The sequence below is a fragment of the Paucihalobacter sp. genome (genome assembly GCF_036825875.1).
In the GTDB taxonomy this organism is placed as follows: domain Bacteria; phylum Bacteroidota; class Bacteroidia; order Flavobacteriales; family Flavobacteriaceae; genus Paucihalobacter.
On record NZ_DAISXK010000015.1, the window covers coordinates 1 to 57671 of the forward strand.

Consider the following 57671-nt stretch of genomic DNA (forward strand, 5'->3'; position numbering starts at 1 on the left):
GCAACGGTCTGGTAGTTCAGTTGGTTAGAATGTCGCCCTGTCACGGCGAAGGTCGCGGGTTCGAGTCCCGTCCAGACCGCCAAATTCCTACGCAAGTGGGAACCTCTTAAATAAGAGAAAAAATGTTGTGTTGTTCGTCGTTTGGCGAAAGATCTGTAGTAGGATCATTGAGAAGCTTTTCCGCCTTTGTCGGAGAGCTTTTTTTGTTTAAAGTGAAATATAGAGTGATTCATTTTGCTTACATAATATATAGCTCTTCGCGAGACATTTACTATAAAGGTTATTCATTAAATCCAGGAAGTAGATTGCGAGAACACCATTTGGAAGGCAGTCGCTTCACTAAAAATAAAGGTCCTTGGGAATTGGTTTATGTTGAGAATTTCGAAACTAAGAAAGAAGCTTTAATTCGAGAACGGTTGTTGAAAAAGTATAGCCACTTACAGATATTGGAGCTTCTAAAATCTCCAAAAAATATTTTAAATAAAGGTTAGAATGTCGCCCTGTTATCCCCAAGCGGGCTTGGGGACGGGTTCGAGTCCCGCTGTGACCCCAACTTGTTGGTGGTTCCAGACCGCCAAACTCCCACGATCCCGATAGCGATCGGGAGGGAATCTCTTAAAACAAGAGAAAAAATGTTGTGTTGTCCCGATTTTTCGGGAAGATCTGTAGTAGGATCATTTAGAAGCTTTTCCGCCTTTGTCGGATCACTTTTTTTGTTTAAATCCAATTTTATTTTGAAATTACTTTGAATTTGGAGGTTAATCTTAGCTGTTATTTGAAATATTTCAAAGAAATTTTGCGAAGAGAAATCATATTTTTTATTTATTTTTCTTTACTTGTTAATTAATTAGTTATTATTCAAGCCTTTCAAATTATAAATTCGATTAAAAGTTGCATTTCATCGATGAAATACGCATTTTATCGGATTTATTTTCTATCCTGCTAATTTTGTTGCTTCTTTGACACTCCTTTAAAAGCCCCAAACACACTTTTCTAGGAATTAACAATCCATTTTACTAAAAGGCATTTAATTGCCAAACATCCCTCAGAGTTTTTGTACGAGCTTTGGCAACGCGTTTGTCACATCTCAATTAGTCCATTCCCTTCCCTCAATTGGCCTTTTTAAGGTCGGTATTTTTTGTATTGTAACAGACTAAAATAAATAACCTTAAACCAAAAATTATGAAAACTCTAAAAATCACTTTTTTATTATTAGCCATATTGGTTTTAACCCTATCCGGAACTAGTGCTGATCAAACAACCAATGAAGCTGTAAACGTGAAACAGAATAGCATCGATTTGAATTTATTGGTGCATGCCAAAGAGAAGGCTAAATTAGAATCAAACGGTTAAACTAAGTAGTTCTATATTTCTTTATTAATATTCTCAATTGAAATCTAACCATCTTTATGAATAATAGAGATGGTTTTCTATTCCATAAAAGAAGAGCGAGTTCAAGTTTTTATTTTAACTTTGAGAGCATTTACAATTGAAATAAAATTGAAGTTATTTATTGTTACTAGTGTTATATGCTTTTTCTCTATCTGCAGATTCTTTGCGCAAACTAACTATTCCTCTAGGAGCCTAGATAGTATTTTAAAATTAAATAAAATATTATTAGAAAGTAATCCTTCCTTAGAAACTGCTATAGAATACGCTAATATTTCCTTGAAACTAAGCAAAGATATTAGGCATGACTCTCTTATTGTGGTTTCCTACAGACGCCTAGCTTATTATTATTTAAACAGCAATAATCAAGAATTATTTTTAGAAAATGCTAATAAAGGATTAAAACTTGCAGTCCAAGGTAAGTTCGATTATGACTTAGGTTATTTAAATAGTTATAAGGGCTTTTTGTTTATGTCTAACCAAGTCAATGACAGTGCTTATTACTATTACTCAAATGCTGTTGAAAGATTCGAGAAAAGTAATAATTTAGACCAAGTTGCTAGGAGCCTTATGAATTTATCGAAGATACAACGCCAAGAAAAGGACTTTATAGGCTCCGATGAAAGTGCTATTCGGGCTATAAAAATTATACAACAAAAACCAATATCCGAGGACGTTCTGGACGATTTATGGATTCTTAACAATGGATTAGCATTGAATTCCAGAGGCTTAAAGATTTACCCGAAATCATTGACTTATTTTGACGAAGCAATTGCTATAGCAAATAAAATGAAAGATGGCCTTTATAACAAACTATATGCATTAAATAATAAGGCTTTCACATTAAGGGAATCATCAAATTATAAGGAAGCCCTTGGTATATACAACGAAATTTTAACCACTAAAAATTTATTTGAAGATGACCCTAGTTTTTATGCTCTTATTTTAGAAAGTAAAGCCATTACAAAATTTTTGATTGATGGTGTTCAAAACGATGAAATTGAAACAATGTTTGATAGAGCTTTGGTTATTAGTGATAGCCTTCAAGATGATGTGACAAAGTTAGGAGTAATAGTAAGCAAGGCAAACTATTACGAAGGTATCGAGAACAAAGAAAAAGCTTTGCAGTTTGCCAATGAAACCTATGAATTGGCCAAACGCATCAAGCAAAACGAAATATTTTTAGAATCGCTTAACATTTTATCGCGGCTAAACGAAGGTGAAGAAGGTAAAAAATACTTGAATGAACATATCCGATTATCGGATAGTTTGTTAAATCACGAGCGCAACATTCGCAACAAATTTGCCCGTATCAAGTTTGAAACTGACCAGCTTGAGGCTGAAAATAAACGAATCACAAGAGAACGTATTTGGTTGATTATATTATCAATTGTATTATTACTTGCCGCTGTTTTAGTCTATATAATTATTGCCCAGCGCACAAAAAATAAAGAGCTTAAATTTATTCAAGAGCAACAACGCGCCAACGAAGAAATCTATAACCTAATGCTATCGCAACAAGATAAAATTGACGAAGCAAGAGTCAACGAAAAGAAACGTATTTCACAAGAATTACACGACGGTGTTTTGGGCAGAATGTTCGGGACGCGACTTATTTTAGATAGCTTAAATTTTAATACCGACGCGGACTCTATAAAAACACGAGCGCAGCATATTAAGGATTTAATGAAAATTGAACAAGACATTCGGCAAGTGTCTCACGACCTTAATACCGACTTTATTTCGGGTTCAGGATTTACAGAAATATTATTCGAACTGATTGATAAACAAACCAAGGCCTATAATTTAACTTACGATTTTGAGAGTGACGATTTTATCCATTGGGAAACCGTTTCAAACAAAACCAAAATCAATTTATACCGTATAACCCAAGAATCACTTCAAAATATTTATAAACACGCTAAAGCAAAACACGTGAAAATTGGCATAAAACTAAAAAATGATGTAATTTGCTTAACGATACAAGATGATGGTGTTGGTTTTGACATAGCCAAAAGTAAAAAAGGCATCGGTCATAAAAACATCAATGCGCGCATTGCAGAATTGGGTGGCAATGTTGAATTTGAATCTATAGTTAATAAAGGAACCTCTGTTACCGTAACGGTGCCACTATTAAACTTAAAACATGAGTCAGCAACGAATTAATATTTTAATGGTCGATGACCATCCAATTATTTTGGAAGGCTATCAAAATGTATTGATGGCTACAAAAAAGGACGATTACGAATATTTAATCCACACAGCCAATACATGCGACGCGGCTAATCACTTGCTGCAAAGAAGTGTAAATGACAACCCTTACGATGTATGTTTTTTTGATATTAGTTTACCTGCTTCAGAAGATGGCACCATTAACTCGGGCGAAGACTTGGCTTTAATTACCAGAGATTTGCTTCCAGATTCTAAAATAATCATACTTACAATGTTTAACGAATCTTTTCGGATTCATAACATTATAAAAGCCATCAATCCCGAAGGATTTTTAATCAAAAGCGATTTAACCTCCTACGAATTGGCCGAAGCTTTTCAGCATGTATTAACTTCTCCGCCATACTATAGCAGTACTGTAAGCAACTTTTTAAAACGCAGTGTTACAAGTAAAGTGTATGTGGACGATATCAACCGGCAAATCCTTCATCTGTTATCTCAAGGAATAAAAACCAGAAGTTTTACCGAATACATTGATTTGTCTATGAGTGCTATTGAAAAGCGCAAAAAACAACTCAAATTATTGTTCGGTGTTGAGGATGGCAAGGACGAAACACTACTAAAGGAAGCCAAAGACAAAGGATTTCTATAAAAAAACTGTTAAAATTCAATTTTCTTCAATTTTAAAAACGCTTGAAACCATTACTATTGCTCAATATTACGGTTTTTCCGCATCAAGTTTACGGTTTTTCCGCATCAAAATTTATTTTATAGATTCTATATTTGAAATGTCAACAAGTATTTATATATCCCTCTAAGAATTTGTTGAATTAATAGCAAAGAACATAAACCTAATAGCCACTAGCTGTTAGGTTTTGTGTTTTAAAATAATTCGCCACCGTAGATTATCAAACTTTTGATGAAAAAGCCAAAATAAACAACCGCCACAATAAACTTTAAAAGTGTAGAAGCTAAAAAGCCAAAAAACGATCCAAAGGCTGCTTTCATGGCATTTTTGCCAGTGCTTTTATTGATCAGTTCACCAATGATAGCGCCAATAAATGGCCAAATTACGATACCAAAAATTCCGAAAACTGGAAAGAAAATTGCAACCACCAACCCAAGTGTAGTGCCAATCATACCTGCCTTGCTCCCCCCAAATCGCTTGGTGCCAACTGCTGGAATAATATAATCTAAAACCAATACGGCAATAGCCACTAAAAGAGTGATGATTAAAAAAGTGTTATCTCTCGGAACAATACTTGTAAGATGAAGTAATAACAATCCAATCCAGCTTAATGGCGGACCAGGCAATACTGGCAAAACACTGCCCAATACACCAATAATCATGAGTAATAATCCGAAAATGATAAGAAAGTAATCCAAAGTATAAGATTTAGTTTGTTTGACAGTTGGGTGTTAAAATTATTACATTTTGAACTAAAAATTTAATTTTTACTAAACATTCAGTTAAATCAATCTTTGTAAGTTTTATATGATAAACAATTTTTACAAGAAGACTAAATTTAGTTTCTTTTTAAAAAAATCGTACTTTTCGGCTTCAGTTCAATATTCATGAAGCGTTTAAGTATTCTTTTGGTTTTGATTTTGGCATCTTGTGATTATTTTGAAAAAAATAAGGTCGATGCCCATACCATTATTCAAGAGGAATTAGAAACTATTAACTGGAATGAGGTTGATGTTTATCCAACCTTCGAAAACTGCGAAGAAGCTTCAACTAAATCTGATAAAAAATACTGCTTTGAAAATGCTTTAATTAAACATATCAATCAAAATCTTGCCAATCAGGTTTTGATAGTTTCTGAAAGTATTAAGGACACTATCTTACTTACTTTAAACTGCAGTAATACAGGAGAACTGACCATCAATCACCTAAAAATAAAGGAAACAACCCGACAACAAATTCAAAATATAGATAGTATCATTTTGAGTAGTTTTGATAGTTTACCGAAGTTATATCCCGCCATTAAAAGAAGTCAGCCCGTAGCCACAGAATTCAAACTTCCCATTGTGTTAAAAACAGATTAAGTGGTTATGAAAAATTTAATTGACCTTTACGAATAATTATAAATTAAATCGGTAACCAAGTGTAAAATCTATTGGAAAATTACTTTGATTATCAATTAATAAGGCAAAAAGCTCATTGTATCCCAAAGTTATAAAATGACCTTCGCTGACGCGAATATCGGCTCCAAGACCAAAAATTAAAGGCACATCAAAAGAAGTGGCGCTTTCTTTAACTGTAGCTGGTAGATTGTTTAAATCGGGTACTTGTGCGCTGGTAAAACTGAGTGTTGCAAAAGTGAAATTTCCAAAAACATTTAAGGCTTTAGTTTTGATAAACCGCAATCGATATCCAAGAGAAATTTCGGTGGTTTTGAATTCGAAATCATTGTTTTCAAAGGTGTTTCGTAGTTGAATATAGCCAGAATGTCTTGGAATATCTGAAGTGCCAAAAATTTCTAACTCAGCTCCAATAAGTGTAGTTTTTATGTTTTCCGGATTGTCAACAAAAGGATGATTGGTAATACCACCAAAAATGGCTGTACGCAATTGTATCTTATCGAATGTTGCATTAGAGGTGTAATTACTATCTTTAGTTTTATTATACTTGTCTAAAAAATCACGCAATTCAAACAGTGTTAAACTTAGTTTTTTCATGTCGAAAGTACTGCCTGATGTCAGTTCAGCCAAAACCGCTTTGTATTCTTCTTGGTAGTTGTTATATGTGTCTTTAGTGTTGGTTAATTCAATTATGTTACCATCAGAAGTGCGCACAAAATAGCGGTACTGATTGTTTATTATGTTCCAAAGCAAATCTAACTCGCCCTCAACCTCAGTTTTTAAAACTAAATCTTGACCGTTTACGGTATAGGTTTCTTGCGCTTTTAATTGAATAAACATTAAGAGTACACTAATAATTAAGAAAAAGCGTTTCATTTTCTTTGGGTTTAAGTTGAAGCTAATCTACCAAAAATAAATTAAAAAGTCGTTATTTATTAAAGCTTCTATTTTTCCAATTATAACCTTTAAAAAACGAACTAAACGCTACATAAATATTAAAAAATGGATAGATTAAAAAACTGATTATGAAATATTTTAAAATAGTTTTTTGATTGAAAAAGTCGGCTGTTTTATATAAAATAAGTAAGTCTAGAATTGCCTTTCCAACCCATAAGATAAGAATTGTTTTAACCGAAATCCAACCGATGAGTCCAAACAGCAGTACTAAAACTAAGGCAGTATTGGTAGCGAAAACAACCATTGCTGTAAGAACAGAAAACCAGCTTGTATATGCAGTTGCTTTAGAAGCCCAGCGAATGCGTTGTGCCATAAGCTCACTAACAGTGGCAACTGGATTGGTGTGCACAGTGGCTTTTTCCGATTTTAAATAGTGAATTTTATATTGCTTTGCTATCATAGCCTTTTGCAGTAAAAACACATCGTCACCACTTGCTACATTGTCATTACCGATAAAGCCCTTAAGATTTTCAAATAATGATGTTTTGTAAGCTAAGTTCGCGCCATTGCATAGAAATCCTTGTTTCAAGCCAAAAGATCCAATAGTCGTACCTTGTAAACTCATAAAATCTAAGGCTTGAAATGCTCTAAACCATCCTGGATTGTCATGATAATTCACGGGCCCAACGACAAAATCAGAGTTATTGACCTTAATGAAATTGTTGTAATACTGCAGCCATAATTTTGGCAGCGCACAATCGGCATCGGTGGTGATGATCCATTCAAAATTTGATAACTTAATAGCACTTGAGATGGCATCTTTTTTTGGGGATGCACTTGTGCGCATATTATTTATAATTGTGAAATTTATTAAAGAATTGACAAGTGTCGATTTGATGATTTGTGTGGAGTTATCGTTAGATTCATCATTAACAAAAAAGAGTTCGAATAAATCAACAGGATAGTCCAATGCTTGAATGCTTTGTAACAATTGCGGTAAATTATCGGCTTCATTTCTAAATGGAATGACAATTGAAAATTTCTTTGCTGGAATTTCGGGTTTTAATTGGAAATCCTTTACTTGTTCAAAACCCACAGCTAAAGCAATGATGAGAATAGCGTATAGTAGGAGAACAAAAATAAGAACGGCACTCACAATTCCGAAGGTTTAACCACATTAAAATTCAACACATAAAAACTTCCAAAAACGGCAGGAACCACAACATTTAATAGCCACATAAGTGTTATAACACTCAAAATAATTAACGCATCTACACCAGCAAATTCAAATAAAAACAGCGCAATGCCACCTTTTACCACCACATCAAAAATGAATAACATTGGAATAACAGAAACCAGTAAATACATACTGCTTATTATGATCATTGCGTTATAATAGTTCAGTTCTACAGCAAATAAAAGCAGCAGTAAATAAAATTGAAACGAGAAAATTAAATATCTTAACAACGAAAGTGATAATACGTTTTGAATAAGCTTTCGAGACAGTTGCAAAAAAAATATTTTGATTTCAGCCCAAGAGAATCCCTTTATTATGAAAGGTGTTCTTCTCAATAAGTATCCAACTAAACTTATGGCAACAATTACAAACAACAATAATTGTATAATCTTAAAATAATCGACTGTAATTGGGTGTTGATTTACCAAAAAGAGAAGTCCAGCTACCCCAATAATTACAGTAATCGTCATTTGAGATAAGTTGCCAATCAAATTCAGCATAACGATTTTTGTTCTGAATTCAGACTTAAAATAAATCATTTTAGCACCATAGTCGCCAATGCGGTTCGGTGTAATTAAAGAAGCAGTATGCGAAGCTAAACTTTGCTCCATGGCACGTTTAAAACTTATTGGTTGAATTGTTTTGACAAGGAACTGCCATTTTAAAATTTCAAATAGCCAATTAAGCATACTCAACATGATTAGAAAGAATATATTCCGAGCAGAGAACACATTTTTTTCTATTAGAAGATCAATAAAATCAATCCAATTGAGTTGTTTAGTATCTGATAACTTTTGAAAAATAAAATAAAATGCACCTGCTACGATACTTAATTTTATAAGTACAAAAAAGAATTGTTTAGATTTGTATGGCAGGTTGTTAAGCATCCTTACAAATTAAACTAAATAATATCACATGAAAAGCGCAAACCAATTAATAGTCTTGTTTTTTTTCATTGTTTGTGGTTTAAAAACAAGTTTTGCACAACTTGATACAGAGCGTTGGAAAGGCCAAGTTGCCATAGGATTTAATAACCCAATTGACGATGGCTCTAACGTCGGTTACTTTTCAAAATATGTTAATATACCTTCAGTAAATATCGGTATTCAACACATGTTTAAACGCGATTGGGGGGCGAAATTAGATTTTGGTTTTAACCGCGCTTCCAACGCAGATGGCTCTTTAGAATTTAAGCTAAATTATACGCGGGTAAATGCGCAAATTGTTTATAATGCTACCAATGTATTAGGGTTTCTTCCAGACCGAATAGAATTAGTTGGCCATGTAGGTCCTGGAATTAGTTTAACAAACCCTTTGGCACCTTATAGTAACAATACCTATACCTATCTTAATTTGTTGGCTGGTGGCGAGATTCATTACCGCATATCGCGCGGACTTTCCATTTATACGGATCTATCGTATGCATTTTCATTAGCAGGAAACGATAAATACGATGTTAATGTTGACGGGTTTTCATTTAATGGCGATTTATTATACCTTACCTTTGGAGTGACTTTCGCCATTAGCGGCTGTCAGTATTGTTAACATGTCTAAAGAAAAAATTATTTTAGGAATTGACCCAGGAACCACCATTATGGGTTTTGGACTTATAAAAGTGGTTGGTAAAACCATGAAATTCATGCAGCTTAATGAGTTAGATTTAAAAAAGTATGACGATCATTACCTAAAATTGAAACTAATTTTTGAACGCACCATTGAATTAATTGATACGCATCACCCCGACGAAATCGCTATTGAAGCCCCATTTTTTGGTAAAAATGTACAAAGTATGCTCAAACTCGGTAGAGCGCAAGGAGTAGCCATGGCAGCTGGATTATCCCGCGAGATTCCCATTACCGAATATTCCCCAAAAAAAATAAAAATGTCCATTACTGGTAACGGAAACGCCAGCAAGGAACAAGTGGCTAAAATGTTACAAAGTTTGCTAGACTTAAAAACACTCCCGAAAAATTTAGATGCTACCGATGGTCTGGCGGCAGCTGTTTGTCATTTTTACAATGAAGGTAAAGTTGAAGGTGCAAAAAGCTATACCGGTTGGGCAAGTTTTGTGAAACAAAATGATGATAGAGTTAAAAAATAATGGCTGGCATTTATATTCATATTCCCTTTTGTAAGCAGTCTTGTTACTACTGCGATTTTCACTTTTCAACTTCTTTTAAGAAGAAGGATTTAATGGTTGAAGCCATTATAAATGAGCTGAAAATGCGCAAGGGTGAATTTAAAAACACCATTGTAGAAACTATTTACTTTGGTGGTGGCACGCCAAGCTTATTAAGCTTGGAAGAATTTGACCAAATTATGACTTCGGTTTACAAGTTTTACAAGGTAGCTTCAGCTCCCGAAATCACTTTAGAAGCCAATCCCGACGATTTATCCAAAGAAAAAATAAAGCAACTAGCGGCATCGCCAATAAACAGACTGAGTATCGGAATTCAGTCCTTTTTTGAAGAAGATTTAAAACTGATGAATCGCGCCCACAATGCTGAGGAAGCTAAAGCATGTCTAGACGAAACCTTAAACCATTTCGAAAATATTTCCATCGATTTAATTTACGGAATCCCAGGAATGAGCAATGAGCGCTGGATGCAAAACATAGAAACAGCCCTGCAATTTAACATACCGCATATTTCTAGTTATGCCTTAACGGTAGAGCCCAAAACGGCACTCAGTAAGTTTATAAGTAAAGGAATTATTGAGAATGTAGACGATGCTATGGCGCAAGCCCAATTTCTCATTTTACTTGAAAAGCTGAATGATGCAGATTTCATTCATTACGAACTTTCCAACTTTGGCAAGGCAGGATTTTTCAGCAAAAATAATTCGGCTTATTGGCAAGGCAAAAGCTATCTAGGCATAGGTCCGTCGGCACATTCATTTAATGGCACACAACGTAGTTGGAACATACGCAATAATTCAATTTATATCAATTCCATTCAAAATAACACCTTGCCAAACGAAATTGAAACGCTCACGAAAACCGATGCGTATAACGAATATATTATGACTGGTTTACGCACTATTTGGGGAGTTTCGCTTACAAAAGTTGAGGTGGATTTTGGGAAATCTTATAAAAAATATCTCTTGCAGCAAGCACAAAAACATATTGTTGAACATTTATTGTATCTTGATGATGATAAATTACTAATCACCAAAAACGGGAAATTTTTGAGTGATGGTATCGCAAGTGATTTGTTTATGTTGAATTTAAGTTAATTGGTAAAACCCTCTCAAGTTTCAAGTTTCTATGTCTTTTAACTTTTGAGAGTTTCAGTATTTAATAGAAAATCATAAAGGTCACCAATCTGTTAATTGAAAAAATAATTATATTTATAAACCGTGTATTGATTGAAAACCCTCTCAGGGTTCTAAACCCTGAGAGGGTTCATATTGGTAAAAATCGAAAATTTACTTAAATGGCTTCATTGGAACCTATTGAATTTTGGTACTATTATCATATTTACAACAAAGGAAATAACGGAGACATTATTTTTTTTGAGGATATAAACTACACCTATTTTCTTTCATTATATCTCAAATATATTCACCCAATTGCCGATACATTTTGTTGGTGCTTATTAAAAAACCATTTTCATTTTTTAATTCGCATCAAAGAACTTGATGAAATTCAATTAGATACATTAACGTACTCTAAAAACATCAAGGTGGATAGGGAAAAAGTAAATCCTTCAAAGCAATTCTCTCATTTATTCAATGCTTATAACCAAAGCATTAATAAAACTTACAATAGAACGGGAAGCGTCTTTGAAAAACCATTTCAAAGAAAAATTGTATCATCTCAGAATTATTTTCAAAAATTGATATTTTATATTCACAACAATCCTGTTCATCATAAAATAACGGATAATATTTTAGATTATAATTGGTCATCTTATCATACCATTGTTTCATCTAAGCCTACCTATTTATTAAGAGATGAAGTAATTGAGATGTTTGATGACTTAAGTAACTTTAAATTCTATCATTCAAAAAATCACGCATCCGATGAGATTAAATCTTTAATTTTGGAGTAGACAAAACCCTCTAAGGGTTCCAAACCCTGAGAGGGTTATAACGAAGTAAAAAATGAAAGCAACCATTCAAACTAAATCATCAATTATCAACATCGATCTGTCAAAACCCTTAGACATTTCAATACCCATAACTGGTTCAAATCAAAATGTTAACGCTTGGTATTTGGGTCATCCCAAAATTGAACCCGCTCAAATTGAAGATTGGATAGGTAGTGTAAAGCAAGGTGCTGCCGTTAATTTTAATAACATCTTTTTCAATCCGCATGCGCACGGAACACATACCGAATGTGTTGGACATATCACCGAGAATTTTCATTCAATCAATCAAAATTTAAAACAATTTTTCTTTGATGCGGAGTTAGTAACAATTGCACCAACCTTGCTTAATGACGATTTTGTAATTTCAAAAAAGCAATTACAGTTCGCTTTAGGAAGCAAGAGGCCGGATGCCGTTGTGATTAGAACCATCCCAAATACCGCCGAAAAGTTAAGTCAGCAGTATTCAAACTCCAATCCGCCATATTTTTTAGAAGAATCAGCTAGGTTCTTAAAATCTTTAGGGGTGAAACATTGGTTAACTGATTTACCAAGTGTTGATAAGGAACAGGATGAAGGAGAATTACTTGCGCACAACGCCTTTTGGAATACTCAAGGAAACTTAAGGTTAGATGCTACTATTACAGAACTTATTTTTGTGCCAAACACTATAACAGATGGTTCTTATATGTTAAATTTGCAAATAGCATCTTTTGAAAACGATGCCACACCAAGCAAACCAATTTTATATAAAATCTTATAGTAATGGAAGCTTTTTTGGGACTCATTATAGGTGTTTTAATTTCAGGAACTGTATGGTATTATTTCAAAACCAAAAAAAACGAACAACTCACTAGAAACCAGTCTGTAATACTGTTAGATAAAATAAAAAAGGTTTGTAAATTCATTACAGTTGAAGGTGATTTTACGGAAATATACCATCACGAAGACGTAAAAGAGAAGTTTTTAAAATTGGTCATTAGTAAAAAAAAGGCCTTAGTTGTTATCAAAGCTAAGGCGCACATTGGCTTCGATTTAAGTAAAATAATCATAACAACTAACAGTAAAGCAAAGACAGTAATTTTGTCGCAGTTCCCACAACCCGAAGTTCTTTCAATAGAAACTAATCTCAATTATTACGATATAAAAAACGGTGCCTTTAATAAATTTGATGCTGAAGATATGACGGCACTCACAGCGCAAACTAAAGAACACATCAAAGCTAAAATTCCAGAAAGCGGGTTGTTTAGTGCCGCTCAAAGAGAAGCCTTAGAAGCCATCGCTATCATGCAGCATATTGTAGAAACGATTGGATGGAAATTAGATTATTCCGCGTTGGAATTAGAAGCCGAAGCAACCAAGGTTATAAAATGAATATAGAAGATTATAGAACTTACTGTCTCAACAAAAAAGCCGTTACCGAACACTTTCCATTTGATGAGGATGTGCTCGTGTTTAAGGTTGCAGGTAAAATGTTTGCCCTAGCTTCTTTGTCGCAATGGGAAAAAGGGGAAGCGTATATTAACCTTAAATGTGATCCAGATTATGCTGAAGAATTACGAGCTCAATTTGAAAGCATTAAGCCAGGATACCACATGCATAAAAAGTTATGGAACAGTGTTTACATTCATACTGGCGAACTCTCTGTAAAACTCATATACGAATTTATCGATGATTCGTATGACTTGGTGTTTCAGTCACTGCCTAAAAAAATACGAGAGTCGCTCTAAATTCCATTAAAATTAAAAACAAATTAATATGAATATAAATCCAATGCTTCAAGAAAGAAGCAATAATTGCTGTGAGTTGTGTAAATCTGATCAACCTTTACATTTTTATAAGTTGCCACCATCGCAGCATCAAACCGTTGAAAATTCAGTACTAATTTGTAAAAACTGTTTAAATCAGATTCAAGATGAAATTACTGTAGATTCTAATCATTGGCGTTGTCTAAATGATAGTATGTGGAGTGAACACCGCGCTGTTCAAGTATTATCGTGGCGTATGCTAAACAGATTGAAGTCCGAAGGCTGGCCGCAGGATTTACTCGATATGATGTATTTAGATGAAGATACTTTGGCTTTTGCAAAAGCAGATGGTGATGCTGAAGATGAAGCCTCCAAAATCATCCATAAAGACGCTAATGGTGTAAGCTTAGAAGTAGGTGATTCGGTGGTGTTGATAAAGGATTTAAAAGTAAAAGGCTCCAGTATGATAGCTAAGCAAGGTACCGCTGTTCGGAACATAAAATTAGACCCTGAAAATGCTGAATATATCGAAGGTAAAGTGGATGGGCAACAAATAGTCATTATAACTAAATATGTTAAAAAGCTATAGTGAAAAGTGAAGAAATAAATCGTACGAATCGGTTTTATATTTACTTACTCAGTTAAAAACCAGTGTAATTTATCGATAAAAATAACAATTTAAAACTGTATTTCTATATTTATTTGACGTTGGTCGAATATAATTCAGGTTTCATTATAATAGTTGGATATTTAGTTTATAATCAATAGATTATTAGCGCCAAGTTATTTTTTAAAAACCTATCTTATGGAATTATCAATTACAAACTACAACAACTTTTACAAATTAAAAGGCAGCTTGAATAAAGGCAACTTAGATTTGTTTAATGAAACTTTTCTGCATGTGTTTGAAAAGTTTGAATCCTTGACTGTGAGCATTGACGGGGTTGAGACCATTGACCATTACGGTGTAAAAGCCTTGGTTAATTTACACAACTTATCAATCACCAAAAACAAACGGTTATCTATAGTCGGATTTGGCTGTAAGGAGCTTTACGAACATTTCAAATCAGAAGAAACAGCAGCTTAGTTTAAGCCGTCATATCCGCAACAATTTTCCATTTACCATTGATCTTTTTAAAGATGAGGATAAATACGCCATTGGCATTACCGACCGTGCGTTCAAGGAAAAATTCGCCCATCACCCAGTAACTGTTGTTTTCAATGGGTGATATGTCATTAATTTTAAAGCGAAGTGTGCCGCTTTCGGCTTCGGTAGGATAACATTTTTTATAATTGGTGAGGGTATTTTGCCAACCTTTGGTTAAGCCGTTTCGTCCATAGAATTTTAATGAATCTGATTGTAAGTAACCTTGCATAAATCCTTCAAAATCGCTTTTGTTCCAGGCGTTTTCTTGGGTTTTTAGAACCTGTAGGATTTGGGTTTTGGCATCATTAGCAAGAGATGATTGACAGTTTAAATTTAGATTAAATACAATTGAAAACAGAAAAATTAGCCAATAGGTACTTGTTTTCCTAATAGAAGTGATGTTTTTTACTTTAAATTTATGTCATAAATAATAAACATTTATACAATTCTCTGAATTTCTTATCTTTGTTCTTAAATATATGGCGCCCAAAATGAACAAACTATTTATTTCATCCCTTTTCAGTCTATTGTTTTGTGTTGTTATACAAGCACAAAATGTACAGGATCTTATTAATCAGGTTGATTTGAGTAATCTGGAATTAACTGTTAGTGAGCTTTCTGGCGAACAGACAACTACTGTTAATGGTAATACAGTCACCATTACAACACGGGTTCAAAATAACAACGATTTAGCAGCCGATTATATTAAGGAACGCTTGATGCAGCTGGATAATTTCACTATCGAGGACCAAGCTTTTAATAGCGTTGGTAGAAATATTATTGCCACCCAAATAGGGCAAACCAATCCAAATGATATTTATATTATTTGTGCACATTACGACTCTGTCACTACATTTTGTGCCGATGATAATGCCACTGGTGTGGCTGCGGTAATGGAAATTGCTCGAATTCTATCCACCCAATGTATGGACAACACCATTGTGTATGCACTTTGGGATGAGGAAGAAATTGGACTGCGAGGATCAGAATTTTATGCCGATTTGGCCGCCACAAATGGCGATAATATTTTAGGTGTACTTAACATGGATATGATTGGTTACGACGGCGATGAACCTGGAACACCAGGTGATAACGAATGGGATATTGATGTTAGAAATATAGCAGGTTCTATTGCTATGAAGGATGATATTGTGACTATTTTTAATACTTATACTTTTGATTTGAAACCGCCAATCATCGTCAATCCAGGAACTACTTTTAGTGATCATTCCAGATTTTGGGATGTCGGTTATTCGGCTGTTTTGGTGGGCGAGTCTTGGGAAACAAATGATCAAACGCCTTTTTATCACACCTCAAATGATCGATTATCAACTTTAGATTTGCCTTATTTTCATGAACTGACCAAGCTAGTTATGGCTTACACTGCTACTAAAGGTAGTTTATTGGAAATTGATAATACGATTAATACTACCGAAACTTCCATTAGTTCGAATCAAACGGGTGCACTTTATCAGTGGATTGATTGTAATACCAATTTACCGATTGAAAACGAAACCAATCAAACATTTTTACCTTCCGCGAATGGAACGTATCGCGTTGAGGTTACTAAGGCTTCATGCACAGAATTAAGTGATTGTTTTGTGTTTGCAACGTTAGGATTAGAAACGTTTAATAAAGATGAAGTTACAATTTACCCAAATCCAAGCGCATCTAACATAACAATAAATTTAGCCTCTAATCAACTTTTTAAGGCTGAAATAAAGTCTGTTTCTGGCAAAATAGTTTTATCTAAAAACAGCCTAAAAAGCAGCGTAACCTTAGATATAAGTAGATGGTCTTCTGGGGTGTATTTTGTAACTGTTTCAACCGATAAAAAGACTGGTACTTATAAAATTGTTAAAGAGTAATTACTGATTTAGTTCTGTGAAGTATTTGTAAAACCATGGAATTGTTTCGATACCTTTCAAATAATTCCAAATACCAAAATGCTCATTAGGCGAATGTATAGCATCGCTATCTAATCCAAATCCCATTAAAATCGTTTTGCTTTTTAACTCTTGTTCAAACAGTGAAACAATTGGAATACTGCCGCCACTGCGCTGTGGAATTGGGGTTTTCCCGAAGGTTTGCTCGTAAGCTTTTGATGCGGCTTGGTAAGCAATATTGTCAATTGGCGTTACATAACCTTGTCCGCCGTGATGTGGTTTTACGTTTACCGTTACGCCTTTCGGTGCGATGCTTTCAAAATGAGTTTTGAATAATTCAGTGATGTCTTCCCAATCTTGATGTGGTACCAATCGCATGGAAATTTTAGCATAAGCTTTGCTAGGAATCACTGTTTTGGCGCCTTCACCAGTATAGCCGCCCCAAATACCATTAACATCTAAGGTCGGTCTTATGGAATTGCGTTCGTTGGTGGTATAGCCTTCTTCGCCGTATACCGCTTTAATGTTTAATGCTTTTTTGTAATTCTCAAGACGGAAGGGTGCTTTCGCCATTTCGGCGCGTTCTTCTTTCGATAGTTCTTCAACCTTATCATAAAAACCTGGAATGGTAATATGATTATGGTCGTCGTGAAGTGAGGCAATCATTTTAGCCAATATATTTATAGGATTGGCTACGGCGCCTCCATATAGACCCGAATGCAGGTCTCGATTTGGTCCGGTTACTTCAACCTCAACATAACTTAGTCCGCGTAAACCAGTGGTGATGGAAGGCACATCATTGGCAATCATTCCCGTGTCTGAAATAAGAATCACATCATTGGCTAATTTCTCGCGGTTGTTTTTCACGAAGGTTGCAAGGTTGACACTTCCCACTTCTTCTTCACCTTCAATCATAAATTTTACATTGCAAGGCAATTGATTGGTGCTAGTCATAAATTGCATGGCTTTAACATGCATATACATTTGTCCTTTATCATCGCAGGCACCACGGGCAAAAATGGCACCATTAGGGTGCAACTCGGTTGTTTTGATCACTGGTTCAAACGGCGGTGAGTGCCATAAATTTATAGGATCGGGCGGTTGGACATCGTAATGACCATAAACTAAAATCGTTGGCAGTTTGGGATCAATTATTTTTTCGGCATACACAATGGGATAACCATCGGTGGGATGTATTTCTACAAGGTCACAACCTGCTTCTTGTAATCTGAGTTTAACAACTTCAGCTGTATTTAGCACATCGTTTTTATAGGCAGAATCGGCACTTATTGAAGGAATTTTAAGCAGTTCAATAAGTTCGTTTATAAAGGTTTCTTTGTGGTTGTTGATAAAGTTTTTAATAGAATGCATATTTGAATTTTAAGTCTTTCAAAAATACAAAAAGCCTAACACTTTTATTGATTTTAACTGTTTGTAAATTCAAACTATTGTTTATATTTGCATCCCAATTATTGGGAACCCTTTGCGGGCGTGGTGGAATTGGTAGACACGCTAGACTTAGGATCTAGTGCCGCGAGGTGTGGGAGTTCGAGTCTCCCCGCCCGTACTTGAGTTAAAAGACGTTACTTAAAAAAGTAGCGTTTTTTTGTTTAAATGAATTAAAGCGGGGAGACGAGAAGTTTATACTGATCGCAGTCGAAGTAAGTCTCCCCGCCCGTACTAAATTAAAGAGACGTTACTCATATAGGGTAGCGTTTTTTTTAGTTGTACCGCAGAGTTTCGAATAGGTTTCGCAGCGTTGCGCAGAGTCTTTTATACATTTTGTTGAAGAATAAAATCAGTGTAAATCGGTATAATCCGTGTCAATATGTCTCCGCGAAACTCTGTGCTTCTCAGGGCAACTCCGCGGTATAGCCCAAGCACATAATCTAATTCAATTTTCGGACAATAAATTCAAAGTCGCAGTTAGTAAACCTTCGCCAGTTACTGTTAGTTGAATATCACCTGCAACTTCCGTAGACTGAACCAAAACCACCAATTTTCCACTAAACAATTTCATAGTTGCCAAATGAAACATTTCTAAAGAAGTAGCATCACCGTTACATGCAGCTCTAAAAGTACCGTTGCCAGTAATTTCAAAATTGAGTTGGTTGGTTGCTGTAGGACAAGGAATACCATTTTCATCCACCACAGAAACTGTTACAAATGCTAAATCTTCGCCATTGGCTTTTATAATATTTACATCAGGCTCTAAAACAATTGTATGTGGTTCTCCGGCCGTTTTAATCACTTTTCCTGCTGCTGGATTACCTCCGTCGTCAAGGGCTACAACTTTTAAGGTTCCAGGTTCGTATTTCACATCCATCCACATTAATCGGTAGCGTTCTTGTGGGGTGCCATTCTTATTTTTGGTTTGAATACCTAAACTTTTGCCATTCAGAAATAATTCGGCACTGTTGTAATTGGTGTACACAAATACGGGTGTAATTTCACCTTCTCGACCTTCCCAATTCCAGTGTGGTAAGATATGAAGGGTTGGTTCTTTTGTATTCCAACGGCTTCGGTATAGGTAATAGCGATCTTTGGGTAAACCGGCCAAATCGGCAATACCAAAATAGGAGCTTCTGGATGGCCAAAATTCATCATAGGGGGTTGGTTCGCCCAAGTAATCAAAACCTGTCCAAACAAATTCACCAATAACCCATGGTTTGTCGTCTTGCAGTATAAAATCGTCTTCGGGGAGATTAGACCAGCTGCAATATTCTAAATCATAGGATGATGATTGTAAATCTTCATATTGTTTCATGCTGGCTTTTTCCACAGGAAATTTATAAATACCACGCGAACTTACAGTAGAAGCAGTTTCTGAACCTAAAATCATGTCCTGTGGAAAACGCTCGTAAGCTTCTTCATATAAATGCACCCGATAATTTAAACCAGGAATATCGGTGATGGCTCCAAAACCCGATTCCATAATGGCTTTCACCTGATCCATCCCCACGGTAACGGGTCTGCTTGGGTCTTCTCTATGAAAAATATCTTGTAACCATTTGGCACGTTTGACGCCTTCTGTTCCCCATTGGTCGGGTACTTCGTTGCCAGAGCTCCACATTACGATAGATGGATGGTTTCTTGTGGCGTGCACTAAATTAACTATGTCTTTTTCGGCGTAATCATCAAAATATAAATTGTAACCGTTTTTTACTTTGGGGATTTTCCATTCGTCAAAACTTTCAGCTAATAACATAAAACCCATTTCGTCGCAAAGCGCCAATTGTTCCAATGAAGGCATGTTGTGAGAACTTCTAATGGCATTAACGCCCAAGTCTTTCAAGATGGTGAGTTGCCTTCTCAATGCTGAAATATTGATTGCCGCGCCTAAGGGACCCAAATCATGGTGTAAACAAACACCTTTAAATTTGGTGACTTCGCCATTAAGGCTGAAACCAGTATTTCTATCGTAATTGATAGATCGAATTCCAAATTTAGTTCGAATTTCATCTTTTAAGTTGTTACCAGAATACAACCTTGTGACGGCGGTGTATAAATAGGGAGTATCTGGACTCCACAACTTTGGATTTGGTACCTCAAGATTTTGGTCAAATTCATTATTAAATGGAGTAGTAGTTTCGTGTTGAACAATTTCTGACCCTTCAGCATCAAAGATCGTGGTGATAAGTTTTGGATTGTTAGCGATAACCTTTGTTTTGATATTGACTTTAGCGAGTTCTTGGGTAATGATGGGTGTGGTGATAAAAGTTCCCCAATGCTCGATACTTTCTTTATTTTTTACAATCACTTTCACGTTTCGGTATAAACCTGCACCTGGATACCACCTAGATGACTGTTCGTGATTGTTGAGTTTTACGACTATGGAATTGTTTTCAGCTTTAACAACATTGCTAATATCAAAATAAAAATAGGCATAACCGTATTTCCATTCGCCAACTTTTTCGCCGTTTATAAAAACTTCAGGTTCGCTCATGGCGCCATCAAACTGAATAAGCACTTGTTTAGTATTGTCGAAATTTGGGAGTGAAAAGGTATTTCGATACCAAGCTTCGCCAATATATGGTAAGGCGCCGGTCCTTCCAGTTTTTTCTGTGGCAACGGCTTCAAAATTTTGAATGATGGCTACTTCTTGTTTATCGATGTCCTTATCAAAGGGGCCATAAATAGCCCAATCGTGCGGGACAGTTACTGATTCCCATTGAGAGTCGTTAAATGACGGATTTACCGCTTCGGGATGTGTTCCTTTTTGGAATTGCCACCCCTGTTTAAGGGTGATAATGTCTCTGGTTTGTTGTTCAACAGCTTCGGCACAACCAAACAGAACTATTAAAATTAGTAGGATGATTGCGGTAAAAGTGAATTTCATATTAATCATTCAAATGGGTATTGTAAAATTGCATACCCAAGGTTGGTGAATTATTGTGATTGAATAAAGTGGCATTATCCCAATGAGATCCTTGTCCCCATGGGGTAGAACAGCTGGTAGACACCCAAGCCGGTTCCCAGTAAATCAGGCCTTCACCACCCGAGTTTTTGATGACAGTTACCAATTGATTGAGGTAATCTAACTGACCCTGTTCTGTGGCGGGATAGCCAACAACGAGGGTGTTTGATCCTAAAATATTGTTAGCCTGGTCAATATCTTCAAGAGTAAATGGATAAGCTGTTTCAACAACCATCAATTTTTTATTGTAAGTATTTTTTAAGGTTGAAAAGGCGCTTCCAACATTGTCTAAGGTGTAGCTAGACCAAACGGGGTAATACGATAAACCAATCCAATCAAAATCGGTTACGCCATTTTGTGTAGCCTGTTCAAACCACCACAATCCGTTTTCTGGACCAGCAATATGCAGCATTACTTCGATAGGTTTATTGCGTTCGGCAGCAAGGTCTCTTACCGCTTCAATACCTTTATTGATAAGCTGAGAATTGCGCTGCCAATTAATGGGCCATTGTAATTGCCCGTCCTGAAGTATCATAGGATTAATTTCGTTACCAACTTGCACAATATCTGGTAGTAAATTAAGATTGGCTAAATCTTTTAAAGTATTAAAGGTATATGTGTAGAGTAGGTTGCCTAAAATTTCGGTGTTGTTGATATGTTCTAACCACGCAGCAGGAATTTGTTGGGCTCCAGGATCTGCCCAAGTATCGGAATAGTGAAAATCTAACATGACTTTTAAGTTGAGAGATTTAGCCCTAGAAATAGTTTTCTTTACATCGTCAAAATTAGAATAATTTGTCAAATCCGGATTGTGCCACAATCGCACTCTAACAATATTAGCGCCAGCTTCTTTGAAAATGACAAAGGGATCTTTAATTTGATTGGTCTGGTCTTTAAAAATTGCACCGCAATCTTCCATTTCATTCACATAAGATAAATCTGCACCTCTGTAAAAGGAAATGATTGCATTATCATCATTTGGTGCGTTGATAATGTTTTCATTATTCTCAGATGTACATGAGGTATTTAAAAAAGTAAATGTTGCGAGCAAAAGACCTAGTGTCAATTGCTTTAAAAATTCTCGAATATTCATTTTAATAAGTTCTTAATTACTAAAACATGAAATTATTACAATTTCTGTTGCGAAGTTAATAATTTTTTTTCATCTATCCATACCAGTACCTACTAGTTTTTATTATATTTGTTGCATGACATTTGTAACCGTATACGACGATATAGATACACCTAAGTATAAGCAAATTGTGCAATCTATAGAAAATGCAATCGCTTTAAAACAGTTAAAGAAGGGCGATAAGTTGCCTTCTATTAATGATATACGAAATGAATTCGGTCTTTCCAGAGATACCATATTAATGGCCTTTAACGAGCTGAAAATGCGCGGCATTGTTCATTCTGTTGCAGGCAAAGGTTACTTTTTAAAAAGCGAAGATCTTGGGGTTTCACAGAAAGTATTCTTGCTCTTTGATGAATTAAATGCTTTTAAAGAAGATTTGTACAATTCATTTTTAAAGGAAATGAAGGACGATGTGCAGGTTGATATATTTTTTCATCATTTCAATTATGATTTGTTTACCAAATTGATTTATGACAATATCGGACAGTATAATTACTATGTAATAATGCCGGCAAATTTTAAAAATACGGCAGAAGTATTAGAAAAATTACCTCACGAAAAAGTTTATATCCTAGATCAAACTAACGACGAGCTAAAACAGTATCCAGGCGTTTTTCAAAACTTTGAAAAGGATATTTTAAAAAGTTTAAAACAAGCGTTAGTGCATATAAATAAATATGAAAAATTAATTCTATTATTTCCAAACCAAAAGCAGCCAGAAGGCATGCTTAAGGGTTTTCAGCAATTTAAAAAGGAGCTTCATATTTCCCATGATGTCATTTCCACGCTCGATAATAGAAATCCGAAAAAAGGAGAAGTTTATTTAGTTCTGGATGATCAACATCTCATAATACTTATAAAAAAAATTAAGGCAGCAAAATTAAAAACAGGCGGCGATGTTGGTATTATTTCCTATAATGACACCTTACTTAAAGAAGTTGTAGAAGATGGAATCACCACCATTTCAACCGATTTTAAAATCATGGGAAAGAGATTGGCAACTATGATTAAGCATTCTGAAAAATTACAAATAGAGAATCCTAATTATCTTATAATGAGAAATTCACTTTAAAATATTTTGAAAACAAATCAAAACATATCTGTAGAACTGAGAAAGCCACAATCGCTGATTTTAGATCACCAGTCCTCAAATTCGCGACTTGAGTTATCGTTAGAAAATGGGGCTAGTATTGAAAATTTTTACATGAATGGCCTTCATATTATCGCAGCTCTTGAAACCATTCCTTACGGTGAATCGTATGCGTCGGCACTTTTATTTCCCTTTGTTAATCGTATCAGCGATGGCACTTATAACTTTCAGAATGAAAAATTTCAACTAGATTGTAACCATGCTGCGGAAGGACATGCGATTCATGGTTTGGTTTATAACAAAAGGTTTGAAATTGTAGATGAACACATCAGCGATAAGGAATCCATTATAAGCTTGCAATACAACCAAGAAAATGGTCAAACGGGATTCCCTTTTAAATACAACTTTCAAGTCACATACAAGCTCGGGCATAACACCCTTGGTATTGAATTTCAAGTGAAAAACACAGATGGTCAACCTTTTCCGTTTTCCATTGGTTGGCACCCTTATTTTAAAACATCAGATATTTCTAAAACGACACTTGTTTTTTTAGCCAAAGAGCAGTTTACTAATAATTGCCGAAATATTCCTGTGCAATCCGATGGTTTATCTGGAAAGAGATATTTGAATTTCAATGCGCCAAAGGACGATTGTTACGGATTAAATGATAAAAAAGTGGAATTCTGTACGCCAGAGTACAAAATGACAATCATTAACAGTAACGGGAGTAACTATCTTCAAATTTATACGCCGCCGCAAACCAATCTTGTTGCTATAGAACCAATGACAGCGGCACCAGATTGCTTTAATAACAAGTATGGACTAAAAGTTTTAGCACCGCATCAAATTTTTAAAGAAAAATTTCAATTAATTTTCGAACAACCAACTAATCATAAAGCTTAAATTCTATGCAAATCTTATCGTTTATAGCATTCACGGCACTTGTTGCAATAGTGTCGTACTACAAAACAAGAAATACGCCAAATACCAACTCCGATGGTTATTTTTTAGGCGGTAGAAGCTTAACGGCTGGCGTAATTGCAGGCTCACTTTTGTTGACCAACTTATCTACAGAACAAATTGTCGGATTGAATGGCTCAGCTTACACTAGCGGAATTTCAGTGATGGCGTGGGAAACCTTGGCCGCAATTGCCATGATTTTAACGGCTATATTTTTACTCCCAAGATATTTAAAAAGTGGACTAACAACCATACCACAGTTTTTATCCAACCGATTTGATGTTACTACCAAAACTCTCACATCGGCTTTATTTTTAACAGGTTACGCTGTGGTTTTGCTGCCTATCGTACTGTATTCTGGTTCTTTAGCAATAAGTGGAATGTTTAATGTTCCTGAATTACTAGGAGTAACGCAGCCACAATCGATTTGGATTTGTGTTTGGGGCATTGGTATCGCAGGTATATTTTATGCGGTTTTTGGAGGATTAAAAGCTGTAGCGATTTCCGATTCAATCAATGCCATTGGCTTACTAATTGGCGGATTGCTAATTCCTATTTTTGGACTCATTTTGGTTGGTGACGGTAGCTTGTTGGATGGTATTAGTGTATTAATGAATGAGAACCCTGAAAAATTTAAATCGATGGGTTCTAAAACCGATCCAGTTCCATTTCACACTTTATTTACAGGCATGATGCTAGTGAATTTATTTTACTGGGGAACAAATCAGCAAATTATACAAAGAGCATTAGCAGCCAAAAACTTACAAGAAGGGCAAAAAGGATTGCTGTTGGCTGGGTTTATTAAAATTTTAGGCCCAATTATCGTAGTATTACCTGGTATTATTGCTTATCATTATTTTGAAGGTCAGCTTGAAAATGCCGATAGCGCCTATCCTATGTTGGTAAATGCTGTATTACCTAAAGCTTTTGTCGGCTTTTTTGCAGCGGTGTTATTCGGGGCAATTTTAAGTTCGTTTAATGGTGCCTTAAATAGCTCTGTTACCTTATTTGGATTAGATATTTACAAACAGCATTTTAATAAGGATGCTAGCGAACGCTTGGTAGTAAGACGAGGCAAAATGTTTGGTATTTTACTGGCTGTTTTCGCAATGTTTATTGCACCTTTTATCGCCAACGCTGGAAGTTTGTTCGCTTATTTGCAAGAGGTAAATGGTATTTATAGTATTCCAATATTAACAATAATTGTGGTAGGATTTGCCACAAAAAGAGTACCGGCTATTGCTGCAAAAGTCGGTTTGTTGTCAGGTTGTTTGTTGTATGTAATTAGCCAGTTTGTACTGCAACCATACATGGTAAATTCTGCAATGAAAAAGGCAGAACTTAACGGGATTACCGATGCTGTTGGACTGGCCTTAGCAAAGGCAGACGCTTACCCGCATTACCTGGATGTTATGGCCATCTTATTTGTACTGAATATCGTTATTATGCTAGTTATTGGTAAATTCTACCCAAGAAAAGAAGCCTTCGTTCAAGAATATACCAAACAAGTTGATATCACACCTTGGAAGCATGTCTATTTGGTAGGTGGAATTATCACCCTGTTGGTTGTTTCTATTTATATTTATTTCGCGTAGCTATGAGCAAGAAAATCGTCAAAAAAGTATATAAAAAATTTAAAAGTTCTTTTGAAGGAGAGCCACTTATGGTTTTTGCACCCGGTAGAATTAATCTTATTGGAGAACATACTGATTATAACGATGGATTTGCCTTTCCTGCAGCTATCAATAAAGGTATCGCTGTTGCTGTTGCCAAATCAAACACCAGTAGTACAAAAATAGTGGCATTAGATAAAAAAGAGACTTACCAGTTCAATTTATCTGAAGTCAAACAATTGGAAAACGGTGGATGGCGAAACTATATACTTGGAGTAGTTGGTGAAATTCAAAAGTCTAGTATCGTTTTAGGAAATTTTAATATGGTTTTTTCAGGAAATATTCCTGGTGGTGCGGGAATGTCTTCTTCCGCAGCTCTAGAAAATAGTGTTGCTTTTGCTCTAAATGAATTGTTTGATTTGCAACTTTCTAAAAAACAAATGATTCTGATTTCGCAAAAGGCCGAACACAATTATGCGGGTGTTAAATGCGGAATCATGGACCAATACGCTAGTATGTTCGGTGAAAAAGGCAGCGCTTTGTTATTGGATTGTCGTACTGTTACATCCAAACCTTTCAAAGTAGATTTTAAAGACTACAAACTTATATTAATCAATACGAATGTAAAACACGACCTCTCCGAAAGTGCGTACAACAATAGAAGAGCGGCTTGCGAAAGGGTTTCTGAGATGCTTAATATTTCAGCTTTGAGAGACGCTTCAAAGGAAAGTTTGCAAGCCATCAAGGGTGACATATCTGAAGATGATTATCAAAAAGCCTTATATGTAATTCAAGAAAACAACAGGGTTTTGTCGTTTATAGAAGCTGCTGAAAAAGATGATATTTTGAGTTTAGGTAAACTTTTGTTTCAATCGCATGAAGGTTTGCGATCCCAGTATAAAGTTAGCTGCGATGAGTTGGATTTTCTGGTTGATTATGCCAAAGAATATGACGGCGTCATCGGTGCTCGTATGATGGGCGGTGGATTTGGAGGCTGCACAATTAACTTGGTTCATAAATCAGTGTTAGAAGAATTTGAACAGAAAGTATCCAAGAAATACAGAAAAAAATTCAAGAAAGATTGTTCCATTTATAAAGTAAAACTATCACAAGGAACACATTTAGTTTCATTGTAAAATAAATATATCATGACTACCGATTTACAAGATTATTCACATAGACGCTATAATATTTTAACAGGCGAATGGGTTTTGGTGTCGCCTCATCGTACAAAACGACCTTGGCAAGGCAAGCAAGAAAATGTCTCAACGCAAGAACTTCCAACGCACGATCCTTCTTGTTATTTATGCCCAGGAAATAAACGTATTAACGGTGAACAAAATCCAAATTACGAAGATATATTTGTATTTACCAATGATTTTGCTGCCTTACAAGCCGATTCCAAGTCGTTTAAAATTAATGACGGACTCCTAAGAGCTGAAAGCGAATCTGGAATTTGCAAGGTGGTTTGTTTTAGTCCAGACCATTCTAAAAGCTTACCAGATATGGAAGTTACTGATATATTAAAAGTGGTGAAACTTTGGCAACACGAGTATAAAACTTTAGGCGCACAAGATGGAATCAATCATGTTCAGATATTTGAAAATAAGGGTGAAATCATGGGCTGTAGTAATCCGCATCCTCATGGGCAAATCTGGAGCCAGTCTACCATACCAAATGAAGTGGCTAAAAAAGATTTACATCAAAAGCAATATTTTGAACAGCATAACAGCAGTTTGCTAGAAGATTATTTAAATCAAGAATTAAAGCTTCAAGAGCGGATTATTTTTGAAAATGAATATTTCGCGGTAGTCATTCCCTTTTGGGCTGTGTGGCCTTATGAGGCTATGATTGCACCTAAAAAGCAATTAATAAACATTTTAGAATTATCGGAACCCGCTAGTTTGTGCTTTGCTGAGGCCATATCCAAGTTAACCAAAGCCTACGATAAATTATTTAATAGCTCATTTCCGTATTCAGCGGGAATCCATCAAGCACCAACCAACGACGAACCAAACACGCATTGGCATTGGCACATGAGCTTTTATCCACCACTATTGAGAAGTGCTACGGTTAAGAAATTTATGGTGGGTTACGAAATGTTTGCTACACCGCAAAGAGATATTACAGCCGAAAGCGCTGCTAAAATGTTACAAAGCTTAACCTCTTAAATCGATTATTATGTTGCTGAATGTCAAATCATTTATATTTTTTATAGGCCTTTTATTATTGATGTTGGATGGATATTCGCAAACAAATCATCAAACGGGAGAGGTGTTTGTGGATGACAAGGGAGTGATGCGTTGGCAGCACAATCAGCAAGAAATCACTGGTTTTGGGGTGAATTATTCAGTGCCATTTGCACATGCCTACCGCTCGGCAAGGCGGCTCGGAATCAATCCAAAAGAGGCCATCGATAATGATGTGTATCATTTTAGCCGTTTGGGTTTTGACTTATACCGGTTGCATGTTTGGGATACGCAAATCAGCGATGTTGAAGGCAATTTAATAGAAAACGAGTATTTAGACACATTCGATTATTTACTTCAAAAATTAACCGAAAACAATATTAATTATGTCATCACACCCATCGCTTTTTGGGGTGATGGATGGCCTGAACCCAACAGCGAAACACCTGGATTTTCGCACCAATATGGTAAAGATGAATGTTTAACTAATCCTGATGCTATCAAGGCTCAGCAAAATTATTTGACTCAATTTTTAAACCATGTCAATCCTTATAAAGGTGTGGCTTATAAAAACGATCCTAATGTAATTGCCTTTGAAATCAGCAACGAACCACATCACACTAGTAATGCCAAGGATGTCGCCAAATTTGTCGCTGGCATGGTCAAAGCCATCAAGCGCACCAAAACCAACAAACCCATTTTTTATAATATGAGTCATGGCGTTCATTTTGCGGACGATTATTTTAAAGGTGGTGTTCAGGGTGGCACTTTTCAATGGTATCCCACAGGTTTGGGTTATCAAAGGGAAATTCCGGGAAATTTGTTGCCCAACGTCAATGATTACAACATCACTTTTGAGGAAAGTTTTAAAAAGAACAATGGCGCAAAATTGGTTTACGAGTTTGATGCTGCCGATGTCCATAAATCCTATATTTATCCAGCCATGGCCAGAAGTTTTAGAACGGCAGGCATTCAAATTGCAACTCATTTTGCATACGACCCGACGTTTTTGGCCTATGCCAATACCGAATATAACACGCATTATATGAATTTGGTTTACACACCTCAAAAGGCATTGAGTTTGAAGATTTGCGCTGAGGTGTTTAGAAGCATTCCGATGTATTCAGAATTTGGGACCTATCCTGAAAACACATCGTTTGGGGATTTCAAAGTTGATTACGATGCTGATTTGGCCATTTATAATTCCGAAGAAAAATTCTTCTATACCAACACGAATACTCAACATCCAAAAGATGAAAATAAGTTAAAAGAAATTGCTGGCTATGGCAATTCAGAATTAATCACTTATCAGGGTACTGGGGCCTATTTTTTAGATAAATTAGAGGATGGTCTTTGGCGCTTAGAATTACTTCCGGATGCGATTGTGGTTGACAATCCGTTTGGCAGAAATAGTTTGAATAAAACTGTGGGTGTGGTAAACTGGGAAACCCATGCCATGCGTGTTAACCTAAAAGATTTAGGCAGCAACTTTTCTATTCAAGCCATTAATGAAAGCAATGATTTTAAAAAAAATTCCGAAAATACATTATTCAAAATTAGACCGGGGACGTATATGCTTTCAAATGGTTCAAGTACGTTCAATTGGAATGCCAACGATAGCTTTAAAACTCATCAACTTAATAGTTTTTTTGCGCCAGAAACCACGGTCGAGAAAGCTTGGCTCAAGCACGAACCTATAAAAACTATCACCGAGAATTCTATGGTTGACATAGTGTTGCAATACGTTGCGCCAACAGCACCCAAAAGCATTAAATTATCTGGATTTTCAGGTGGGAAAAGGGTGCAATTCGAAATGAGTTTAACTTCGGCCTATCAGTATAAAGCAACCATTCCAGCCAATGTTTTAAAAGAAGGTTTTTTTGAATATAATATTATCGTTGAAAATGAAGGTGGTAGATTTGTAACCTATCCTTCAGGCACAGAAGGACAACCAACCGATTGGGACTTTTACGAACGTAAAACCTATACTTCAGCCATTGTAAAGGCAGCGAAACCAATATATTTGTTTAATGCCATAGAAGATGCTTTATTGTTGGTCGCACCTTGGCGCAAACCTTTTGAATTGTTACCAACGGAACATCCAAATGAAGCCATTTATGAAATCAACATTGATAAACTTTGGATAGAAGATACTGAAAATTTGAACGCACAACCCATTTACGACTATAGCTTTAAGCATTTTGTTATAGATAAAATTAAAGGTATTGATAATCTTTCTAGTAGAAACCGTCTTATCGTAAAAGGGAAATCTTTAAACAACAAACCACTTAAATTACAAGTTGCATTGGTGATGAAAGATGGTTCGGCATTTGGTGAAGTGTTAGAGATGACTCCTGAAACAGGAGATTACAGTATTGATTTATCAGAATTAAAACCAGTTAAAACGGTTACGCTACCAAGACCTTATCCAACCTTTTTGCCTTTTTATTTTGAGCACAACAACCAATCCAGCTTTAATATTGAACATATTGAAAGCGTTCAATTTTCTATTGGTCCTGAAATTAAGCCGCATCAATTAAAAGAGCAGCATGGTGTTGGCATTGTGCATTTGAGATTGGAATAAAAAATGCCTCTCAAATCGAGTGGCTTTTTTCCTATAACAATTGTATATTAGAGTTTGATTAGTTTGCTGGTTGAAAACTGTAGCTTGGATATTGTTATTTAAGGCATTTACAACATAAATTCCTGTATTTAAAATTGAAATATCAAAAATTTCTTCCGCATTGAAGTCATCTTCAAATTGTTTTATGTGTTTTCCGCTTATATCAATTCTAAGCGCTGGGGTGTAGCACTTATTTATTTGTGCTATAATCTTGTTTAGAATAATTCTAAAAAGATCAAGGGTGGCTTTATCTATGGAGTATCTATGCATTATCCATACTCTATCCATACACTATCCATGCCTTTGACCCGTCCTAAAAGACACTTTGATGTGTGAAAGGGTATAATTTGAGACGTCCTAAATAAGGTTAATACCCAAGATCATTAAAATAAAAAGCTCCCCGAACCCGAGGAGCTTTTGATTGCCTAATTCATTTAAATTAGAGCTTGACTAACTTGCTGGTCGAAGATTGACCGCTATTATTTGAGGCATTTACTAAATATAGACCTTGGTTTAAATCTGAAATATCAAACTGAGTTGTTGCTGTAAAATCTCCAGTAAATGATTTTACTGCTTTGCCAGTAATATCAATCACCATTACTTTATTAGTGTTAGTATTTAAACTAAACTCAGTATTAGCTGGATTGGGATAAATGTTTAGTTGCGCTAATGCATTTACGCTATCAACACTTAAGGTTTCTGGCGGCGCATTTCCTAAGATTCTAAATTCACCAGCTTGTAATGTGATATTAGCGGTTGATCCGTCAATAGTTGTGCTATTGGTTTCGTCCATTAAGTCGTACCAAGTACCACCGTAAGGAAAATCGGTTGATACGCTGGCGCTGTTTACACCAAAGTTGGCATAGACAATAACATTACGCAGTTGATCATTTGGGATACTAGTATCAAAGATGAAGATTTTCGGGGTAAATCCACCTGAGTTAATAGTATAATCGCCTTCAAACACTGGTTCGTTTATTTTTAAATCGTTCATACGTGCCCAATCGCTGTAAATCTGACTTCTTAAGGCATCGCTTGTCCAGTTGTTTACCCATTGTGGTTGTGGTTTGGTGTCTAATTTGCAGTCACCACCGCCACCTGGTTCATTTACTGTACCATTGTTGCAGGTGAAAATGGATTGTTCCATACCTAATTCGCCAAAGTGCCAGATCATTTTTGGTCCTGGGATTGTTAAAGTTACCGCACCGAGAGCTGACATTCTTGACAGTGCAACATTTAGGTTTTTTACATCGTGACTTGAGTTTGTAGAATTACCGAATTGCAAATTTTTGTACATCAATCGCTCTTCATCGTGACTTTCGGCATATGCAATTAGACGTTTGTCATTAAAACCTCTACTAAGGTGACCAGCACGATCAAAGTTTTTATTACCATTTTGACCCATGGTAAGCTCATTATACTGATCGGTCATTTTACCCCAAAGCATAATGCCTTTTCCTTCGTTTATGCGGTAATTTGCCCATTGCTGCTCTTCGTTATCAGAGCCAAGGTGTTCAAAAATTACATAATGCGTATCGTCTAAAGACCACGAATAATCGGCGTATTCTTTTAACACATCTACACGGTCTTGTTGGTAATTTTGGGTACATCCAAAATCACCGTCAAAAGTACCATTGCCGCAATTTTGGGTAAACCCTTTGGTTAAATCCCATCTAAAACCATCAATGTTATATTCTGTGATCCAGTGTTCTACAACGCGACGGGTATATTCTTGTGTTAACGGTTGTTGGTGATTAAAGTCATTTCCAACATTGAATGAATGGGTTGGGAATTTATTAAAATACGGACTATCATCTGCAGGACCACCCCAACCATCTCCATCAGGATCATCCATCCACATACGCACCATTGGATTTCTTCCAAAGGCATGATTTAACGCTATATCAAGAATAACTGCAATACCGTTTTGATGGCAAACATCCACAAATTCTTTAAATTTCTGGGGTGTTCCGTAATACTTATCTAAAGCCATATGGAAGGAAGTATTATAACCCCAACTTTCGTTGCCTTCATATTCCATAACGGGCATAAGCTGAATTGCGTTCACATTAAGATTTTTGAAATAATCTATTCTATTAATTAAATCCTGATAATTTCGATTAATATCAAAATCTCTTATCAGTACTTCATAGATTACCAAATCTTCCATTTTAGGTTTTTCAAAATTGGTTACTTGCCAATCGTAAGGGGTTTGTCCTGTTTGTAAAACAGTAACTTCTCGTTGTTGACCGGCAGGATATGCAGGTATATTAGGAAAAGATGCAGCAGGAATTCCTGGATCGTCAAAGGGCGATAGTACCAATGTTGAGTACGGATCTGCGGTTTTAACTAAAGAAGGTGAACCTGCAATAGGATTGGTATCGTAAACCCAATATTGGTAATGATGCATTGCACCTGGGGTTAGACCAGTAAGTTCCAACCAAAACTGATTGGTTGAAGGGTCCTTTTTCATGAGATAATCACTTGTTGGGGTATAGTTATTAAAACTACCAGCTACTTCAATAAATTCCTTACCAGGTGCAGAAACCACTAGGGTTGCTTTGGTTGCATCGTTAGGATCGTAATTAATACCATCACGTGTTCCTGCTGGTTTAGCTTGTTCAGTAACTGTGGGCGAAATAACCACTTGAAAAGAACCTTCACCTACTTCCGAATTACTAAATGGGGAGCCGACGATGCGAACGGTACCACTTTGGGTAATATTTGTTAAAGTAGTTTGAAAGGTTGGAAAACCGTTACCATTAGCTACTTGAGCATCATTAAAAAATACTTGAAAGCTACCAGCTTCTATGTTTCCTAAATACCGCAAATTGGCGCGTACTAACAAGTTGTCACCTGAATTAAGCACCACAAGATCATTTGCCGGATTGAGAATATTTATGTTGATAAGTCCAACTAGAAAAATAAAATCTTGGCAACCGCTGGCTTTTAATTCTTGTGTGCCATCCGGGTTCCTGAATACCATTCCAATTTGTGTGGCATTATCGGCCTGTGTTTGGGATAATCCGTAATAGTCTTGTGGTGTTATAGTGATACTGTAAGTACCGTCGCCGTTGTTTGTCATTTCGCCAACGCCATCATCTTGCCCCCAATTTCCTATAACGCTAAATCCGAAGGCATTGGTATTGTCTCCAATTCCAGAATGCATATAAACTTTTTGTGGGTTATTAAGACCATTACAATTGCTTGCTTCACTGTTTAAATCCACAGTAATGGTAACTGGTTGGTCCACTTCAATGGCACCTGGGTTAATTGAAACTTGGCCCAGGGAGAATTGCGTGACTAATAAGATTAATAATGAAAATAAAGTAAATTTTTTCATAGCTGTAAAATTTTGAAAAAAAAGGCTATGTTTTGAGCATAGCCTTTTATGTAAATTAAATTGTTAAATAATTAATCTAAGGTGATTGTTTTATTAATGGTATCAATCACTAGGAAATATTGTCCAGCTGATCCTATAAACTGGAAGTTGTTATCACCATCTTCAGCATCTTGGAAAAGAGAATCAATGGAATAACCTTGACTTATAAATCCAGGGTAATTTGTTCCAGAACCCCAATCTGTTGCAGTATTGAAAAATCTAAAGTTCCCATCGTTTTCAGGAGATAAATTCACCCAACCTTGGTAAATGCCATTGCCTTCACACATAAATTGAATAGGTGTATCCCAGCTCCATCCTGCATCAGGTAAACCAGCTCCTACAGCCCATAACTGGTCTAGGTCGCAATCTCCTGTTGGTGTAGGGTCAGTTAGGGTAATAGTTTTGTTGATATCATCAATGGTTAAGAAGTATAATCCTGAAGCGCCAGTGAATAAGAAGTTGTTGTCACCATCTTCAGCATCTTCAAATCTAGAATCTATAGTATAACCATCGGTTGCATAGCCTGGGTAGTTAATTCCTGAACCCCAATCGGTAGCAGTGGTAAAGAATCTAAAGTTACCGTCTCCATCCACATTGTTAGTAAAGGCTACATTGCCAGTGTAAACACCATTTCCAGAGCAGTTAATAACTTGTGGTGTATCCCAGCTCCATCCTGCAAACTTAACTCCAGCACCCACTAAAAATAGTTGATCCGCATCGCAAACTGCAGGGGCAGTGGTAGTTATTTCTGGTAATACTAAATTTAAAACAGCAATATTAGAAAATGATTCCAATCCACCATCACCAACAAACGAACGAACTCTGAAAGAAACAGAACCAGTATTAGGCGCATCGGTATTTGGATCCGCATCTAAACCTAATTGGGCTGCATAAATTAACATATCTCCAATAGTTAACGCAATTTCGTTAGCAGTAGTTGCACCAACAGTTGAAGCATCAGAGAAATCACCAATGTTAGATTTTTGTAATTGATAAGTTATATTTGTTGGCACGCCAATATCAGGAGAGTTCCATGTAAAGCGCTCACCTAAATTTTGAGCAGTCAAAGGTGTCAAAATATATTGTGCAGAAAAAGAGTTTGTAAAAGCAAAATCTCCTTCGTTAGCTATAAAAACCACGTCATCTTCTGTTTCGCAGCTATTAAAACTTATTAAGGCAAAGATGAAAAGGCCTAAAATCGATAATTTTTTCATGTTTAAATATAGTGTTAATTAGTATCCTGTATTTTGTTGTAAATTGGTATTAATACCTAAATCTGTTGCGGGTAAGGGCATAAGGTCTCTAAAAGATTCGGTAGTGGTACCTTGTGGGACATTACCTTTCCATTGCCAAACCCCTTGGTCTGAAAATTGACCAAAACGAATTAAATCTGTTCTCCTGTGCATTTCCCAATATAATTCTCGAGCGCGTTCATCAATTATAAAATCAAGTGTAAGGTCACCCGCAGTTATGTTACCACTAGTGTCTCCATAAGCGCGCAATCTTAATTGGTTTATATATCCTACAGCAGTGCCAATATTACCGCCACCACCTCTAAGAGCAGCTTCGGCATACATCAAATAAGCATCAGCCAATCGAAACATTGGAAAATCTGTATCGGGAAAGTCTCCAGTAGGGTCAGATCCCGCAACACCATTTACATCGACATTTCTATATTTGCTGATTGCATAACCTTGATTGAATGGGCCTATTTGGTTGATGTCTTTCGATTGCCCTTGGGTATAAAATAAGGCTCTTGTGTCAGCAGAATTTTCTTCACCAGGGAACATTTCCACAAAAGTAGGTGTAGTTCTTACACCGAACCAGCCACCGTTAATTCCGAAATCTGCTGGATTCATTGAGCCGCCAACGGGCGCATGAAGTAGGAAAGTCATACCACCAAATCCTTGTGTTCTTAAACCGTCAAAAGGGATGGTGAAAATCACCTCATTTTGAGCGCCGTTTGAATCATTATCAGCCAAAAAAGAGTGGAAGTATGGAATGTTAGGTATCACGTAACCAGCACCAATAACGTTATTTGTGTAAGTAATTACATCGGTATACCTTGGTGTTCCAGTGTAAACTTCAGCATTTAAATACAATTTAGCAAGTAACATCCAAGCTGCTGCTCTGTCTGCACGTCCATATTCATTTTGACGTGGTGCAGTCATATCGTCAAGAATATCTAGTAGTTCAGCTTCAATGTAGGTAAATAAATCCGCACGTTGAATCTGTTGCGGTAAAAATGCTCCAATTGGGTCATTTTCTGTAATAAACGGCACATTACCAAATAAGTCTAAAGCATGCCAATACGTTAGGGCTCGCATGAATCTTGCTTCGGCACGAAAAGTTTGTACTTCGGCTCTTAATGGACCATCCACACCTCTTGCGTCTAATTTAGCATCGGTGGTTTGACGCAAAAACTCATTTGTTAAAGCTACTTGATAAAATAATCGGCTATACATGGTTCTTATAAACTCATTACCTGAGGTCCATGTTTGACCGTGTAAATCTTGAATTGTACCGTCATTCCACCCTATTAGAGCTTCATCGGTTGTTAATTCTTGCATTTTCCAATACAAACGCATATAGTTGGAAAAGCCTTCATCTAATCCTGCTAAATCTGGTGCTCCAGCTGGACCTTGTTGGCCACTAACTGAAATACCCACATAAATTTTAGCAAGAAACTGTCTATAGGACTCTGGGTTTTCAAACGCAGCGTCTCCCACAAGACGGTTGTCTTCTGGTTGCAGGTCGAGGTTGCTTTCACAGGATTGCGTAAAAGCAAACACTACAAAAGCAAGCAACATTGTTTTAATTGTTCTTAACATAGCTTTGAAATTTATAAATTTATTCATCATTTAAAACGTAAAATTCAATCCAAGTACATAAGTTCTTGCCCGTGGATAGAAATTATTATCTATTCCATTTGCAATTTCAGGGTCTAAGCCGTCATATTCCGTGATAACAAAAAGGTTCATACCGGTTAAAGACACTCTAAGTTTCACTTTTTCAAATGGGATATTATATCCAATAGAAGCATTGTCTAGCCTCAAGAAATCAGCTCTTTGTAAATAGTAATCTGAAAAGATGTTTTGATTTCTAAAATTGGTAGACAATACACTCTGGTGTGCATTTGGCTGGTATGGCCCAGGTGCATCGACAGTGATGGCTAAGTTGCCACGCTCAGCAGCCACATTGTTATACACATAGTTTCCAAAGCTACCTCTAAAAGTAAAACTCAAATCAAAGTTTTTGTATTGAAAATTATTGGTAAACCCTATAAAGGCATCTGGAGTAGCTTTTTTGTAAGCTTGTCTATCGGCTTCAGTTATTTGGTTATCACCATTTACGTCAACATAGGCACCTTCAACTGGGTTGTTTTGATTATTGTATACTTGACGGAAAACAAAGAAAGTTAAAGGATCTAAACCTGGTCTCCACAATTGTATAGTGTTTCCAACACCTCCTGAAATACCTCCAGTTGAGATAAAGAAATTTGGATCACCACTTAAATTTAGTCTGGTAATTTCATTTTCTTGAAGTGTAACGTTGAAATTGACGTCCCAATTAAGATTTTGTGACCTAGCTAGTACACCGTTTAAGCTTAGCTCTAAACCCTTAGAGGTTGTTTCACCAACGTTCGTGGTTAAAAAGTCCGAGAGATTTGAACCGGCTGCTACAGGAATGGTGGCTAATAAATCCTCTGTTTCTCTGTAGTATCCATCAATAGATCCAGTTAATCTGTTATTGAATAAACCAAAGTCTAAGCCCACATTGTATTGTGTTGTTTGTTCCCATCTTAGGTTTTCATCAAAAGCCTGTGGTCTTAAAGGATTTACGAACTCATTCCCAAATTGGGCACTTACTTGGTTATTAAGTGCAGGTGTGTAAACTCCTAAATAGCCATAATTTGGACCTATTTCCTGCTGTCCGGTTACACCCCAACCACCGCGTAGTTTAAGGTTTGAAAAGAAGGAATTAGTCATAAACGGTTCGTTCATAATTTTCCAACCTATCGAAACCCCTGGGAAATTACCCCAACGCCCAGATGGACTAAATCTTGACGATCCATCACGTCTAAAAGTGGCAGAGATTAAATAGCGGTCGGCAATATCAAAACTGGCTCTTGCAAAATAAGATTCAAGAGCATTTCTGTTTATTACAGTTGGAAAAGTAACTAATACACCACCTGCACCAGTTTGAGTTCCATCTCTACTAGTGTAAAATTCTTGATAGGAGTGACCAGCGGTCAAATCTACTATCGTGTTAAGAGACGCGACTTCTTTTTTGTAGTTAAAATAAAAATCTAGTAAGGTATTTCTGTCTAAGCCAGTATAAAAATTTCTGAATGCAAAATCGCCAGGTCTGTTTGGATTTGGAACATTGAATTGCTTACCATCAAACTCATTATAATCCACACCAGCATTTAAATTGAACTTTAACTCTGGTAAGAATCTAAATCTGTAATCGATATTAAAATTAGAAATGAAACGTTTTCCGCGTGATCTGTTTTGGTTTTCCAATAAACTTGTTAGCGGATTTTGAGGTGCTAAAGCAGCATTGGTTGTTAATTGAGAGAATTGAAACAAGGTGCCATCGGGATTTCTAACTGGTTGGGTTGGATCAAATTGAATGGCTTGTCCAATAGCTCCTTGGTCTGCAAAGAAGAATTCATCTACAATACCTTTCGCGGTAAGTGTTAGCTTTAAATCGTTGTCAAACAAACGTTGCACAAAAGATGTATTAAAGGCATTTCGCTCATATAAATCTCGCAATAAGGTCCCTTGTTGTGATACATGGTTGTAGTTAATTCTAAAATTAAAATTTTCATATCCCTTAGAAACCGTTAGGTTATGAATCGCACCTATTGCTGTTTGATAAATTTGGTCCTGCCAATTCGTATTGGCGTTTCCTGTTAAAGAAGGATCGAATTCATTCGTTAAGAATTGTAAGCCTCTGTATTCGTCTGCTGTTAAAACATCTACTTGGTTAACGACGCTCGCTGCCGACGCTTTTAAATCGTATTCAATCGATAAAGGCGCATTAGTGGTTCCTTTCTTGGTAGTTATTAAAATAACACCATTTGATGCTCTAGAACCATAGATGGCCGTAGCAGAAGCATCTTTAAGAACTACAAAATCCTCAATATCGTCTGGATTAATGGCGTTTAAAGCATTTCGTGAACCTCCTACACCACGTTGATCCAATGGTAAACCGTCTACCACAATCAGTGGACTGTTATTAGCCGACAAGGAGGCACCACCTCTAATTCTTATTTCAGAACCTTCACCAGCAGCACCACCATTAGATGTTACTCTAACCCCAGCAGATTTACCAGCAAGTAAGGTTTCTGGCGATACAATTGCACCTTTATTAAATCGTTCGTCACCAATTTTTTCAACGGCACCAGTTGCGTCTTGCTTGGTGGTTGCTCCATAACCAATTAACACTACTTCGTCTAACTGAGCAGCATCTTCTGAAAGCGTTACATTTAAAGTAGTTCCGCCTGTATAGGTAACTTCTTTTGATTTGTATCCCAAATAAGAAAAAACCACAACGTCACCAACATTCAATGAAATTGTAAAATTACCATCAAAATCTGTCGATGCTCCTGTGGTAGTGCCTTTAACCAGAACATTTACGCCTGGTAAAGGAAGCGTGTTAGCTTCATCAGTTACTGTACCTGAAACATTTGTTTGAGCAAACAGGGTTGCTGGAACAAATAAAACCAGTAAAATCAAGCTATTAAAAAATGTTTTCATACACTATATTTAGTTGTTAAATGATTAAGTTGATTTGTATATTTTCACTTCTAAACGTTAAAACTATGTAAAAAAAAAGTATCTTGTAAGTTAAGCACAACTAAAATAGTTGCGAAAACGTTTTCGTGTTAAAAACTTTTAGTAAATAGCGCATTTTGTGATAAAAATACCAAAAATTTGTCATATTCACAATAGGCGACGAGCTTTATTCCTAAAAACGAAAATATCAAACTCAAAAATAGTTTATCTTCGTGTTTTATAAACTGATAAAAATCATAATTTTCACAATAATTTATGAAACGTAAAATCACCTTAAAGCAAATTGCACGCGAGTTAGATGTTTCTATTTCAACCGTATCAAAAGCCTTAAATAATAGTGAAGAGATCAGTGCGGATACTAAAGAAAAAGTGCAGGCTTTCGCGAAATTTTATAATTATAAACCGAATAATATTGCTTTAAGTCTTAAAAATAGAAGAAGTAAAACTATAGGCGTTATTATACCTGAAATTGTGCATCATTTTTTTTCAAATGTGATACGCGGCGTAGAAAAAATAGCCAATGCGAAAGGTTATAATGTTATTGTTGGTATGTCAAATGAATCTTTTGATAAAGAGGTGTTAAATATGGAAATGCTGGCCAATGGGAGTATTGATGGCTTTATCATTTCACTCTCAAAGGAAACCTTAATGCTGAAAGATTATCACCATTTTAGAGAGTCAATTAACCAAGGAATGCCAATCGTTATGTTCGACAGGGTGGTAGGCGACATCAATTGCGATAAGGTAATTGTAGATGATTTTGATGGCGCTAAAAATGCCGTCCGAAAGTTAATAGATTCTGGTTGTAAACACATCGGTATAATTACCACAAAAGATTATGTAAGTGTTGGCAATTTAAGAACAAATGGATATTTAAGTGCATTGGAAACTAGCAATATAAAATCTGTAGCATCACTTATTTTAAAAATCGAGGATGGTTTAGAAGCAGATGAAAAGTCTGAATTACTAGTTCAAACTATTGAAGCACTGTTTGATAAGAATCCAAAAATGGATGGGATTTTAGCAGTAAACGAGTTATTTGCCTTAATAGCAATGAAAATCGCTTTTCAAAGAGGCATCCGTATTCCTGACGATTTACAGGTAGTTGGTTTTACCAATGGTGTATTGTCTAAGCATGCCACACCAAGTCTCACCACTGTGAGTCAACATGAACAACAAATTGGGGAACAAGCAGCTAATCTTCTTATTGATAGATTAGAGCGCGATGAACACGACGAACTTGAGGAGAATTTTAAAACCGTTATTGTAAAAACCGATATTGTAGAGCGCGATTCTACAAAAAATTAAATTTAATATAACTGATTTAAAAACTTTATTATCTTTACAACCTAATCAAAACTTATATTTTCACTTCTAAGCTTAAGTTTTGATAAGCTAATGTAGGCTTATCGTAATAAATTTTACGATAACTAATGAAAAAAAGACAATTAAGCTTCTGGGAAATTTGGAATGTAAGTTTCGGTTTCATGGGAGTTCAGTTTGGTTTTGCGCTGCAAAATGCAAACATTAGTAATGTGCTCGAAAATCTGGGTGCAGACGTGCATTCACTCTCCTTCTTTTGGTTAGCAGCTCCTGTAATGGGTTTGATTGTGCAACCTATCGTTGGGGGTGCTTCCGATTTAACCTGGAACAAACGCTTTGGTCGCAGAGGTCCGTTTATTTTAGGAGGTGCATTCTTCGCAGCTCTGGGTATGTATTTAATGCCTAATTCACCCTTGTTTGTGAAACTTATGCCTGCCATGTTTTTTGGCGGATTGATGTTGGCCTTAATGGACGGTAGTTTTAACGTTACCATGCAACCTTTTAGAGCTTTGGTGGCCGATATGTTACCCGAAAATCAAAGAAACAAAGGTTACTCTATTCAGTCATTACTTATCAACATTGGCGCAGTTATCGGCTCGGCTTTGCCATTTATTCTCACCAATGTGATTGGTTTGAGCAATATTGCTGAAAAAGGTCAAGTATCAGACAGTGTAACCTGGGCGTTTTATATTGGCGCTACCATTTTATTAGGTTCGGTACTTTGGACTGTTTTTAAAACTAAAGAATATCCACCAGATGTTTATTTTGCCAACGAAGGAATCAATCCTGAGGAGGTCAAACAACAGCGTGAAACAGATGCCAAAAAATCATTTGGTCAAAAAATAACAGGGTTTATTAATTTGGTTATTCACATGCCAAAAACCATGAAACAATTGGCAGTAGTTCAATTTTTCTCGTGGTTTGCTCTGTTTTTAATGTGGGTTTACACCACGCCTGCCATTGGTCAATATATTTGGGATGTACCACAGTTTCTTTATGGTGATGCTTCTAAAATTCCTCCCGATATGCCCATTAGTACCATCGAAAATCTCAGAGCTGCCAAAGGCGCCGCTGGTGATTGGGTTGGTATTCTATTTGCAGGATATTCGCTGTTCGCTGCCATTTTTTCGGTGGTGATGATTAAAATAGCCAATACCTTCGGAAGAAAACCTACTTATGCAATTTCTTTGTTATTAGGTGGTTTGAGTTACATAGCATTTTTGTTCTTCAAAGATCCGGAAATCATCCAGGTTAACTTATTATTTGCGTCGTTTGAAGTGCCAAAAGGAGCTGTTTTGCTTATCATTCCAATGATTGGCGTTGGTATAGCTTGGGCAGCCATTTTAGCAATGCCTTACGCTATTTTATCTAACGCCGTCCCACCTCAGAAAATGGGAATTTATATGGGAATTTTCAATTTTACCATTGCTGGTCCGCAAATTATAGCTGGGTTGTTTGGCAGTTTAATTCTGAAGTTATTTGATGACAAACCCATTGCCATGATAGTGGTTGCTGGTGTATCTATGATATTGGCCGCAGCCTTTGTGTTTTTGGTAAAGGAAATTAAAGTGAAACCAGATTTAGAAATAGCCGACGTATGATCAGGAAAGGATTTATATTCGATTTAGACGGCGTTATTGTCGATACTGCCAAGTATCATTTTTTAGCTTGGAAAAAATTAGCCAATAGTATTGGTGTTGATTTCACCGAAGTTCAAAACGAACGACTTAAAGGTATTAGCCGTGTGAAGTCGCTCGAAAAAATATTAGCTTGGGGAAATAAGGAGATTTCTGAAACACAATTCTCACAACTCATGGCTTTAAAAAATGAAGATTACCTTAACTATATCGAACATATGGATGCATCGGAAATATTACCTGATGTACCAAGAGTGCTCAATTTCTTAAAAACCCAAAATCAACCTATTGCTTTAGGTTCGGCCAGTAAAAATGCCCGTACTATCTTGGAACAAGTTAATTTAAAAAGTCATTTTGATAGCATAGTTGATGGCAACGATGTTTCAAAGGCCAAGCCAGACCCCGAAGTATTTTTAATTGCTGCCCAACTTCTAAACATAGCACCCGAGAATTGTATTGTTTTTGAAGATTCTGTTGCTGGCGTAGAAGCTGCCAATGTTGCGAAAATGATTTCCATTGGCATTGGCGATGCGTCTATTTTGGGTCATGCGGACTATGTTTTTAAAGATTTTACACAAATTTCAAATCAATTTATAAATAACTTAATCAATCGATAAATAACAAGCAGTAAATCTGCTTTTTATCAACATAAAAAAATGAACTTAGATTATATCATACCAAACAATTGGTCTATTTTAGAAGAAGGATTTAATCCTGACTTAGTTGAATCGTCCGAAAGTATCTTTAGCCTCGGAAACGGCGCTATGGGTCAACGGGCCAACTTTGAAGAAACTTTTAGTGGTGCCACTTTCCAGGGCAGTTATATTGCTGGCGTTTATTATCCAGACAAAACCCGTGTTGGCTGGTGGAAAAACGGCTATCCAGAATATTTTGCCAAAGTACTCAATGCCCCAAACTGGATTGGAATTAAAGTTCTGATAAACGGCGTGTATTTGGATTTGCATACTTCTACCAAGGTTTCAAATTTTAAAAGAGAGCTGAACATGAAAGAGGGCTGGCTCTCTAGAAGTTTCGAAGCTGTGCTGCCCAACAATGTAGAAGTTAAAGTAAATACCAAGCGTTTTTTAAGTTTGGATTTAGATGAAATTGGCGCTATTAAATACGAAGTGACGCCGCTAAATGGTGATGCTGAAATTACTTTTGAACCTTATTTAGATAGCGGTATTACCAACGAAGACACAAACTGGGACGACAAGTTTTGGGATACGCTTAATGTGAGCCACGACAATCACCAAGCTTTTATTCAGGCAAAAACCATGAAAACGGATTTTTATGTTTGTGCTTTTATGGAGTCGGAAGTTTTTATCGATGGTAAAACACTGTTAATAGAGCCAAAAATTCAGGCGGACGCTACTACCACGACCTTTAGTTATAAGCACAAGGTTAAACAACATCAAACCTATGGCATTCATAAATTTGGTGGTTATACAGTAGATAGAAATCATCCAAAAGTTGAATTGGTTCAAGCGGCAAAAACGGCCTTAAAAAAGGCTACCGATTTTGGATTTGATACTTTATTGACCATGCAAAAAGATGCTTGGGCAAAAATCTGGGAAATGGCCGATATTACTATTGATGGCGATGTAAAAGCGCAGCAAGGTATTCGCTTTAATATTTATCACCTCAATCAAACTTATTTAGGGACCGATGCCAGTTTAAACATCGGTCCGAAAGGATTCACAGGCGAAAAATACGGCGGTAGTACTTATTGGGATACGGAGGCATACTGCATTCCGTTTTACATGGCCACCAAAGATCAAAGTGTGGCGAGGAATTTATTAGCATACCGATACAACCATTTACAGAAAGCCATAGAGAATGCCGAGAAATTAGGCTTTTCAAACGGTGCAGCTTTGTACCCAATGGTAACAATGAATGGTGAGGAATGCCATAACGAATGGGAAATCACCTTTGAAGAAATTCACCGTAATGGCGCAATTGCGTTTGCTATTTTTAACTACCATCGCTATACCGGCGATTACAGTTATATTCCAGAAAAAGGTTTGGAAGTGCTTATTGCTATTGCCCGATTCTGGCAGCAGCGCGCGACGTTTTCAACACATAAAAACAAATATGTAATTCTGGGAGTTACTGGACCAAATGAATACGAAAACAATGTTAATAATAACTGGTACACCAATTACATTGCCAAGTGGTGTATTGATTACGCAATAGAAAATATTGCCAGAGTTGAAAAAGAATTCGCTTCCGATTACACGCGAATCATGAACAAAACGCGTTTGTCTCAAGCTGAAATTGAACAATGGAAAGCTGTGGCCGATACTATGTATTTTCCTTTTTCAGATGAACACAATATTTATTTACAACAAGATGGATTTTTAGATAAAGAATTGGTAACAGTTGCCAATCTTGATAAATCTCAAAGACCTATCAATCAAAAATGGAGTTGGGATCGTATTTTGCGTTCGCCTTATATCAAACAAGCCGATACGCTTCAAGGTTTTTACTTTTTTGAAGACCATTTCAGTACTGAGGAACTCAAGCGTCATTTTGATTTTTACGAGCCATTCACGGTGCATGAAAGCTCATTGTCGCCTTGCGTTCATAGTATTCAAGCAGCTAAATTGGGGCAGATGGATCAGGCTTACACCTTTTATTTAAGAACCTCGAGGTTAGATTTAGACGACTATAACCACGAAGTTCACGAAGGTTTGCATATTACTTCAATGGCAGGAACTTGGATGAGTATTGTGGAAGGTTTTGGCGGTATGCGCATTAAGAACAATCAATTGTCATTTGAACCAAAAATCCCAAACCAATGGGATGCTTATTCCTTTAAAGTGAATTTCCGTCATCAAATTTTGAAGGTCATGGTGAGTCATCAAGACACGAAGTTTGAACTTGATGGGAATGAGGATTTAAGCATTTTGGTTCATGGTAAAACGGTGCTTATTTCACCTAATAATTTGGTATCTATTTAAACAATTTAACATGAAAAAACTAGCAACCTATTCTTTTGTCCTCTTATTAATTTTAGGATGGTCATGCAACCAGATTCCTGAAAAGGATAGTGAAGCTGTAATTGCTTCCTCTGAAACAGTTGAAGAATTTAATGATATTGAAAGGTTAGAACCACCTAATTGGTGGATTGGTTTTAAAAATCAGAAGCTTCAATTAATGGTTAAGCATGACGGTATTGGTAATTATTCGCCAAGAATCGATTACAACGGTGTTTCAATTGAGAAAATTAACAAAGCTGATAGTCCAAATTATTTATTTATCGATGTTGATATTGATGAAACGGCTACAGCAGGTGCCTTCAATATTGTATTCGAAAATGATAAAGGAGACCTACTTCGACAAACCTATAGATTGCAACAACGCGTAAAATCAGCCAAGGATTTTATCGGTTTTAATAGTAGTGATGTAATGTACCTTATCACGCCCGATAGGTTTGCCAATGCCAATCCAGAAAACGACAGGGTTGAAGGATTACGCGAAACAGCCGTTGACAGAACTAACGACTACGCCAGGCATGGTGGGGATATTGAAGGCATCACCCAGCATTTAGATTATATTAAGGACATGGGGTTCACCGCCATCTGGCCAGGTCCGTTGCTTACCAACGATATGCCACAAGCCTCGTATCACGGTTATGCCATGACAGATTTTTATGAGGTGGATCCGCGTTTTGGAACCCTAGAAGAATACATCAACTTATCAAAGGAAGCTCAAAAAAGAGGTATAAAACTGGTGATGGATCAAGTAGCTAACCATTGTGGTAGCTATCATTGGTGGATGGAAGATTTACCGTTTAAGGATTGGTTAAATTTTCAAAAGGAATATTTAGATGGCGAAAAACTCATCACCTCTAACCACCGCAGAACGGTTAATCAAGATAGTTATGCCGCAGAAGCAGATCGCGCCTTAATGAGCAAAGGCTGGTTTGTTAGCAGTATGCCCGATTTAAATCAGCAAAATCCGTTTTTGGCCACCTACCTTATCCAAAATAGTATTTGGTGGGTTGAAACTTTAGAACTTGGAGGCATTCGTCAAGATACCTATCCATATCCTGATAAGAATTTTATGTCCAATTGGGCTGGCGCTATTATGAAGGAATATCCAAACTTCAATATTGTTGGAGAAGAATGGAGCAATAATCCGTTACTTATTGCCTACTGGCAACAAGGCGCCAACAATAAGGATGGTTATGAGTCTAACTTAAAATCCACGATGGATTTTGCTATGAAAGATCATTTGGTTGCCGGCATCACCGAGCCCGAAACTTGGGGCACAGGTTTGGTTAAAATTTACGATGGATTGTCGAACGATTTTCATTATCCATCCCCCGAAAATTTACTGGTATTTCCAGACAATCACGATATGGACAGAGTTTTTACCCAGTTTGATGAAAACATTACCCATACCAAAATGACTTTAAGTTTTATGCTGATGTTGCCAAGAACCCCGCAGATTTATTACGGTACCGAAATTTTAATGCAAAACACGGCTAAACCTGGCGATCATGGTTTAATTCGCACCGATTTCCCTGGCGGTTGGCAAGGCGATGCAGTCAATGCTATTACAGGCGAAGGTTTATCAGCAGAAGCTTTAGATATGCAGGAATACCTGAAAAAGTTATTGAATTATCGCAAGCTATCAAAAGCGATTCATGAAGGAAAAACCATTCATTTTGCACCTGAAAATAATATTTACGTGTTGTTCAGAATACTGGATGCTGAAATAGTAATGCATATTCTCAATAAAAATGACACACCTATCAATTTAGATTTAGAAAGATTTAAAGAACTAGGTTTAGAAGGTAAGCGCTTCAGAAATATTATAGAAGGTTATTCGGTGGAATGGAAGGATACCATAGAATTGAACAAAAAAGGCAGTTATATATTTAGTACAAGGTTATGATAAAATTAGTTTACACGGCTGCCTTGTTGGTTTTCTTACAAGGTTGCAAAAACCAACAAAAACCAACGGTTGTAGATGAAAGCGCTCCAGAAATAGCGGCGCAATTATTATCCGAGGCAACTTTGTACGCTGGAGAATTATTTAGAATTGATTCGTTTCCTTCTGTCTACATAGTGCCACGTGCGGTGGATATATGGCTGCCATCTAATTACGACAACACTAAAAAATTTGCTGTACTTTATATGCACGACGGGCAAATGTTATTTGATTCAACTACCACTTGGAACCAACAAGAATGGAAAGTTGATGAATGGGCAAGTAAACTGATGAATGATAACAAAACAAAGAATTTTATTGTAGTTGGTATTCACAACATTCCCAAAATTAGATGGCAAGATTTATATCCGCAAAAGGCATTTGACTACATGCCTGTAAACATTCGAGATTCTATATTTACAACGGCTTCATCTAAAGGCATCAACATTAAAATGCAAGGTGATGATTATTTAAAGTTTTTGGTAGAAGAACTTAAACCTTTTATAGATAATAAGTTTAATGTTTTTGCCGATAAGGCAAACACTGTTGTTGCTGGTTCCAGTATGGGTGGCTTAATGAGTATGTATGCAGTTTCTGAATATCCTGATGTTTTTGGTGGGGCTGCATGTCTTTCAACCCATTGGCCAGGTGTTATGCCATCGGAGAAGAATCCACATCCCGATGCCATATTTAAGTATATAGAAAATACCTTGCCCGAAGCGGGAACTCATAAACTTTATTTTGATTACGGTACTGAAACATTAGATCAATATTATCCAGTACATGCACCAAGGGTAGACAGTATTTTGGCGGAAAAGGGTTATACCCATCAAGATTCTCGCAATATAGAATTTACAGGAACCGACCATTCTGAAAATTCGTGGAATCAACGACTCGATATACCACTAATTTTTTTACTAAGTACAAATGAGTAAATGCTTTATAAACATAGCGGCCCTAATATTCTCAATTTTTGTAATTGGACAAAATAAAGATCGCTTGTTTGTGAGTGCAGAAGATAAAGCAACATATTTGGAGGTGAAGGTTAGTAATGGGATTTATCAAATTAAACCCTATTCGAAAAATATTATTGAAACCACTTTTATTCCATTTGGAGAAACTTTTAATTCAACATCACATGCTGTGGTTTTGAATCCAAAGGAAGTATCTACAACATTGGAAATTTCGGATGATCAGGTTAGTTACGCAACCAAAAACAGTTCAGTGTTAATTCAAAAACAACCCTTTCAAATTTCTTATTACTACAAAGATAAATTCTTGATTTCCGAAAAGAATGGATACATTAAAAACGACAGTTTAGAAACTATTCAATTCAACCTCACCAAAGACGAAGTGCTTTATGGAGGTGGTGCAAGAGCATTAGGGATGAACCGTCGTGGGCATAGATTACAACTTTACAATCGTGCACATTATGGCTATGAAACACACTCGGAGTTGATGAACTTTACAATGCCAATAATCTTGTCCTCTCAGAAATACATGGTTCATTTTGACAATGCACCCATCGGATTTTTAGACCTCGACAGCAAATCCGACAATACACTTACTTACGAAACCATTTCAGGAAGAAAAACCTATCAGGTGATTGCCGAAGATTCTTGGTATGACCTTTTAGACGCGTATACCGATTTAACTGGAAAGCAACCCATGCCGCCACGTTGGGCATTAGGTAATTTTTCAAGCCGTTTCGGATACCATTCACAATACGAAACTGAAGCTACTATTAAGGCTTTTAAGGATGCAGAAATTCCTGTGGATGCCATTATTTTAGACTTGTATTGGTTTGGAAAAGAAGTGCAAGGCACCATGGGTAATTTAGAAGTTGATCGCGATTCGTTTCCAGATTTTGAAGATATGGTGGGCAGGCTGAAACAGCAAGGTGTGAAAACCATTCTTATTACCGAACCATTTATATTGACCACTTCTAAGCGTTGGCAGGAAGCAATTGAACAAGAAGTTTTAGCAAAAGACTCACTTGGAAATCCATACACCTACGATTTTTATTTCGGCAATACTGGTTTAATAGATATTTACAATCCCAAGGCCGAGCAATGGTTTTGGAATATCTATAGAGATTTAGCCAACAAAGGCGTGGCAGGCGTTTGGGGTGATTTGGGCGAACCCGAAGTGCATCCTTCAAGCTTGATTCATCACACTGGCACTGCCGATGAGGTGCACAACATTTATGGTCATGATTGGGCGCGATTGGTTTTTGAAGGTTATCAACGTGACTTCCCTGAAATGCGTCCCTTTATTTTAATGCGTGCAGGCTATTCGGGGTCGCAGCGTTACGGACTCATTCCTTGGTCGGGCGATGTGAACAGAACTTGGGGTGGTTTACAAAGTCAGCCAGAAATTGCCCTTCAAATGGGCATGCAAGGTTTGGCATATATGCACAGCGATTTGGGCGGATTTGCTGGTGCCAATCTCGATGATGAGTTGTATGTGCGCTGGCTACAATATGGCGTTTTTCAGCCTATATTTCGTCCTCATGCGCAAGAAGATGTACCGAGTGAACCTGTTTTTAGAAGTGAAAAAGCCAAAGCTCTGTCTAAACAAGCCATTGAATTGCGCTACAAATTATTGCCCTATAATTATAATTTGATGTTTGAAAATTATAAAAACGGCACACCGTTAATGCGGCCATTGTTTTTTGAGGATGAAAACCCTGAACTGTTCAACTATTCAACCTCGTACTTATGGGGGAAAGATATTTTAGTGTCTCCAGTTTTGGAAGCAGGAAAAAGAACACAAGACGTTTATTTTCCGAAGGATCAACTGTGGTTTGATTTTAATTCTGATACCTTGTATGAAGGAGGAAAAACCCATGTCGTTGCTTTAAATGAAACCACGATCCCAACTTTTGTGCGTGCAGGAGCATTTATTCCTATGGCAAAACCTATGCAAAACACCATAGGATATAATATAAATAACTTTGATTTACATTATTATTTTCATCGGTCTGTAGATGAAAGTGAACGTGAATTTTATAACGACGATGGTTTAAGTGCTATGGCATATGAAAATGACGCTTACGAAGTGTTGGAGTTTGAAGCCGAACTAAAACGAAACACCTTAGAAATTGAATTTGAAGCGGAGGTTGAAGAGAACTACAGTTCAGCCACAAAGCAAATACAGTTAATTATTCACAATATACAAAAACAGCCACGACGTATTAAAATTGATGGCAAGCGAGTGGTTGTGAATTGGAATGAAAGTAAAAATAATTTGATGGTTCCTGTTACTTGGAATCCGGAACAAGAATTGGAAATCATCATCAAACTTAAAAAATAACACTTATGAACAAAACACTATTTACATCAATTTTGTTAGTATTTACGCTTTGTTTTGCTTGTAAGGACGAACCAAAACAGACCCCTGAACCAACTATGACAAATCGTGAATTAAAGAAAAAAGAAGTCGTATATCAAGTATTTACCCGTTTATTCGGCAATACAAATTCAACTAATAAACCTTGGGGAACTCTAGAAGAAAACGGTGTTGGAAAGTTTGATGATTTTACTGCTCAGGCACTTCAAGAAATAAAAGATTTAGGTGTCACACACATTTGGTATACCGGTGTGCCGCACCACGATGTGATAACCGATTACACCCAATACGGCATCTCAAACGACGACCCCGATGTGGTTAAGGGTAGAGCTGGCTCACCCTACGCGGTTAAAGATTACTACAATGTCAATCCTGATTTGGCAGTTAATGTTGCGAATCGTTTACAAGAGTTTGAAGCTTTAATAGAGCGCACCCACATCGCTGGCATGAAGGTACTTATTGATATAGTGCCCAATCACGTGGCGAGAAATTACCATAGTTTAACCAATCCAGATGGTGTGAAGGATTTTGGTTTCAATGATGATACTTCAGTAAGCTATCATGTTAATAATAATTTTTACTACAATCCTGGCGAAGCATTTCAGGTGCCAGAATGGAAGGATGGTTATCAGCCCTTAGGAGGTGACTCGCATCCACTTTCCGACGGTAAGTTTGATGAAAATCCAGCAAAATGGACGGGCAATGGCTCGCGATTGTCGCAACCCGATATGAATGATTGGTATGAAACCATCAAAATAAATTACGGTATTTCACCTGACGGCCAAAAGGATTATGACGAATTGCCAGAAGGATTTGACAATGAACATTACAAGGCTCATTTTGAATTTTGGAGTGATAAAACCGTGCCTGATTCTTGGTTAAAATTCAAGGATATTGCGCTCTATTGGATTGAAAAGGGCGTTGACGGTTTCCGTTTTGATATGGCAGAAATGGTACCCGTTGAGTTTTGGAGTTATATGAATTCGGCTATAAAAATGAAAAATCCTAAGGCTTTTTTGCTGGCTGAGGTTTACCAACCGCAGTTGTATCGTGAATACATCAAAAAAGGAAAAATGGATTATTTGTACGACAAAGTTCAGTTGTACGACACCCTAAAAAATGTGATGCAAGGTCATGGTAAAACCGACCATATTCCGCCTATACAAGACGATTTGAAAGACATTGAGCACCATATGTTACATTTCCTTGAAAACCACGACGAGCAACGCATTGCCAGTCCTGAATTTGCTGGTGATGCTACAAAGGGCAAGCCTGCCATGGTGGTTTCTGCTACCATAAGCACTTCCCCTACTTTGGTGTATTTTGGTCAGGAATTGGGTGAACCAGGAGTCGAAGATGCAGGATTTGGAAAACCTTCCAGAACTTCAATTTTTGACTATATTGGTGTACCAACTTATCAACGTTGGGTCAATAACAAGGCTTTTGATGGCGCAAGATTAAATGAGCAAGAAAAAAATCTTCGAGATTTTTATAAGCGTCTTTTAAACTTCACAATCAACAGTGAAGCATTGATGGGTGACTATGAAGATTTACACAATTATAACCGCAACAATACCGAGAATTATAACGATAAGGTTTTGTCGTTCGCACGTTGGAGTGATTTTGAACAATTAGTGGTGATCAATAATTTTGATGCAGAAAGCGACATGCAATTTAACTTAAAAATTCCCAAAAATATTATCGATAGTTGGAATTTAGCCGATGGCGATTACGAATTAGAAGACGCACTTTACAATCAGTACAAAACCCAATTAAAAGTCGAAAGAGGCATAGGTTCAATGCAAATAAATTTAAAACCTTTGGAGTCATTTATTCTCAAATTAAACTTGTAGTATTAAAAAAGTCATAACAGTTTTTGGGACTAACCAATATATTAGTCGACACTAGGAAAGCTTTCGAGACGTGCACTTAAAAACAAATAAATTTCAATAGATGAAACATTTTACATACATATTAGTCATTTCGCTCATGCTTTTGAATTGTAATGACACTGTTAAAAAGAATAGCGATATAGCGAGTCAGAATGAAGTGAATCAAATTAGCCAGTCCCAAGCATTTGTGTGGGAAGGCGCTAATATTTATTTTTTATTAACCGATCGTTTTAATAACGGCGATACCACAAACGATGTCAATTTTAATCGGGATTCAGAAACTGGGAAGTTGCGTGGTTTTGAAGGTGGTGACTTAAGGGGCATTATCCAAAAAATAGAAGAAGGCTATTTCAATAAATTGGGTATAAATGCCATTTGGATGACACCTATTGTTGAGCAAATTCACGGTGCAACTAATGAAGGAACAGGCAATACCTACGCATACCATGGTTACTGGACCAAGGATTGGACGGCTATCGACCCTAATTTTGGCACAGTCGAGGATTTAAAAGAGCTTGTTGATGCAGCACACAAAAACGGCATTAGAATTTTGCTGGATGCAGTGATTAATCATACAGGTCCGGTGACTGATAAAGACCCAGTTTGGCCAAAAGAATGGGTGCGCAACGATATCGCCTGTAAGTATGAGGATTATAACAGCACCGTAACCTGTACTTTGGTTCAAAATCTTCCCGATATAAGAACCGAAAGTAACGAAGATGTTGAATTACCACCACAATTAGTCGAAAAATGGAAAGCCGAAGGCAGATACGATCAAGAAGTAGCCGAATTGGATGCCTTTTTTGAACGCACTGGTCATCCTCGTGCACCGCGATTTTATATCATGAAATGGCTTACAGATTATATCACCAAATATGGAATTGATGGGTACAGAGTTGATACGGTTAAACATACAGAGGAATATGTTTGGCAAGAATTTAAAGTGGAATGTGATTACGCTTTTGCCGAGTTTAAAAAGAACAACCCCGACAAGGTATTGGATGACAACGATTTTTATATGGTTGGTGAAGTTTACAACTACGGCGTAAGTGGCGGACAATTCTTCGATTTTGGGGATAGAAAAGTGAATTATTTTGAAGATGCATTTCAGAGTTTAATCAATTTTGAATTTAAGTGGGATGCACAACGAATGACTTATGAAGTGTTGTATAAAAAATATCACAACATTCTCACAACCGACTTGAAAGACTTTGGAACCCTTAATTATCTCACGTCGCATGACGATGGTCAACCCTTTGATGCCGAGAGAAATAAAGCATTTGAAACCGCCACAAAATTACTGTTATCGCCCGGAGCTTCCCAAATGTATTACGGTGATGAATCGGCCAGATCGCTCATTATTGAAGGCACCGAAGGTGATGCCACCTTACGTTCTTTTATGAATTGGGATGAGATTCAAAACGATGAAAAAACAGCTGAAATTTTGACCCATTGGCAGAAATTAGGCCAATTTAGAGCCAAGCATCCTGCCCTTGGCGCCGGAATCCATCAAATGATTACACAGCAACCCTATTATTTCTACAGAAGTTACACAAAAGGAGATTACCAAGACCTTGTGGTGGTAGGAATTGATGTTCATAAAGGAGGAAAACTCATCGATGTATCTAAAGTATTTCAAGATGGAGACCAATTGCACGATGCTTATTCAGGTGAAAGAGCAACCGTTAAAAATGGAAGCGTATCTATTGATAGTGAATTTGACATTGTGCTTTTGGAAAAGGATTTTTAAGAACTTTTAATTTTAAGACCTCACAGGTTTTTAATCCCGAAGCTTCGGGACTGTAAGGTCTAAAAACCAAAATATTAACAAATGAAACGCCTACGTAAAAATATTGACACGTAGGAATATGATTATTAAGGCGTTACATGTGACCGATTAAAAATAATTAAAACAAACACATGAAAACTTTTATTATAATCTTCATAGCTGCAGGTTTAGTGTTAGCTTGTAATACCAAAGAAGCCTCGACCATAATTGTTACTTCCCCAAATGACAAGATTTCTGTTGAATTTAATATTGATGATAGCGGACATGCATTTTACATAACAAACTTTAAAAACGAAGTGGTGATTGATACTTCTTATTTAGGTTTTGAATTTACCAATGCTGCACCATTAAAAAACGACTTAAAAATTCTTAATTCAGAGATTTCTACTTTTAACGAAACCTGGCAGATGCCATGGGGCGAACAGTTAGACGTCGTCAATAATTACAATGAACTAAAAATTGAATTGCAAGAAACTACAGAAGCCAAAAGAAAACTAAATATAGTTTTTAAAGTGTATGACGATGGTATTGGTTTTAGATACGAATTTCCTGAACAACCAAATTTTACCGAAGCTTTAATTGCAGATGAGCATACCCAATTTAACCTCACTCAAGATTACAAGGCCTTTTGGTTTCCTGGTGATTGGGATATTTACGAACATTTATACAGTACCACAAAACTATCCGAAATAGATGCCTTAAAATATGTTGGGCATGTTAATTTAGCCCAAACTTACATTCCCGAAAACGCCGTGAATACACCAGTAACTTTAGTTGGTGAGAATGGAGTTCATCTAAGTTTTCACGAGGCCGCATTAGTGGATTATTCCGATATGACTTTAAAAGTTGATACTGAAAATTTGAGTTTCACTAGCAATTTAGTCGGTTCAGAAAACACCGATTACAAGGTGAAAAGAAGTTTGCCGTTTCACACACCGTGGCGTACCGTCCAAATTACCGATAATGCACCAGCATTGATTGAGTCCAACCTAATTGTCAATTTAAATGAGCCTAACAAATTAGGTGATGTTTCTTGGTTTAAACCTATGAAATACACTGGCGTTTGGTGGGAAATGCATTTGGATAAATCGTCTTGGGATTACGGTATGGAATTTATAGATGGTGAATGGAAAGATACAGGAAAAGCCCACGGCCGTCATGGCGCCACCACCGAAAATGTAAAACGATTTATAGATTTTTCAGCTAAAAACAATATCGGAGGTGTGCTGGTTGAAGGATGGAATACCGGTTGGGAACGTTGGATAGGTTTTGAAGACCGTGAAGGCGTATTCGATTTTATCACACCATATCCCGATTACGATATTGACGAAGTTGCTCGTTATGCCAAAGAGAGAGGCGTGCAAATTATCATGCATCATGAGACATCAGCAGCGACGGAAACCTACACGAAGCAACAAGATACCGCATTCGCCTTAATGCAGCATTACGGAATGCATGCGGTGAAAACCGGATACGTTGGAAAAATTTTACCGAAGGGCGAATACCACCACGGACAATACATGGTAAATCACTATAACAATACCGTTGAAAAGGCTGCGAAATATCAGGTGGCTATCAACGCCCACGAACCCATTAAACCCACAGGTTTACGTCGAACCTATCCCAATACCATTTCACGGGAAGGCTTGCGCGGACAAGAATTTAACGCATGGGCCGAAGATGGTGGGAATCCGCCGGAGCATTTGCCCATTGTAGCGTTTACCCGAATGCTAGCTGGACCAATCGACTTCACACCGGGTATTTTCAATATAAAATTTGACGAATACAAAAAAAATAATCAGGTAAATACCACCTTGGCGCAACAGCTTGCTTTGTACGTGGTGATTTATAGTCCGGTGCAAATGGCTGCAGATTTGGTGGAGCACTACGAAGCCAATCCCCAAGCATTACAATTTATCAGAGACGTGGGCGTAGATTGGGAAACAACCAAAGTTTTAAACGGTGCGGTTGGTGATTTTGTAAGCATTGCCAGAAAAGAACGCAACACAGGGAACTGGTTTGTGGGTGGTATCACCGATGAAAATTCTAGAAGTTTGACTTTAGATTTTAGTTTTTTGGATGCGGACGCTAGTTACATTGCCACAATTTATAAAGATGGTATTAATGCGCATTGGGATAAGAATCCACTTGATTTAGAAATTACTAAAACATCCACTATCGATGCCCAAACGGAATTGATAATTAACATGGCTGAAGGTGGTGGTTTTGCGATAAGTTTAATTAAGAATTAAAACGGGAACATTATGAAAACAATAATTACGACACTTATGTTTTTGGCGATGCTTTGCGGTTTTTCGCAAGTGGGAATTAATACAGATACTCCTTTGAGTATGCTCGATATTAATGGGAATTTGTCAGTCAAACATTTAACGCTTCCAGCAAATGGAACAGATACTGGTTTGCAATTAATAGATGATGGTGTTTATATATCTATTAATCCTCAGGTGCAAGATCAAGAGTTTAGATTGCCAAATGCCATTGATGTTCCAGGCAGAATCTATATTATTCGTAACATAAACAATGCACTTACAGCAAGGTTAACTTCAGCTGGGGGATTATTTTTTAAAAGAAATTTCACCAATGATGGAAGAACGGAATTATTTATGTTCGACAATAGTTTAAGAACTATTATAGCCTTTAGTGACGGTGTAAGTTGGAATACATTTAATGATTTTTGATTAACATAACTTTATCAAGTTAACATTTCTTTCCAAAATCTTACTTTTTTAGATTGTATCTTTACATAAAAAAGAAAAATGCTTACTTGGAAAGATGTTATTAATTTCACCGTCAATGGCAACCCAAAACCGGACCGCACAATTACCAAAACTGAGCAAGAGTGGCGAGAACAGCTCACC

General features: G+C 36.6%; 45 protein-coding genes and 2 tRNA genes (1 of these 47 running past the window's edge). 35 read left to right on the forward strand and 12 right to left on the reverse strand.

Features of this window, described 5'->3' with window-relative positions; translation table 11 throughout:
• Positions 1–5: 5 nt before the first annotated feature.
• The 5 genes from V7Z48_RS06155 to V7Z48_RS06175 all read left to right on the forward strand — a co-directional run bounded on the left by V7Z48_RS06155 (position 6) and on the right by V7Z48_RS06175 (position 4210).
• Positions 6–82 (forward strand) — tRNA-Asp (locus V7Z48_RS06155).
• Between the two features lie 40 nt (positions 83–122).
• On the forward strand, positions 123–491 hold the full coding sequence (locus tag V7Z48_RS06160; protein WP_334112525.1) for a GIY-YIG nuclease family protein: 369 nt from the start codon (positions 123–125) through the stop codon (positions 489–491).
• Between the two features lie 691 nt (positions 492–1182).
• Positions 1183–1353 (forward strand): hypothetical protein, encoded by a 171-nt coding sequence (locus tag V7Z48_RS06165; protein ID WP_334112526.1) that lies wholly within the window; start codon positions 1183–1185, stop codon positions 1351–1353.
• A gap of 147 nt (positions 1354–1500) precedes the next feature.
• Complete coding sequence (locus V7Z48_RS06170; RefSeq protein WP_334112527.1) at positions 1501–3555, forward strand: tetratricopeptide repeat-containing sensor histidine kinase; 2055 nt, start codon at positions 1501–1503, stop codon at positions 3553–3555.
• A complete protein-coding gene (locus V7Z48_RS06175) occupies positions 3536–4210 on the forward strand; it encodes a response regulator (RefSeq protein ID WP_334112528.1) in 675 nt (224 codons plus the stop codon). Before V7Z48_RS06170 ends, V7Z48_RS06175 begins: the two co-directional genes overlap by 20 nt.
• Positions 4211–4440: 230 nt before the next feature.
• Here V7Z48_RS06175 and V7Z48_RS06180 read toward each other — a convergent pair whose 3' ends face one another.
• A complete protein-coding gene (locus V7Z48_RS06180; RefSeq protein WP_334112529.1) occupies positions 4441–4944 on the reverse strand; it encodes a DUF456 domain-containing protein in 504 nt (167 codons plus the stop codon).
• A 189-nt stretch (positions 4945–5133) separates the two neighbouring features.
• Between V7Z48_RS06180 and V7Z48_RS06185 the strand changes: the two genes are divergently transcribed.
• The gene (locus V7Z48_RS06185) at positions 5134–5607 is read left to right on the forward strand and encodes a hypothetical protein (RefSeq protein ID WP_334112530.1); all 474 of its coding nucleotides are present in this window, start codon (positions 5134–5136) and stop codon (positions 5605–5607) included.
• 36 nt (positions 5608–5643) lie between these two features.
• Here the strand turns inward: V7Z48_RS06185 and V7Z48_RS06190 are convergent, their stop codons facing one another.
• Genes V7Z48_RS06190 through V7Z48_RS06200 form a run of 3 tightly spaced genes read right to left on the reverse strand, consistent with a single transcriptional unit; the run spans position 5644 to position 8664 of the window.
• On the reverse strand, positions 5644–6519 hold the full coding sequence (locus V7Z48_RS06190) for a hypothetical protein (protein WP_334112531.1): 876 nt from the start codon (positions 6517–6519) through the stop codon (positions 5644–5646).
• A 52-nt stretch (positions 6520–6571) separates the two neighbouring features.
• Positions 6572–7696 carry a glycosyltransferase gene (locus V7Z48_RS06195; protein ID WP_334112532.1) on the reverse strand — a complete coding sequence of 375 codons (1125 nt, stop codon included), beginning with the start codon at positions 7694–7696 and terminating at the stop codon, positions 6572–6574.
• On the reverse strand, positions 7693–8664 hold the full coding sequence (locus tag V7Z48_RS06200; RefSeq protein ID WP_334112533.1) for a hypothetical protein: 972 nt from the start codon (positions 8662–8664) through the stop codon (positions 7693–7695). The genes V7Z48_RS06195 and V7Z48_RS06200 overlap by 4 nt, the downstream gene beginning before the upstream one ends.
• Before the next feature lie 28 nt (positions 8665–8692).
• Here V7Z48_RS06200 and V7Z48_RS06205 point away from each other — a divergent pair, with 28 nt between their 5' ends.
• The 9 genes from V7Z48_RS06205 to V7Z48_RS06245 all read left to right on the forward strand — a co-directional run bounded on the left by V7Z48_RS06205 (position 8693) and on the right by V7Z48_RS06245 (position 14700).
• Positions 8693–9322 carry a cell envelope biogenesis protein OmpA gene (locus V7Z48_RS06205; RefSeq protein WP_334112534.1) on the forward strand — a complete coding sequence of 210 codons (630 nt, stop codon included), beginning with the start codon at positions 8693–8695 and terminating at the stop codon, positions 9320–9322.
• Between the two features lies 1 nt (position 9323).
• Complete coding sequence (gene ruvC / locus V7Z48_RS06210) at positions 9324–9878, forward strand: crossover junction endodeoxyribonuclease RuvC (protein WP_334112535.1); 555 nt, start codon at positions 9324–9326, stop codon at positions 9876–9878.
• A complete protein-coding gene (gene hemW / locus V7Z48_RS06215; RefSeq protein ID WP_334112536.1) occupies positions 9878–11011 on the forward strand; it encodes a radical SAM family heme chaperone HemW in 1134 nt (377 codons plus the stop codon). Before ruvC ends, hemW begins: the two co-directional genes overlap by 1 nt.
• Before the next feature lie 200 nt (positions 11012–11211).
• On the forward strand, positions 11212–11829 hold the full coding sequence (locus V7Z48_RS06220) for a hypothetical protein (protein WP_334112537.1): 618 nt from the start codon (positions 11212–11214) through the stop codon (positions 11827–11829).
• Positions 11830–11881: 52 nt separating this feature from the next.
• Positions 11882–12628 carry a cyclase family protein gene (locus tag V7Z48_RS06225; RefSeq protein ID WP_334112538.1) on the forward strand — a complete coding sequence of 249 codons (747 nt, stop codon included), beginning with the start codon at positions 11882–11884 and terminating at the stop codon, positions 12626–12628.
• Positions 12629–12630: 2 nt separating this feature from the next.
• The gene (locus V7Z48_RS06230) at positions 12631–13239 is read left to right on the forward strand and encodes a DUF4230 domain-containing protein (protein WP_334112539.1); all 609 of its coding nucleotides are present in this window, start codon (positions 12631–12633) and stop codon (positions 13237–13239) included.
• Entirely contained in the window at positions 13236–13595 is a 360-nt protein-coding gene (locus V7Z48_RS06235; protein ID WP_334112570.1) for an MmcQ/YjbR family DNA-binding protein, read from the forward strand. The genes V7Z48_RS06230 and V7Z48_RS06235 overlap by 4 nt, the downstream gene beginning before the upstream one ends.
• A gap of 28 nt (positions 13596–13623) precedes the next feature.
• Entirely contained in the window at positions 13624–14202 is a 579-nt protein-coding gene (locus V7Z48_RS06240; RefSeq protein ID WP_334112540.1) for a PhnA domain-containing protein, read from the forward strand.
• Positions 14203–14418: 216 nt separating this feature from the next.
• Positions 14419–14700 carry a hypothetical protein gene (locus tag V7Z48_RS06245; protein WP_334112541.1) on the forward strand — a complete coding sequence of 94 codons (282 nt, stop codon included), beginning with the start codon at positions 14419–14421 and terminating at the stop codon, positions 14698–14700.
• A gap of 1 nt (position 14701) precedes the next feature.
• Here V7Z48_RS06245 and V7Z48_RS06250 read toward each other — a convergent pair whose 3' ends face one another.
• On the reverse strand, positions 14702–14989 hold the full coding sequence (locus V7Z48_RS06250; protein ID WP_334112542.1) for a hypothetical protein: 288 nt from the start codon (positions 14987–14989) through the stop codon (positions 14702–14704).
• Positions 14990–15251: 262 nt separating this feature from the next.
• Here V7Z48_RS06250 and V7Z48_RS06255 point away from each other — a divergent pair, with 262 nt between their 5' ends.
• Positions 15252–16628 carry a M28 family peptidase gene (locus V7Z48_RS06255; protein ID WP_334112543.1) on the forward strand — a complete coding sequence of 459 codons (1377 nt, stop codon included), beginning with the start codon at positions 15252–15254 and terminating at the stop codon, positions 16626–16628.
• On the opposite strand, the gene V7Z48_RS06260 is transcribed toward V7Z48_RS06255, so the two are convergent.
• The gene (locus V7Z48_RS06260; RefSeq protein WP_334112544.1) at positions 16629–18017 is read right to left on the reverse strand and encodes a dipeptidase; all 1389 of its coding nucleotides are present in this window, start codon (positions 18015–18017) and stop codon (positions 16629–16631) included.
• 114 nt (positions 18018–18131) lie between these two features.
• Between V7Z48_RS06260 and V7Z48_RS06265 the strand changes: the two genes are divergently transcribed.
• Positions 18132–18213: transfer RNA gene (locus tag V7Z48_RS06265), tRNA-Leu, on the forward strand.
• A 327-nt stretch (positions 18214–18540) separates the two neighbouring features.
• Here V7Z48_RS06265 and V7Z48_RS06270 read toward each other — a convergent pair.
• A complete protein-coding gene (locus V7Z48_RS06270) occupies positions 18541–20985 on the reverse strand; it encodes a glycoside hydrolase family 2 TIM barrel-domain containing protein (RefSeq protein ID WP_334112545.1) in 2445 nt (814 codons plus the stop codon).
• A 1-nt stretch (position 20986) separates the two neighbouring features.
• Complete coding sequence (locus V7Z48_RS06275) at positions 20987–22156, reverse strand: glycoside hydrolase family 53 protein (RefSeq protein WP_334112546.1); 1170 nt, start codon at positions 22154–22156, stop codon at positions 20987–20989.
• Between the two features lie 115 nt (positions 22157–22271).
• Here V7Z48_RS06275 and V7Z48_RS06280 point away from each other — a divergent pair, with 115 nt between their 5' ends.
• Genes V7Z48_RS06280 through V7Z48_RS06305 form a run of 6 tightly spaced genes read left to right on the forward strand, consistent with a single transcriptional unit; the run spans position 22272 to position 30634 of the window.
• Positions 22272–23270 (forward strand): GntR family transcriptional regulator, encoded by a 999-nt coding sequence (locus tag V7Z48_RS06280; protein ID WP_334112547.1) that lies wholly within the window; start codon positions 22272–22274, stop codon positions 23268–23270.
• 6 nt (positions 23271–23276) lie between these two features.
• Positions 23277–24191 carry an aldose 1-epimerase gene (locus tag V7Z48_RS06285; protein ID WP_334112548.1) on the forward strand — a complete coding sequence of 305 codons (915 nt, stop codon included), beginning with the start codon at positions 23277–23279 and terminating at the stop codon, positions 24189–24191.
• Positions 24192–24196: 5 nt separating this feature from the next.
• The gene (locus V7Z48_RS06290) at positions 24197–25843 is read left to right on the forward strand and encodes a solute:sodium symporter family transporter (protein ID WP_334112549.1); all 1647 of its coding nucleotides are present in this window, start codon (positions 24197–24199) and stop codon (positions 25841–25843) included.
• A 2-nt stretch (positions 25844–25845) separates the two neighbouring features.
• A complete protein-coding gene (gene galK / locus V7Z48_RS06295; RefSeq protein ID WP_334112550.1) occupies positions 25846–26997 on the forward strand; it encodes a galactokinase in 1152 nt (383 codons plus the stop codon).
• A 12-nt stretch (positions 26998–27009) separates the two neighbouring features.
• On the forward strand, positions 27010–28032 hold the full coding sequence (locus V7Z48_RS06300) for a UDP-glucose--hexose-1-phosphate uridylyltransferase (RefSeq protein ID WP_334112551.1): 1023 nt from the start codon (positions 27010–27012) through the stop codon (positions 28030–28032).
• Positions 28033–28042: 10 nt separating this feature from the next.
• On the forward strand, positions 28043–30634 hold the full coding sequence (locus V7Z48_RS06305; protein ID WP_334112552.1) for a hypothetical protein: 2592 nt from the start codon (positions 28043–28045) through the stop codon (positions 30632–30634).
• 478 nt (positions 30635–31112) lie between these two features.
• Here V7Z48_RS06305 and V7Z48_RS06310 read toward each other — a convergent pair whose 3' ends face one another.
• From V7Z48_RS06310 to V7Z48_RS06325, 4 genes are all read right to left on the reverse strand, one after another.
• The gene (locus tag V7Z48_RS06310; RefSeq protein WP_334112553.1) at positions 31113–34016 is read right to left on the reverse strand and encodes an alpha-amylase family glycosyl hydrolase; all 2904 of its coding nucleotides are present in this window, start codon (positions 34014–34016) and stop codon (positions 31113–31115) included.
• Positions 34017–34087: 71 nt separating this feature from the next.
• Positions 34088–35269 carry a SusE domain-containing protein gene (locus V7Z48_RS06315; protein WP_334112554.1) on the reverse strand — a complete coding sequence of 394 codons (1182 nt, stop codon included), beginning with the start codon at positions 35267–35269 and terminating at the stop codon, positions 34088–34090.
• A gap of 18 nt (positions 35270–35287) precedes the next feature.
• Positions 35288–36886 carry a RagB/SusD family nutrient uptake outer membrane protein gene (locus tag V7Z48_RS06320; RefSeq protein ID WP_334112555.1) on the reverse strand — a complete coding sequence of 533 codons (1599 nt, stop codon included), beginning with the start codon at positions 36884–36886 and terminating at the stop codon, positions 35288–35290.
• A gap of 30 nt (positions 36887–36916) precedes the next feature.
• Positions 36917–39820, reverse strand: coding sequence for a SusC/RagA family TonB-linked outer membrane protein (locus V7Z48_RS06325; protein WP_334112556.1), 2904 nt, complete (start codon positions 39818–39820; stop codon positions 36917–36919).
• Between the two features lie 294 nt (positions 39821–40114).
• Here V7Z48_RS06325 and V7Z48_RS06330 point away from each other — a divergent pair, with 294 nt between their 5' ends.
• The 12 genes from V7Z48_RS06330 to msrB form a co-directional block, all read left to right on the forward strand.
• Positions 40115–41167, forward strand: coding sequence for a LacI family DNA-binding transcriptional regulator (locus V7Z48_RS06330; RefSeq protein ID WP_334112557.1), 1053 nt, complete (start codon positions 40115–40117; stop codon positions 41165–41167).
• 125 nt (positions 41168–41292) lie between these two features.
• Entirely contained in the window at positions 41293–42783 is a 1491-nt protein-coding gene (locus V7Z48_RS06335; RefSeq protein WP_334112558.1) for an MFS transporter, read from the forward strand.
• Positions 42780–43436, forward strand: a complete 657-nt coding sequence (gene pgmB / locus V7Z48_RS06340) for a beta-phosphoglucomutase (RefSeq protein WP_334112559.1) — start codon at positions 42780–42782, stop codon at positions 43434–43436. Before V7Z48_RS06335 ends, pgmB begins: the two co-directional genes overlap by 4 nt.
• A 39-nt stretch (positions 43437–43475) precedes the next feature.
• Positions 43476–45782 carry a glycoside hydrolase family 65 protein gene (locus tag V7Z48_RS06345; protein WP_334112560.1) on the forward strand — a complete coding sequence of 769 codons (2307 nt, stop codon included), beginning with the start codon at positions 43476–43478 and terminating at the stop codon, positions 45780–45782.
• A gap of 10 nt (positions 45783–45792) precedes the next feature.
• Positions 45793–47724, forward strand: coding sequence for a glycoside hydrolase family 13 protein (locus V7Z48_RS06350; RefSeq protein WP_334112561.1), 1932 nt, complete (start codon positions 45793–45795; stop codon positions 47722–47724).
• Positions 47721–48695, forward strand: coding sequence for an alpha/beta hydrolase (locus V7Z48_RS06355; RefSeq protein WP_334112562.1), 975 nt, complete (start codon positions 47721–47723; stop codon positions 48693–48695). Before V7Z48_RS06350 ends, V7Z48_RS06355 begins: the two co-directional genes overlap by 4 nt.
• Positions 48688–51075: a glycoside hydrolase family 31 protein gene (locus tag V7Z48_RS06360; RefSeq protein WP_334112563.1), complete on the forward strand. Its 2388-nt coding sequence runs from the start codon at positions 48688–48690 to the stop codon at positions 51073–51075. The genes V7Z48_RS06355 and V7Z48_RS06360 overlap by 8 nt, the downstream gene beginning before the upstream one ends.
• A gap of 5 nt (positions 51076–51080) precedes the next feature.
• A complete protein-coding gene (locus V7Z48_RS06365) occupies positions 51081–52964 on the forward strand; it encodes an alpha-amylase family glycosyl hydrolase (RefSeq protein WP_428849835.1) in 1884 nt (627 codons plus the stop codon).
• A gap of 100 nt (positions 52965–53064) precedes the next feature.
• Complete coding sequence (locus tag V7Z48_RS06370; RefSeq protein WP_334112564.1) at positions 53065–54753, forward strand: alpha-amylase family glycosyl hydrolase; 1689 nt, start codon at positions 53065–53067, stop codon at positions 54751–54753.
• Between the two features lie 170 nt (positions 54754–54923).
• Complete coding sequence (locus V7Z48_RS06375) at positions 54924–57044, forward strand: glycoside hydrolase family 97 protein (protein ID WP_334112565.1); 2121 nt, start codon at positions 54924–54926, stop codon at positions 57042–57044.
• A 12-nt stretch (positions 57045–57056) separates the two neighbouring features.
• The gene (locus V7Z48_RS06380) at positions 57057–57491 is read left to right on the forward strand and encodes a hypothetical protein (protein WP_334112566.1); all 435 of its coding nucleotides are present in this window, start codon (positions 57057–57059) and stop codon (positions 57489–57491) included.
• Between the two features lie 78 nt (positions 57492–57569).
• Positions 57570–57671 carry the beginning of a peptide-methionine (R)-S-oxide reductase MsrB gene (msrB, locus tag V7Z48_RS06385; protein ID WP_334112567.1) on the forward strand. The gene runs 357 nt beyond the window's last position, so only the first 102 of its 459 coding nucleotides appear in the window; its start codon is at positions 57570–57572; its stop codon lies off the right edge, out of view.

Bases quoted from the DNA above. Each gene is read 5' to 3' on its own strand.
- V7Z48_RS06320 (WP_334112555.1), bottom strand. From the start codon at position 36,886: ATGTTAAGAACAATTAAAACAATGTTGCTTGCTTTTGTAGTGTTTGCT.
- V7Z48_RS06205 (WP_334112534.1), top strand. From the start codon at position 8,693: ATGAAAAGCGCAAACCAATTAATAGTCTTGTTTTTTTTCATTGTTTGT.
- V7Z48_RS06315 (WP_334112554.1), bottom strand. From the start codon at position 35,269: ATGAAAAAATTATCGATTTTAGGCCTTTTCATCTTTGCCTTAATAAGT.
- V7Z48_RS06230 (WP_334112539.1), top strand. From the start codon at position 12,631: ATGGAAGCTTTTTTGGGACTCATTATAGGTGTTTTAATTTCAGGAACT.
- V7Z48_RS06380 (WP_334112566.1), top strand. From the start codon at position 57,057: ATGAAAACAATAATTACGACACTTATGTTTTTGGCGATGCTTTGCGGT.
- V7Z48_RS06225 (WP_334112538.1), top strand. From the start codon at position 11,882: ATGAAAGCAACCATTCAAACTAAATCATCAATTATCAACATCGATCTG.
- V7Z48_RS06275 (WP_334112546.1), bottom strand. From the start codon at position 22,156: ATGAATATTCGAGAATTTTTAAAGCAATTGACACTAGGTCTTTTGCTC.
- V7Z48_RS06305 (WP_334112552.1), top strand. From the start codon at position 28,043: ATGTTGCTGAATGTCAAATCATTTATATTTTTTATAGGCCTTTTATTA.
- V7Z48_RS06300 (WP_334112551.1), top strand. From the start codon at position 27,010: ATGACTACCGATTTACAAGATTATTCACATAGACGCTATAATATTTTA.
- V7Z48_RS06325 (WP_334112556.1), bottom strand. From the start codon at position 39,820: ATGAAAACATTTTTTAATAGCTTGATTTTACTGGTTTTATTTGTTCCA.
- V7Z48_RS06165 (WP_334112526.1), top strand. From the start codon at position 1,183: ATGAAAACTCTAAAAATCACTTTTTTATTATTAGCCATATTGGTTTTA.
- V7Z48_RS06280 (WP_334112547.1), top strand. From the start codon at position 22,272: ATGACATTTGTAACCGTATACGACGATATAGATACACCTAAGTATAAG.
- V7Z48_RS06190 (WP_334112531.1), bottom strand. From the start codon at position 6,519: ATGAAACGCTTTTTCTTAATTATTAGTGTACTCTTAATGTTTATTCAA.
- V7Z48_RS06260 (WP_334112544.1), bottom strand. From the start codon at position 18,017: ATGCATTCTATTAAAAACTTTATCAACAACCACAAAGAAACCTTTATA.
- pgmB (WP_334112559.1), top strand. From the start codon at position 42,780: ATGATCAGGAAAGGATTTATATTCGATTTAGACGGCGTTATTGTCGAT.
- V7Z48_RS06175 (WP_334112528.1), top strand. From the start codon at position 3,536: ATGAGTCAGCAACGAATTAATATTTTAATGGTCGATGACCATCCAATT.
- V7Z48_RS06270 (WP_334112545.1), bottom strand. From the start codon at position 20,985: ATGAAATTCACTTTTACCGCAATCATCCTACTAATTTTAATAGTTCTG.
- V7Z48_RS06365 (WP_428849835.1), top strand. From the start codon at position 51,081: ATGAACAAAACACTATTTACATCAATTTTGTTAGTATTTACGCTTTGT.
- V7Z48_RS06235 (WP_334112570.1), top strand. From the start codon at position 13,236: ATGAATATAGAAGATTATAGAACTTACTGTCTCAACAAAAAAGCCGTT.
- V7Z48_RS06160 (WP_334112525.1), top strand. From the start codon at position 123: ATGTTGTGTTGTTCGTCGTTTGGCGAAAGATCTGTAGTAGGATCATTG.
- V7Z48_RS06200 (WP_334112533.1), bottom strand. From the start codon at position 8,664: ATGCTTAACAACCTGCCATACAAATCTAAACAATTCTTTTTTGTACTT.
- galK (WP_334112550.1), top strand. From the start codon at position 25,846: ATGAGCAAGAAAATCGTCAAAAAAGTATATAAAAAATTTAAAAGTTCT.
- V7Z48_RS06290 (WP_334112549.1), top strand. From the start codon at position 24,197: ATGCAAATCTTATCGTTTATAGCATTCACGGCACTTGTTGCAATAGTG.
- V7Z48_RS06240 (WP_334112540.1), top strand. From the start codon at position 13,624: ATGAATATAAATCCAATGCTTCAAGAAAGAAGCAATAATTGCTGTGAG.
- V7Z48_RS06360 (WP_334112563.1), top strand. From the start codon at position 48,688: ATGAGTAAATGCTTTATAAACATAGCGGCCCTAATATTCTCAATTTTT.
- V7Z48_RS06255 (WP_334112543.1), top strand. From the start codon at position 15,252: ATGAACAAACTATTTATTTCATCCCTTTTCAGTCTATTGTTTTGTGTT.
- V7Z48_RS06220 (WP_334112537.1), top strand. From the start codon at position 11,212: ATGGCTTCATTGGAACCTATTGAATTTTGGTACTATTATCATATTTAC.
- V7Z48_RS06370 (WP_334112564.1), top strand. From the start codon at position 53,065: ATGAAACATTTTACATACATATTAGTCATTTCGCTCATGCTTTTGAAT.
- V7Z48_RS06310 (WP_334112553.1), bottom strand. From the start codon at position 34,016: ATGAAAAAATTTACTTTATTTTCATTATTAATCTTATTAGTCACGCAA.
- V7Z48_RS06375 (WP_334112565.1), top strand. From the start codon at position 54,924: ATGAAAACTTTTATTATAATCTTCATAGCTGCAGGTTTAGTGTTAGCT.
- V7Z48_RS06245 (WP_334112541.1), top strand. From the start codon at position 14,419: ATGGAATTATCAATTACAAACTACAACAACTTTTACAAATTAAAAGGC.
- V7Z48_RS06335 (WP_334112558.1), top strand. From the start codon at position 41,293: ATGAAAAAAAGACAATTAAGCTTCTGGGAAATTTGGAATGTAAGTTTC.
- V7Z48_RS06350 (WP_334112561.1), top strand. From the start codon at position 45,793: ATGAAAAAACTAGCAACCTATTCTTTTGTCCTCTTATTAATTTTAGGA.
- ruvC (WP_334112535.1), top strand. From the start codon at position 9,324: ATGTCTAAAGAAAAAATTATTTTAGGAATTGACCCAGGAACCACCATT.
- V7Z48_RS06345 (WP_334112560.1), top strand. From the start codon at position 43,476: ATGAACTTAGATTATATCATACCAAACAATTGGTCTATTTTAGAAGAA.
- V7Z48_RS06355 (WP_334112562.1), top strand. From the start codon at position 47,721: ATGATAAAATTAGTTTACACGGCTGCCTTGTTGGTTTTCTTACAAGGT.
- V7Z48_RS06330 (WP_334112557.1), top strand. From the start codon at position 40,115: ATGAAACGTAAAATCACCTTAAAGCAAATTGCACGCGAGTTAGATGTT.
- V7Z48_RS06250 (WP_334112542.1), bottom strand. From the start codon at position 14,989: ATGCAAGGTTACTTACAATCAGATTCATTAAAATTCTATGGACGAAAC.
- hemW (WP_334112536.1), top strand. From the start codon at position 9,878: ATGGCTGGCATTTATATTCATATTCCCTTTTGTAAGCAGTCTTGTTAC.
- V7Z48_RS06185 (WP_334112530.1), top strand. From the start codon at position 5,134: ATGAAGCGTTTAAGTATTCTTTTGGTTTTGATTTTGGCATCTTGTGAT.